This is a genomic window from Flavobacterium erigeronis, from assembly GCF_054075165.1.
In genome coordinates, this window is the sequence record NZ_JBSKGP010000002.1 from 1 (window position 1) to 57,671 (window position 57,671).

48 protein-coding genes (1 of these 48 running past the window's edge) are annotated in these 57,671 nt (G+C 34.5%); 16 read left to right on the top strand and 32 right to left on the bottom strand.

Annotated features, from left to right (window positions below):
• Positions 1-81 precede the first annotated feature (81 nt).
• Entirely contained in the window at positions 82-2,118 is a 2,037-nt protein-coding gene (locus ACWA1F_RS04075) for a S41 family peptidase (protein ID WP_456891826.1), read from the bottom strand.
• A 401-nt stretch (positions 2,119-2,519) separates the two neighbouring features.
• Positions 2,520-3,602 carry a glycine cleavage system aminomethyltransferase GcvT gene (gene gcvT, locus ACWA1F_RS04080; RefSeq protein WP_456891828.1) on the bottom strand — a complete coding sequence of 361 codons (1,083 nt, stop codon included), beginning with the start codon at positions 3,600-3,602 and terminating at the stop codon, positions 2,520-2,522.
• Between the two features lie 503 nt (positions 3,603-4,105).
• Here gcvT and ACWA1F_RS04085 point away from each other — a divergent pair.
• The 3 genes from ACWA1F_RS04085 (at position 4,106) to ACWA1F_RS04095 (ending at position 6,643) form a co-directional block, all read left to right on the top strand.
• Complete coding sequence (locus ACWA1F_RS04085; RefSeq protein ID WP_456891830.1) at positions 4,106-4,954, top strand: NAD(P)H-hydrate dehydratase; 849 nt, start codon at positions 4,106-4,108, stop codon at positions 4,952-4,954.
• A gap of 533 nt (positions 4,955-5,487) precedes the next feature.
• Positions 5,488-6,270: a HipA family kinase gene (locus tag ACWA1F_RS04090; protein ID WP_456891832.1), complete on the top strand. Its 783-nt coding sequence runs from the start codon at positions 5,488-5,490 to the stop codon at positions 6,268-6,270.
• A complete protein-coding gene (locus ACWA1F_RS04095) occupies positions 6,260-6,643 on the top strand; it encodes a DUF3037 domain-containing protein (protein ID WP_456891834.1) in 384 nt (127 codons plus the stop codon). The genes ACWA1F_RS04090 and ACWA1F_RS04095 overlap by 11 nt, the downstream gene beginning before the upstream one ends.
• 416 nt (positions 6,644-7,059) lie before the next feature.
• On the opposite strand, the gene ACWA1F_RS04100 is transcribed toward ACWA1F_RS04095, so the two are convergent.
• Positions 7,060-8,178: a pectate lyase family protein gene (locus tag ACWA1F_RS04100; protein WP_456891836.1), complete on the bottom strand. Its 1,119-nt coding sequence runs from the start codon at positions 8,176-8,178 to the stop codon at positions 7,060-7,062.
• 245 nt (positions 8,179-8,423) lie between these two features.
• Between ACWA1F_RS04100 and ACWA1F_RS04105 the strand changes: the two genes are divergently transcribed.
• Positions 8,424-8,993: a Crp/Fnr family transcriptional regulator gene (locus tag ACWA1F_RS04105; protein ID WP_456891838.1), complete on the top strand. Its 570-nt coding sequence runs from the start codon at positions 8,424-8,426 to the stop codon at positions 8,991-8,993.
• 213 nt (positions 8,994-9,206) lie between these two features.
• Here the strand turns inward: ACWA1F_RS04105 and ACWA1F_RS04110 are convergent, their stop codons facing one another.
• Positions 9,207-9,719, bottom strand: coding sequence for a GNAT family N-acetyltransferase (locus tag ACWA1F_RS04110; RefSeq protein WP_456891840.1), 513 nt, complete (start codon positions 9,717-9,719; stop codon positions 9,207-9,209).
• 7 nt (positions 9,720-9,726) lie between these two features.
• Complete coding sequence (locus ACWA1F_RS04115) at positions 9,727-10,053, bottom strand: hypothetical protein (protein ID WP_456891842.1); 327 nt, start codon at positions 10,051-10,053, stop codon at positions 9,727-9,729.
• A 273-nt stretch (positions 10,054-10,326) separates the two neighbouring features.
• Between ACWA1F_RS04115 and ACWA1F_RS04120 the strand changes: the two genes are divergently transcribed.
• Together ACWA1F_RS04120 and ACWA1F_RS04125 are read left to right on the top strand one after the other, a co-directional pair.
• Complete coding sequence (locus ACWA1F_RS04120) at positions 10,327-11,103, top strand: hypothetical protein (RefSeq protein ID WP_456891844.1); 777 nt, start codon at positions 10,327-10,329, stop codon at positions 11,101-11,103.
• A gap of 155 nt (positions 11,104-11,258) precedes the next feature.
• Entirely contained in the window at positions 11,259-11,657 is a 399-nt protein-coding gene (locus ACWA1F_RS04125) for a helix-turn-helix domain-containing protein (protein ID WP_456891846.1), read from the top strand.
• A gap of 155 nt (positions 11,658-11,812) precedes the next feature.
• On the opposite strand, the gene ACWA1F_RS04130 is transcribed toward ACWA1F_RS04125, so the two are convergent.
• The 5 genes from ACWA1F_RS04130 to thrA form a co-directional block, all read right to left on the bottom strand.
• Positions 11,813-13,393: a winged helix-turn-helix domain-containing protein gene (locus ACWA1F_RS04130; protein WP_456891848.1), complete on the bottom strand. Its 1,581-nt coding sequence runs from the start codon at positions 13,391-13,393 to the stop codon at positions 11,813-11,815.
• A 59-nt stretch (positions 13,394-13,452) separates the two neighbouring features.
• On the bottom strand, positions 13,453-13,947 hold the full coding sequence (locus ACWA1F_RS04135) for a hypothetical protein (RefSeq protein WP_456891850.1): 495 nt from the start codon (positions 13,945-13,947) through the stop codon (positions 13,453-13,455).
• Between the two features lie 214 nt (positions 13,948-14,161).
• Complete coding sequence (gene thrC, locus ACWA1F_RS04140; protein WP_456891852.1) at positions 14,162-15,451, bottom strand: threonine synthase; 1,290 nt, start codon at positions 15,449-15,451, stop codon at positions 14,162-14,164.
• Between the two features lie 421 nt (positions 15,452-15,872).
• Positions 15,873-16,796, bottom strand: coding sequence for a homoserine kinase (locus tag ACWA1F_RS04145; protein ID WP_456891854.1), 924 nt, complete (start codon positions 16,794-16,796; stop codon positions 15,873-15,875).
• A gap of 173 nt (positions 16,797-16,969) precedes the next feature.
• Complete coding sequence (thrA, locus tag ACWA1F_RS04150) at positions 16,970-19,417, bottom strand: bifunctional aspartate kinase/homoserine dehydrogenase I (RefSeq protein WP_456891856.1); 2,448 nt, start codon at positions 19,415-19,417, stop codon at positions 16,970-16,972.
• 566 nt (positions 19,418-19,983) lie between these two features.
• On the opposite strand from thrA, the gene hutH reads away from it, so the two are divergent.
• The 5 genes from hutH to ACWA1F_RS04175 all read left to right on the top strand — a co-directional run bounded on the left by hutH (position 19,984) and on the right by ACWA1F_RS04175 (position 26,154).
• Entirely contained in the window at positions 19,984-21,498 is a 1,515-nt protein-coding gene (hutH, locus tag ACWA1F_RS04155; RefSeq protein WP_456891858.1) for a histidine ammonia-lyase, read from the top strand.
• A gap of 49 nt (positions 21,499-21,547) precedes the next feature.
• Complete coding sequence (locus ACWA1F_RS04160) at positions 21,548-22,192, top strand: DUF47 domain-containing protein (protein ID WP_125719613.1); 645 nt, start codon at positions 21,548-21,550, stop codon at positions 22,190-22,192.
• Between the two features lie 30 nt (positions 22,193-22,222).
• Positions 22,223-23,563 (top strand): inorganic phosphate transporter, encoded by a 1,341-nt coding sequence (locus ACWA1F_RS04165; RefSeq protein WP_456891860.1) that lies wholly within the window; start codon positions 22,223-22,225, stop codon positions 23,561-23,563.
• A 174-nt stretch (positions 23,564-23,737) separates the two neighbouring features.
• Positions 23,738-24,733 carry a WG repeat-containing protein gene (locus ACWA1F_RS04170; RefSeq protein WP_456891862.1) on the top strand — a complete coding sequence of 332 codons (996 nt, stop codon included), beginning with the start codon at positions 23,738-23,740 and terminating at the stop codon, positions 24,731-24,733.
• A gap of 8 nt (positions 24,734-24,741) precedes the next feature.
• Complete coding sequence (locus tag ACWA1F_RS04175) at positions 24,742-26,154, top strand: SMI1/KNR4 family protein (RefSeq protein ID WP_456891864.1); 1,413 nt, start codon at positions 24,742-24,744, stop codon at positions 26,152-26,154.
• Positions 26,155-26,166: 12 nt separating this feature from the next.
• Here ACWA1F_RS04175 and ACWA1F_RS04180 read toward each other — a convergent pair whose 3' ends face one another.
• The 3 genes from ACWA1F_RS04180 to ACWA1F_RS04190 all read right to left on the bottom strand — a co-directional run bounded on the left by ACWA1F_RS04180 (position 26,167) and on the right by ACWA1F_RS04190 (position 30,842).
• Complete coding sequence (locus tag ACWA1F_RS04180; protein WP_306157478.1) at positions 26,167-26,685, bottom strand: DUF421 domain-containing protein; 519 nt, start codon at positions 26,683-26,685, stop codon at positions 26,167-26,169.
• Between the two features lie 101 nt (positions 26,686-26,786).
• Positions 26,787-28,154, bottom strand: a complete 1,368-nt coding sequence (gene rimK / locus ACWA1F_RS04185) for a 30S ribosomal protein S6--L-glutamate ligase (protein WP_125719621.1) — start codon at positions 28,152-28,154, stop codon at positions 26,787-26,789.
• 141 nt (positions 28,155-28,295) lie between these two features.
• Positions 28,296-30,842 (bottom strand): ATP-dependent Clp protease ATP-binding subunit, encoded by a 2,547-nt coding sequence (locus ACWA1F_RS04190; protein WP_306157480.1) that lies wholly within the window; start codon positions 30,840-30,842, stop codon positions 28,296-28,298.
• A gap of 258 nt (positions 30,843-31,100) precedes the next feature.
• Here ACWA1F_RS04190 and gyrA point away from each other — a divergent pair, with 258 nt between their 5' ends.
• Both gyrA and ACWA1F_RS04200 read left to right on the top strand, forming a co-directional pair.
• Positions 31,101-33,746, top strand: a complete 2,646-nt coding sequence (gene gyrA, locus ACWA1F_RS04195; protein ID WP_456891867.1) for a DNA gyrase subunit A — start codon at positions 31,101-31,103, stop codon at positions 33,744-33,746.
• 36 nt (positions 33,747-33,782) lie between these two features.
• Positions 33,783-35,051: a tetratricopeptide repeat protein gene (locus ACWA1F_RS04200; RefSeq protein WP_306157484.1), complete on the top strand. Its 1,269-nt coding sequence runs from the start codon at positions 33,783-33,785 to the stop codon at positions 35,049-35,051.
• 65 nt (positions 35,052-35,116) lie between these two features.
• On the opposite strand, the gene ACWA1F_RS04205 is transcribed toward ACWA1F_RS04200, so the two are convergent.
• The 7 genes from ACWA1F_RS04205 to ACWA1F_RS04235 form a co-directional block, all read right to left on the bottom strand.
• On the bottom strand, positions 35,117-35,536 hold the full coding sequence (locus ACWA1F_RS04205; RefSeq protein ID WP_306157486.1) for an OsmC family protein: 420 nt from the start codon (positions 35,534-35,536) through the stop codon (positions 35,117-35,119).
• A gap of 225 nt (positions 35,537-35,761) precedes the next feature.
• Positions 35,762-37,741 (bottom strand): DUF349 domain-containing protein, encoded by a 1,980-nt coding sequence (locus ACWA1F_RS04210; RefSeq protein ID WP_456891870.1) that lies wholly within the window; start codon positions 37,739-37,741, stop codon positions 35,762-35,764.
• Between the two features lie 249 nt (positions 37,742-37,990).
• A complete protein-coding gene (locus ACWA1F_RS04215; protein ID WP_456891872.1) occupies positions 37,991-38,737 on the bottom strand; it encodes a lipid A phosphoethanolamine transferase in 747 nt (248 codons plus the stop codon).
• A gap of 68 nt (positions 38,738-38,805) precedes the next feature.
• On the bottom strand, positions 38,806-39,558 hold the full coding sequence (locus ACWA1F_RS04220; protein ID WP_456891874.1) for a shikimate dehydrogenase family protein: 753 nt from the start codon (positions 39,556-39,558) through the stop codon (positions 38,806-38,808).
• A gap of 2 nt (positions 39,559-39,560) precedes the next feature.
• Complete coding sequence (locus ACWA1F_RS04225; RefSeq protein ID WP_306157494.1) at positions 39,561-40,955, bottom strand: tetratricopeptide repeat protein; 1,395 nt, start codon at positions 40,953-40,955, stop codon at positions 39,561-39,563.
• A 273-nt stretch (positions 40,956-41,228) separates the two neighbouring features.
• On the bottom strand, positions 41,229-42,422 hold the full coding sequence (locus tag ACWA1F_RS04230) for an aspartate aminotransferase family protein (protein ID WP_456891876.1): 1,194 nt from the start codon (positions 42,420-42,422) through the stop codon (positions 41,229-41,231).
• Between the two features lie 133 nt (positions 42,423-42,555).
• A complete protein-coding gene (locus tag ACWA1F_RS04235) occupies positions 42,556-44,217 on the bottom strand; it encodes an OstA-like protein (RefSeq protein WP_456891878.1) in 1,662 nt (553 codons plus the stop codon).
• 284 nt (positions 44,218-44,501) lie between these two features.
• Between ACWA1F_RS04235 and ACWA1F_RS04240 the strand changes: the two genes are divergently transcribed.
• The gene (locus ACWA1F_RS04240; protein WP_456891880.1) at positions 44,502-46,370 is read left to right on the top strand and encodes an alpha-amylase family protein; all 1,869 of its coding nucleotides are present in this window, start codon (positions 44,502-44,504) and stop codon (positions 46,368-46,370) included.
• Positions 46,371-46,522: 152 nt separating this feature from the next.
• Here ACWA1F_RS04240 and ACWA1F_RS04245 read toward each other — a convergent pair whose 3' ends face one another.
• The 8 genes from ACWA1F_RS04245 to rsfS form a co-directional block, all read right to left on the bottom strand.
• Complete coding sequence (locus ACWA1F_RS04245; protein WP_456891882.1) at positions 46,523-47,581, bottom strand: glycoside hydrolase family 130 protein; 1,059 nt, start codon at positions 47,579-47,581, stop codon at positions 46,523-46,525.
• A 77-nt stretch (positions 47,582-47,658) separates the two neighbouring features.
• The gene (locus ACWA1F_RS04250; RefSeq protein ID WP_456891884.1) at positions 47,659-48,438 is read right to left on the bottom strand and encodes a superoxide dismutase; all 780 of its coding nucleotides are present in this window, start codon (positions 48,436-48,438) and stop codon (positions 47,659-47,661) included.
• 7 nt (positions 48,439-48,445) lie between these two features.
• Complete coding sequence (locus ACWA1F_RS04255; protein ID WP_306157506.1) at positions 48,446-48,715, bottom strand: acyl-CoA-binding protein; 270 nt, start codon at positions 48,713-48,715, stop codon at positions 48,446-48,448.
• Positions 48,716-49,369, bottom strand: a complete 654-nt coding sequence (locus ACWA1F_RS04260; protein ID WP_306157507.1) for a phosphatidylserine decarboxylase family protein — start codon at positions 49,367-49,369, stop codon at positions 48,716-48,718.
• Positions 49,359-50,249 carry a phosphatidate cytidylyltransferase gene (locus ACWA1F_RS04265; protein ID WP_456891886.1) on the bottom strand — a complete coding sequence of 297 codons (891 nt, stop codon included), beginning with the start codon at positions 50,247-50,249 and terminating at the stop codon, positions 49,359-49,361. The genes ACWA1F_RS04260 and ACWA1F_RS04265 overlap by 11 nt, the downstream gene beginning before the upstream one ends.
• 1 nt (position 50,250) lies before the next feature.
• On the bottom strand, positions 50,251-50,859 hold the full coding sequence (locus ACWA1F_RS04270) for a lactate utilization protein B/C (RefSeq protein ID WP_306157510.1): 609 nt from the start codon (positions 50,857-50,859) through the stop codon (positions 50,251-50,253).
• Between the two features lie 117 nt (positions 50,860-50,976).
• Positions 50,977-52,902: an ATP-dependent zinc metalloprotease FtsH gene (gene ftsH / locus ACWA1F_RS04275; protein ID WP_306157512.1), complete on the bottom strand. Its 1,926-nt coding sequence runs from the start codon at positions 52,900-52,902 to the stop codon at positions 50,977-50,979.
• A 15-nt stretch (positions 52,903-52,917) separates the two neighbouring features.
• Positions 52,918-53,289: a ribosome silencing factor gene (rsfS, locus tag ACWA1F_RS04280; RefSeq protein ID WP_456891889.1), complete on the bottom strand. Its 372-nt coding sequence runs from the start codon at positions 53,287-53,289 to the stop codon at positions 52,918-52,920.
• A 92-nt stretch (positions 53,290-53,381) separates the two neighbouring features.
• Here rsfS and ACWA1F_RS04285 point away from each other — a divergent pair, with 92 nt between their 5' ends.
• Positions 53,382-54,110 carry a biotin--[acetyl-CoA-carboxylase] ligase gene (locus ACWA1F_RS04285; protein ID WP_456891891.1) on the top strand — a complete coding sequence of 243 codons (729 nt, stop codon included), beginning with the start codon at positions 53,382-53,384 and terminating at the stop codon, positions 54,108-54,110.
• 279 nt (positions 54,111-54,389) lie between these two features.
• Here ACWA1F_RS04285 and ACWA1F_RS04290 read toward each other — a convergent pair whose 3' ends face one another.
• Positions 54,390-54,782, bottom strand: coding sequence for an SRPBCC family protein (locus ACWA1F_RS04290; protein WP_184164771.1), 393 nt, complete (start codon positions 54,780-54,782; stop codon positions 54,390-54,392).
• Between the two features lie 187 nt (positions 54,783-54,969).
• Positions 54,970-55,614 carry an orotate phosphoribosyltransferase gene (pyrE, locus tag ACWA1F_RS04295; RefSeq protein WP_071637185.1) on the bottom strand — a complete coding sequence of 215 codons (645 nt, stop codon included), beginning with the start codon at positions 55,612-55,614 and terminating at the stop codon, positions 54,970-54,972.
• Positions 55,615-55,621: 7 nt separating this feature from the next.
• On the opposite strand from pyrE, the gene ACWA1F_RS04300 reads away from it, so the two are divergent.
• Positions 55,622-56,275 (top strand): NUDIX hydrolase, encoded by a 654-nt coding sequence (locus ACWA1F_RS04300; protein ID WP_456891894.1) that lies wholly within the window; start codon positions 55,622-55,624, stop codon positions 56,273-56,275.
• A 334-nt stretch (positions 56,276-56,609) separates the two neighbouring features.
• On the opposite strand, the gene ACWA1F_RS04305 is transcribed toward ACWA1F_RS04300, so the two are convergent.
• Entirely contained in the window at positions 56,610-57,599 is a 990-nt protein-coding gene (locus ACWA1F_RS04305) for a hypothetical protein (RefSeq protein WP_456891896.1), read from the bottom strand.
• Positions 57,600-57,663: 64 nt separating this feature from the next.
• Positions 57,664-57,671, bottom strand: partial view of a M14 family metallopeptidase gene (locus tag ACWA1F_RS04310; RefSeq protein ID WP_456891898.1) — the final stretch only. It continues 1,720 nt past the right edge of the window; the window shows 8 of its 1,728 coding nt (coding positions 1,721-1,728); the start codon falls outside the window, past its right edge; it ends in the stop codon at positions 57,664-57,666.

The following is a 57,671-nucleotide window of genomic DNA, read 5'->3' on the forward strand; positions in this document are numbered from 1 at the left end:
AAAATCTAAAATCTAAAATCTAAAATCTAAAATCTAAAATCTAAAATCTAAAATCTACCCCGATAGCTATCGGGACTAAAATCATTTAGCTCCGCCATTAAACTCATTAATGATATTTACGGCTTCGTTCAGGTACGGATTTGTTTTCAGATTATTCATTTGATCCTGATTAATCGTTTTTTCGTTTGGATAAGCGCCTAGAAGAAACTGATTCACACTCGAATTATAAACATCCAACGGATTATTTTCGTCATTAAAAGTATTGATTTCTGTCCAAAGCGTATTTAGTGTTTTTTTCTGCTTAAAAACCGAGTCTAAGGTCATCGGGATTTCAGCCTTCGGACTATTTATAATCTGATCTATTTTAAGATTGATTTTTTTAATATTGTTAAAAAAATAATTGTCAGCCAGTCTAGCAGAACTATTTGCTGCAATCTTGTCGATCAAATTTCGCTTAACATACGTCTTGTATTTTAAGAAAGGTTCGATACTATCATTTTTGATCGCCGTCGGAAAATCACTTTCTTTTTGATAAACATCTTCGTAGAATTCTGGAAGCACAACATCTGGTTTTACCCCAATATATTGATGGCTTTTGCCCGTAATTCTATAAAATTTATTGATGGTAATTTTTAAGTAATCCGTATTTTTTTCTTCGTCAAGCGGAAGAATAGTCTGCATTGTCGCCTTTCCGAGAGTATTGCTTCCTAACAAAAGGGCACGATTGTAATCTTGCATAATAGAAGAGAAAAACTCACTTGCCGAAGCCGTATTGCTATTGACCAAAACGACAATTGGGCCTCTGTAAATAACACCTTTAAAAGGATCATTTATAACCGATTTTTCTTTTTTGCTATCAATTACAATAGAAAGCGGCCCATAATCTACAAACATTCCCGCCAATTTGATAGCTTCTTCCATAGAACCGCCGCCATTGTCAATAAGATCTATAACAAGCCCTTTTATACTATCTCTCTGTAGTTTTATAACTTCTCGTGCAACATCATCTGCACAGCCTTTTCTGCTGTTGCCGTCAAGATCTGCATAGAAACTCGGAATCTTAACGTATCCAATTTTGCTGTCTTTGCCAATAATGAAACTAAAAACAGAATTCTCTTCGTCTTTCATCATTTGTTTTTCAATGTAAACATCAAAACTTTTGCCCGAATTACGTTTTAAAGTAAGCGTAATGTGCTTATTGTTTTCAGATAAAATCATGGTCGATATAGATTCTAACGAAGCACAAGAAACCTGAAGCGTCTCTTTCTGATTGGAAATCGAAATAATCTGATCGCCTTTTTTTACTTGTCCGGTCTGGTAAGCAGGCCCGTTTGGATCTACCTCATCAATAATGATTTCGTTTTTCTCATTTAAGTTAACCGTCATTCCAAGCGACAAATGTTCTTTTGATAAAGAAGCCACAAAACTTGTTTTAGAATCATCACTAAAATAAGCCGTATGCGGGTCAAAATAGGTGCAGAAGAAATTATAAACTTTCTCTTCCAGTTTGGTGTTAGAATCAATTAGCGTAGTAAAACGGCAGATTTCATTCGAAAGGATTTGATTTTTAGAAACTTGTTCAATCGATTTGAAATTGGTTTTTAGAGAATCTAAATTATCACTCATTTCAGCAATATCATCCAAAATCTGATAACGCAGTTTCTTTGTCCAAACCTTTTCCAAATCTTCTTTCTTTAAATAAAAAGCAAAAGATTTTTTATAAAAGCGAATGGTATCTTTTTTAGCATAATCAATCGGAAGCGTCTGAATCTTTTCTAAAACCTTTTTAGTGCGTAAAAGACCATTTACATATTGCGCTTTAATATCGGTAAGAAAACTGCAGTCTTTTTTCAAGATTAGATCATCGAGATTGTAACGGTATTTCTGAGCCAGTTCGTCATATTCGCTCTTAAAAAGGATATTGCGAGAAGGATCCAATTCGTTAATGAGATTATCAAAAACGAACACAGATAAGCTGTCATCAACCGGTTTCGGCCTTAAATGTTCAGCTTGAATAAGCGCATTTATTTTGTTTAGTATTTCACAAGTTTCTGCGCTGTTCTGACCAAAAGATAGAGTTGATGTCAGCAAAAAAAGGAGTAGTGAAATCTTTTTCATAAATGGAAATTCATGGTTTATGATTAAAGTTACACTAATTTTTTTACAAAAAACAGTAATTCATTCAAATATCGACGACGGAAAGGTTTTTTTCCACAAAATGCATTTTCAGGTGTATCATCAGAAGAATCCGTTTTTTTTCGCCACGAATTCACGAATTATTTTTTTCTATTGATTGGAGGATTACTGTTTTTCTATTTGCCACAAATTACACGCATTTTTGCTTAGCTATGATTTCAATTGATTAATCGCTTAAATAATCATAATTAGTAGTAGAAATTAGTGAAATTCTTAGCATGCACAGACGAAACAAAGTAGAATTTAAATTCGTGAATTCGTGGCAAAAAAAAAATGCGTCACAACTTTCGCTGCAACGCATCTCAATTATAATCTAAAAAGAATTATTTCTTATAAAAAGGCAGTTTTACCACTTTAGCAGCAACATCATTTTTTCTAATTCTAATAAAAATATCACTGTCTATAGCACTGTTTGCAACAGTAACATAACCTAAACCAATACCTTTATTCATAGAAGGTGACATAGTTCCAGAAGTTACAATTCCGATCACATTTCCATCAGCGTCAACGATTTCATAATCGTGTCTTGGCACCGCGCGCTCCTGCATTTCAAAAGCAACAAGTTTTCTTGCAACACCAGCTTCTTTCTGCTTTTTAAGCGCTTCAGAATTTGTGAAATCTTTAGTAAATTTCGTAATCCATCCTAAACCAGCTTCAAGCGGAGAAGTAGTATCGTTAATATCATTTCCGTACAGGCAGAATCCCATTTCTAGACGTAAAGTATCACGTGCTGCAAGACCAATCGGCTTGATTCCAAAAGACGCTCCAGCTTCAAAAACTTTATTCCAGATTTGTTCTACTTCATTGTTTTTACAGTAAATTTCAAATCCGCCAGAACCAGTATAACCAGTAGCAGAAATAATTACATGATCGATTCCGGCGAAATCACCCACTTCAAAATGGTAATAAGTAATAGCAGACAAATCAACAGAAGTCAAAGACTGCATAGCCTCAACAGCTTTTGGTCCCTGAATTGCCAAAAGAGAGTAATCATCAGAAATATTCTTCATTTCAACACCCAAATCATTGTGAGATGAAATCCAGTTCCAGTCTTTTTCAATATTAGAAGCATTTACAACCAGTAAATACTGCTCTTCTTTCATTTTATAAATAATCAAATCGTCAACAATTCCGCCTTCGTTGTTTGGAAGACAAGAATATTGCGCTCTTCCAACAGTCAAAGTAGAAGCATCATTTGAAGTCACTTTCTGAATCAAAGCCAAAGCATTTGGACCCGTCAACAAAAATTCACCCATATGCGAAACGTCAAAAACTCCCACGCTGTTACGAACTGTTTCGTGTTCAGCATTAACCCCTTCATAAGTAATAGGCATATTATAACCCGCAAAAGGAAGCATTTTAGCCCCTAAACCTTCATGTATGTGCGTAAGCGCAGTATTTTTCATTGTGTTGTTTTATAAAATTGTTTTGCAAATCTATTCAAAAAATATCGAATTAGAATGCCTTAAATTATAAATTTCGCAATAATTAGGAGCTATTCCAGCTTTTCGTTACAAGTCCTCATAAAAAAAGCAAAGTTTCTAATGTTCAAAAAAGAGCTTCCTTTGGTCGCTTTTTTAGAACAAGAAACTTTTGCTTTTTTTACTCCGGGCTTTTCACTTCAATCTGGGCTAGAGTACACGGTTTCAAAAAGAAGAATTAGTATTTCAATTTTTTATGTAACTTTAGGAAGCTTAATTTGAAATTAACACGTGGCTGACATCAGCTATAGAAAATCAGTTTTTATCTGCGTCTTTATGAAGTAAATCCGTTTAATCAGCGTATAATTAAGACAAAGTTAAGTTCAAAAGCTATGTGCATTCAAACAAAGTGAAACGCCTTTTCAACACAAAGAGGAGCTATGTTTCTATGTGTTTAAAAATGTACGTTTAGAAAATAAAAAATACAAATGAAAGAACCGTATTTAATCGATAAAGAAGAAATTCTAAGACTCTATAAACCTATAGATTCCAAAGCACACAAAGGAACACAAGGTCATGCCGTGATTATTGCGGGAAGTTACGGTAAAATAGGAGCAGCAGTCCTAGCCTCAAAATCCTGTCTAAAAACAGGTTGCGGACTCGTAACGACTTTCATCCCAAAATGCGGTTATCAAATTCTTCAAATCTCCATTCCCGAAGTCATGACCGTAACCGATGAAAATACCAATTTCATCACCAATATTCATCTGCCGTTAATTCCGCAAGCCATCGGAATTGGTCCTGGTCTAGGAAAAGAACTCGGAACACAAAAAGCTTTATTTGAGTTTTTAAGAATAAACAAAGCCCCTTTAGTTTTAGATGCCGATGCTTTAAACATTATTTCAGAAAATATTTCCTGGTTAGAACTAGTTCCAGAAGACAGCATTCTCACTCCGCATCCAAAAGAATTAGAACGCCTAATCGGAAAATGGAATTCAGAATCAGAGAAATTTCAGAAAACAATCGCATTTTCAGAAAAATACAAAGTCATTGTCGTCATGAAAGGCGCCCCGACCTACATTATAAACCGAACATCAGTTTACCAAAACACAAGTGGAAACGCAGCCCTCGCCACAGCAGGAAGCGGAGACGTCTTAACCGGAATCCTAACAAGTCTTTTAGCTCAAGGCTACGAACCCAAATATGCTTCAAAAATGGGTGTTTTCCTCCACGGCTTAACAGCAGATTTAGCTTTGCCAAAATTTGGGTATGAGTCTTTTACAGCTTCGACAATTATTAAGTATTTAGGAAAAGCTTTTTTAGAATTAGAGAATTAGAGAATGTGTCAATTAGGAAATGTGCCAATTTGATAATTAGATAATTTTGCAGTTCGTATTGTCCTCCTGAGCGGAGTCGAAGGACACGCCAGAAAGTCCACAATCAAAATCGCCAATCTTTGCAGAGCTACTTACGCGTCCTTCGACTCCGCTCATGAAGACAAAAAATGAGCATAAATCAGCTAAATCTGTAAAATCTGCGAGAGCATAAATAAGATAAAGAATCAGCAATATCTGCTTAAATCAGTTTAATCCCGATAGCTATCGGGAGCGTGAAACAAAAACTTTGCGCCTTCGCGCCTTTGCGAGATTTATTTAGTTCGGCTTAAATTTTCTTAAATAACTTATATGGTTTAAAATTTTCACTCCTAGCATAAAACAAAAACTTTGCGTCTCTGCGACTTTGCGAGATTAATAATAGCGTGCTTTGCGTAAACCTTAGCGACCATTGCGGTTAAATTCATTAAGTTTGTAAAGTCAAAGATTAGAAACTTAGCAACTCATTACCTTAGCATCTTTGAATCTTTTAAAAAATGAAAAACAACTTCGATCTAAGAACAGTAAACGTCATGCGTTATATAACGCCACTGCGTGAAGGCGGATCTTTGCCAGCCTTAGCAGAAGCCGATGACGACTTTAAATACGTATTAAAATTCAGAGGAGCCGGTCACGGCGTAAAAGCCTTAATAGCCGAGTTAGTAGGTGGACAAATCGCAAAAGCCTTAAAACTACAACTGCCAGAATTAGTTTTCGCCAATCTAGACGAAGCTTTCGGAAGAACAGAAGCCGACGAAGAAATTCAAGATTTACTGCAAGGAAGTCAGGGATTAAACTTAGCGCTTCACTTTTTATCTGGAGCAATCACTTTTGATCCAGCGGTAACCACTGTCGATGCCAAATTAGCTTCACAAATCGTTTGGTTAGACGCTTACATCACCAACGTTGACAGAACATTCAAAAACACCAATATGCTGATCTGGCATAAAGAATTATGGCTGATCGATCACGGAGCGTGTTTGTATTTTCACCATTCTTGGAACAATTGGGAACAGCATGCTAAAAGCCCGTTTGCATTGATAAAAGATCACGTTTTATTACCTCAAGCTTCACTTTTAAAAGAAGTCGATGCGGAGTTTAAAGCGATTTTAACTCCAGAAATTTTAGAAGAAATTGTAAATACAATTCCGCTAGACTGGTTGCAATGGGAAGATGCTGATGAAACGCCAGAAGGACTGCGAAATGTATATCTGCAGTTTTTAAAAACCAGATTAGCCAATTCAGAAATTTTTGTAAATCAAGCTCAAAATGCAAGATAATCACTTATACGAATATGCTGTGATTCGTGTTGTGCCAAGGGTAGAGCGCGAAGAATTCCTGAATATCGGAATCATTTTGTTTTGCAAAAGAGCCAAGTTTATAAAAGTCCTTTTTCATTTAAATAAAGAAAGAATACAAGCTCTTTCTGCCGATTTTGACATCGAACAGTTGGAATGCAATTTAACGTCACTTCAAAAAATCGCCAACGGAGCCAAAGACGGTGGTCCAATTGCCGAATTTGAAATCCCAGAACGTTTTAGATGGTTAACCGCGATTAGAAGTTCGGCCATTCAAACCTCAAGACCACACCCAGGTTTGTGTCAGGATCTAGAGAAAACGATTCAGCGTTTATTTGAAGAACTTGTTCTGTGATTTTTTTTTAAACCATATAAGGTATATAAGCTAATTTAAGATTGGCTTTAAAAAAAATCTCGCAAAGGCGCGAAGACGCAAAGAACATAAAACTTTGCGACTCTGCGCTTTTGCGAGATTAAAAAAACTTAGTGTCTTCGCATCTTCGCGGCAAATCTTTTAATTGACGGTCTTAATAATAAAAAGAACTTTGCGACTCTGCGCCTTTGCGAGATTAAAAAAAAACTTAGTGTCTTCGCGTCTTCGTGGCAAATCTTTTAATTGGTGCTCTTAGTAATAAAAAAGAATTTTGCGACTCTGCGCCTTTACGAGATTAAAAAAACTTAGTGCCTTCGTGTCTTCGTGGCAAAAAAAAACAAAACCACGAATCACATTACGCAATCCGTGGTTTCAAAACTAAACTAACTCATATATTTTTAAAAAGAGCCGCAAACATTACCACCTAAAGTAGGTCCGGCATTAGCAGAAACATCAGCTTTAACAGCACTTGCACTCAATTTTACTATAGAATAAGGCGGAGTAAAAGCAGTTCCGCTTCCAACTTTCGTTCCAGTAACATTTGTAAATACATTGTCGCTGGTAACCGTTACTGCAGTGTAACCTGTCATTAAATCAATTGGATTTTTCACACCTTCAAAAGCATTGCTTTCTACACGAATATCAGCTTCAACACCAGCAGCAATACACTTATTGCTTACCGTACTGTTAAAGAAACTGTTTACGATATGCACTTTTCCGAAACGAACTCTAGGCATTCTTTCTTTACACCCTGGAGCCCACCAGCATCTTGCAAAAGTGATTCTCAATTTACCGCGATCGGCTGTTGCGCCGTCGCTTGAACCAATTAAGTTAGAATATCTATGATCGTCAGATCCGCCAGACCCGCCAGCTTTTGGAGGTTTTAAATAATGGAATTTAGAATACGTAACCGAGATATAATCTGATTTGTTTTTAATGTCAAAGTTCCCGTCAACACCATCTCTAAATTCGCAATGATCTACCCAAACATTTTGGCAGTCGTCCAAAATAGCGTTATCCCAACCATCAGTATCATAAGCGCCTGGTCCTTCAAAAATCAGGTTACGGATAATAATGTTTTTACATCTTTTAATGTTGATAATTCCAGAACCATCTTTTGTCTGATTGGTTGAAACCAATTTTGCACCGCTTGTACCATAAATAGTTTTTCCTGTTTGATCCTGAAATGACAATCTTGTCGTAATCGTAATCGTTCCAGAAACTTTAATCACTTTTACAGCAGCGTTTTCAATAGCCGATTTCAGCTGTGCGTAAGTCGTAACCGTAGTTTCGGCAGAAGAACCGCCGCCCGTTGTGCCTCCGTTTTGCGAAGCCCATCCTGGCACTTCAGCGCAGTTTCCGATTTTAGCCGTTGGGTTAGTTGCAGTTGCCTCAATGGTTTCATTTGAGTTTTCGATACTTGCTTCTGGAGTCGAAGCAATTTCTTCAGAGTTACATGCCGTAAATCCGAAAATCAATGCTACAGCGAACATTGAAAGTGTTGATTTTAAGTTCATAATAAGTTTGGTTATTTATAAAAGTTTAACAACGCAAAACTCAATATTATTTGTAGGAAAAAAGTTGAACAAGTTCAATCTTTTGTAAAAAAATCTACGAAATGTGTTTTTTTAACACTTCTAAAATTACAAAAATGCATTTTATGTGTACTTTTACGTAATCGATTACATTTTTTAATCCCCTAATTAATAATGTGTTGAAAAAACAAATTTAGACCTCATAAAAAACCACAAAAACCACAAGAATGTACAACCTACTAAGAACAAACATTGAGCGAAAAATTCCGCTCACAGATGAAGAATGGAACATCATTGTTTCAAAAGCAGAACTCATTAAACTCAAAAAGAATCAATTCCTGCAAATCCAAAATTCCAATAGCAGTTACGAAGGATTTATTTTGAAAGGCTCATTCAAGACCTATATTTTAAACGAAAACGGAACTGAAACCGTAATTTTCTTTTCTTTCGAAAATGAATGGATTTGCGATCTCGAAAGCTTTTACCATCAAAAACCAACCACTTACAACATCAAAGCCATTGAAGACAGCGAAATAGTGGTAATCAGTAAAATGCAAAAAGCGTATTTATTTGCTGTAATTCCGAAACTCATTAAGTTTCATGTGTTAATGATCGAACGCGCCAATGTTGCCATTCAGCAAAGACTTTTAGACGTTCTGCAAAAAACCTCAAAACAGCGCTATCTCGATTTTAAAGAGCGTTATCCGCAAAAGGTAAGTTCGATAAACAATAAGAATTTGTCATCGTATCTGGGCGTTTCGCATGAGTTTTTGTCGAAGATTAAAAGAAGGTGCTGAGGTCTAAGATTCTAAGGTGCTGAGATGCTAAGTTTTTGTTTCACGCAGATCTATACTCATTTTTTTGTCATCCCGAGGAACGAGGGATCTCCACAAGTAGCTCTACAAAGATTGGCGAAATACTGTGCGGAGTTGCTTGTGGAGATCCCTCGTTCCTCGGGATGACAAACTATACGCATAGAAAATTATCTAATTGATAATTTTTCTAATTATCTAATTCAAGAAATTCTTCTCCAAATAAATAAACTCCAAAGGTTCTTCTGAAACCGTAACATGAATTCCACTTTCAGGAAAAGCTTCTCTTTCGCCCGTATCCACATAACCGCGGCGTTTGTACCAATCGATAAGTTCTGTACGAACCGAAATCACCGTCATAATAATACTCGATAAACCCAAAGATTTAGCGTGATTTTCGGCTTCGATTAGCATTTTTTTGCCAATTCCGCTGTTTTGAAGTTCCGGAGAAACCGTCAGCATTCCTAAATACAATTGATGCTCTTTCTCCACCAATAAAACCGAACCGATAATGGTATCGTTTTCCGTAAACTTTAAGATTGTATTTTTCGGATCAAGAAAAATTTCGGTCATTTCGGGTTCGTCTGTTCTTTTTCCTTCTAATAAATGCGCTTCGGTTGTCCAGCCTTTTTTAGACGTTTCGCCTCTGTACGCCGAGTTTATTAAAGTTACCAATGCCGGAATGTCTTCGAGTAATGCTTTTGTAATCATGTTTATTTTAAATGCTTAATTTTTTAATTTTCTGAATAATCTCTTCAGAATTACCAGCCGATTCAACATATATTTCGTCAAATTCAAGTAAATCAGTTACACCGATTCCGCCGACAGGATAGAGTTCTGTACTGTCAGAAAGTATAATTTTGAAATTGAAGTTATTCCTATTTGCAATTCCGTGTTTATTGCAACATTTTTGAATTTCAATTTGATGTTTATAATAGCTTTCATATGGAATAAAATTACCTCCAATTACTCCCATAGTTTCATCAATAACTGCGAAATTTGATTCGCCTATTTTTTCATCATTTATTAAAAGAAATCCTTTCATGAGTTTTTTTTGAATTGCCTCCAGCTTTAGCTGGACGGACAAAATTAGAATATTATGAAATGGCTTTAGCCAAATTTGAGCAGTTTTTTGGATAAAGCTGAAATCTTATAAAATCAACATTTTTTCACAGAACTATGCGTTTTATTTTAAGTGAAACGACTTTTTTTACGCGTAACTAAAGCTATGTTTCTATGTGTTTAAAAATTACAATCAAAGGGCTAAATGTAAGTAAATATTTAAATAAATTTGTAATCATTTAGAAAATTAAATGCTATGGCAAGAATACATTTATTCGAGTTTGAAGACCAACAATGGCTTCCAGAATTCATTAGAAATTACATGACCGACTTTTTGCAGTTTCTTTCTAATAAAACTGCGATGTACAGAGGCATTGTTCCCGTAATTGAAAAAGCTTTAAAAGAAAGCCAGACCAATCAGATTATCGATTTGGCTTCGGGCGGGGGCGGCGGACTGATTTGGCTCAACAACGAATTGCGAAAAAACAATCCCGATTTAAAAATTCTGCTCACGGATTATTATCCAAACATTCCTGCTTTTGAACACACGCAAAAACAAGCCGATAATTTCGATTTTATAAGAACTTCTGTAGACGCCAAAAACGTTCCCGAAAACCTCAGCGGACTCCGAACGCAATTTTTATCGCTACATCATTTTAAACCCAAAGACGCACAGCAAATTCTGCAAAATGCGATTGACAGCAACAGTTCGATTGCGATTTTTGAAGGGCAGGAGAGAACTGCTGTGAGTATTCTGGCTATGATTTTCTCACCGATAAGTGTTTTGCTTACTACGCCTTTTATCAGGCCTTTTCATATTGGAAGAATCATTTTTACCTACCTGATTCCAATTGTGCCGATTTTGATTTTGTGGGATGGTGTTGTTTCTTCTCTCAGAACCTATTCTGTTGATGAAATGAATGTTTTGGTTTCTAATTTAAAGAATAAAGAAAGCTTTAATTGGGAGATAGGAAAAGCAAAATCGGGTCCTACTAAGATTTTGTATTTGATTGGGACGAAGAAAATCGCTTAAATAGAACGCAGATTTAAACGGATTTTTTCACTAACAAATCTGTTCCATCTGTATTTAAACTTATATTTTTTTGAATTGTAAAAAGTATCTTGTAAAAAAATCCTGTTTTTTACCGAAATCTATTTTCTTTTTAGAATTTTAAATATCTTTGAAGTATGAGTACAGCAACAAAACCAAAACATATCGGCAGAAATATAAGCCGTATCAGAGAGCTTAAAGATATGAAGCAGGAAGCACTGGCGCAGGCTTTGGGATTAAGCCAGCAGGCTGTTTCGAATATTGAAAATAGCGAAACTGTAGATGAAGAAAGACTTTCCGAGATTGCAAAAGCACTTGGCGTTTCTGTTGAAGCCATTAAAAACTTTTCGGAAGAAGCGGTTTTTAATATTATTGGAAATACTATTCAAGACCACGGTGCTATTCCTATTATTGCAAGAGGTGATTACAATTGTACTTTTAATCCTTTAGATAAAGTGGTTGAACTTTACGAACGTTTGGTGCAAGCTGAAAAAGATAAAGTGGAGTATTTGGAGAAATTATTGAACGGGAAATAATCGTTTTAAGAATATTAAATTGAAAAAGAGACCTTTGTAGAGGTCTCTTTTCTGTTTTTATGTTCGCTAGCGCGAGCGTCTCGCTCGTGCCCGTTTCAGTATTCACGTTTGCCGATCTTTGCGTTCACGAGCGGGACGCTCGCGCTAGCGGGGGTCTATTCCCAACCAGTAAAAAAGTTTTTTCCTTTATCAGTTAATTTATACTTGTATGGTTTGCCTTCTTCTTTTTCCCTTTTAACTAATTCGTGCTTTTCAGCAAGTTTTTTTGCTCTCCAACCGATTAGCTGTCCTGAATAATCAACTTCTAACGCTATTTCTTTTGCATATAATTCTTCTTCGGAATGTTGTAGTTCTTGTAGAATTTTAACCTCAGGAAGTGGAAGCATTTTAGAAGAGTCAATTTTACTAATCAAATTAATTACATCTTGTGCTAATGTTTCAATAATTACGCTATTATGACAAGAGTTACATTTAAAGTTATTAAATTCTAGAAATTTTAAATCTTGGATATCAAATTGTTTTTGACAATCAATATTTGAACAAACTATCCTTTTCGCATTTGATAAAAATTCGGTTATTAATTTGTTGTAATTAAAAGGTCTTTCAATAAAGTATTTTCTATATTTTGCACCTTTTGGTTTTCCCCAAAATATATTTTCTTTTTTACATAGGCCGTAGTTCAAAGAATAAATAGAAACTGGAGTACCATCTTTATCACTTAAATCATTGTACTTACTGATGAAAAAATTTAATTCTAAAGTCTTCAGGAATTCCTCAAATCTTGGGTCAAAGTGAAAATGACTACTAAAAGGTTCAGTTGTTATATATATTGAACCTTTTAAGTCTTTAACTGTAATTCGCCTTTTTATATCTTTAGATTTTTCAACAAAAGAATTTAAAAGATTTTTGAGTTGTAGAACGGATACTTTCTCATCTAAAGAAATCAGTGAATGAGTTGTAGTTTGAAAAAATGAATAGATTTTTTCTTCGTAATATTTTTGAGAAGCAGATTCAATATCAGTTTTTGTAATTCTGTTATTATAAATTATTCGACTTTGATAACAATAAGATAAAATATATCCTAAAATTCTAGGTACATTCATTGAAGCATTAAAAAGAATTTCATAATAATCTTCCATGCTATTTTTTGAAGTATCAAAAAATAATTCCACATCTTCTCCAACAAATTTGGTAATTCTTTTTTCTAATATTTTTTTTGTAAAACCTATTGCGTTAGATTCCATTTTATCTCGATCAAATTCCGAATATAAATTGTAAAAATCGAGATTTACAGTGTCAATTTTACCTGGATCAATTTTACCATAATATATTCTATTTGGATAAGCAGCAACTTTAAATTTAATAAATTCCTCAGACCAATTATTTAACGGTGCTAAAATTACATCAACAAATGTTACAATTGAATTGTCATCTATTTCAGAAAAATCATCTAATAAAACATATAAATGTCTAATTTTTAATATTGCTAATGTTTCTTTTATACCAGTAATTATTTCTTTAATTTGAAAAACTTTTAGAAATACAGTTGAAAAATTATCTTCTGCTTCAAATGTGTTTTTCTCATTTTTTTTCCAATCAAAGCCAGAATCTATTTTTACCTTAGCTTTTATTCCATCTTTTTCGATCCCACCGTCAGCTTCTATTCCTTTTAAAGAAATACTTCTTTCTTTTGATTTTTCTTCACCTTCTTTTTTTGCGGTGTTAATGGTTTGCAATATTGGAATTTCTATTTTTTCAAGATATTTATTATCCTCTATGTTATTTTTTAATTCAGCTAATTTTTCCTTGCTTCAACTTCAGTTACTCCAAATAATTCTAACAATCTGTCAAATTTTGAATCAAATTTTTTTGTGACCTCATTAATAATTGTTGATAAAACGGTTTGAATAAAAGAACGTTCAATTAAATATTTTTCCACAATTTCAGCAGGCAAAAGCTTCTCAACTTCACTAATTCTTGAGAGTTTAGTCTGTGATGATTCATAGATTGTTTTAACATCTAAATAACAAGGTAAATATCCTTTTTTATCGCGAAGTTCTTGTTCAAGTCTTAAAAAAATAGTAGACTTACCTGTTCCTTTTCTGCCAATTAAAAAAGTTGTATTCTCTTTTAATGATTTTTTTAAAATATAATCATTTGGTAATAAATCAGTATATAATTCTTTTAAAAGGTTTCTTCCTTTTTCATCTATTAAATCTGCTCTTCTGTATTTTTTTAGAGATTCAACAGCTTCAAAAAAGCCATTGGATTGTTTCTGATTGTATACCATATTTTATAAGCTTATCTAGAATTTTTACAGAACAAAATAAAAGTTCCTAGTTGGTTTTGATTTGTAAAGGTTAAATAAATTTTCTTGTTTTCAAATATATGTTTTTTTCTTACAAGATTTTTAAACTTGATAAATAATAGTACGAACAGTGATTGACTAAAAAAAAACGACTGAAATAAATATCAGTCGTTTTGTATATGATGTTTTATAAATGTTACCCCAAGAAGTCCTTCAACTCCTCATAAGTTCCAATCTTCACACTAACCTTCTCCTCATTAATAACACTTTCAATCTGAGTCGGAATCGGAAGTGTAATTCCTAGCGCAGGTTCAACCACATCTAAGAATTTAATTGGGTGAGCAGTTTCTAAGAAAATACCAAGGGCATTAGAATATTTTTCAAGCTCTTTTTTGAGACCTAAATAACCCACAGCACCGTGAGGTTCTGCGATGTAACCGTCGGTTTTGTAAATTTTCTTCATGGCTTCAATAGTTTGTTCGTCTGTGTAGCTGTAAGAAGAGAAATCTTTTTCGAAAGCCTTTAAATCATTATTGTATAATTCCTGAATTCTAATAAAGTTGCTTGGGTTTCCAACATCCATTGCGTTAGAAATTGTTGCTTTAGAAGGTTTCGGGTCGTATTTTCCGTTTTCTAAGAATCTCGGCACCGTATCGTTTACGTTTGTAGAAGCAACAAAATGTTCAATTGGCAAACCTAATTTCTTTGCCATAATTCCCGCACAAATATTCCCGAAGTTTCCGCTTGGGCAAGAGAAAACCAATGGCTTGTTTTGGCTTTTCAACGCTTTGTAAGCAAAGAAGAAATAAAACATCTGCGGTAACCAGCGCGCAATATTAATAGAATTCGCCGAAGTCAGGTTTTTGTGTGCCAAAGTTTCGTCTAAAAATGCTTTTTTCACCATATCCTGACAATCGTCAAAAACACCGTCAACTTCCAAAGCTTTAATATTTTGCCCTAAAGTCGTCAATTGTTTTTCCTGAATATCGCTCACTTTTCCAGACGGATATAAAATGACAACATCTACACCGTCAACGCCCAGAAATCCGCTTGCAACCGCTCCGCCTGTATCGCCAGAAGTGGCTACTAAAACGGTGTTTTTTGTGTCTTTTTTGTCTTTATTGAAATACCCCAAACAACGCGACATAAATCGCGCCCCAACGTCTTTAAACGCCATTGTCGGTCCGTGGAATAACTCTAACGAATAGATTCCGTCTTCGACTTTCACAACTGGGAAATCAAAAACCAAAGTTTCGGCAATGATTTCTTTTAGTTTTGCTTCTGGTATTTCGTCGCCTACAAATTGTTTAATCGCTTCAAAAGCAATTTCTTCATGGCTTAAACTTTCGATTTTATCAAAAAAGGAAGGATCAAGTGGCGTAATGCTTTCTGGGAAATATAATCCTTTGTCACTCGCTAATCCTTGTATAACAGCTTCCTGAAAAGAAACTTTTGGGGCATTATGGTTTAAACTGTAGTATTTCATTATTTTAGATTTTCTGGAAACAAATTCCAATTTTTGAAATTCCAAATTCCAATAGTTGGTTGTTGTTTTGATTGTTATTTTCCGTTTGTCAGGCTGAGCGGAGTCGAAGCCCCGCATAGTAATTCCGCAATCTTTGTCATTTCGACCGAAGGGAGAAATCGCACTTGTGATTCCTCACAGTAATTCGCCAATCTTTGTCGAGTCTCTAGTGCGATTTCTCGTTCCTCGAAATGACAAACTGTGTGTCTTTACTTTGCGTGGGCTTCGACGGAGTTTATCCTGAGGAACGAAGGGCTCAGCCTGACAAGGCTTTGTGTTTTTTCGTTGTGTCAGCTCTTTGTGGGGCTTCGACTCCGCTCAGCCTAACAAACGTTACTTTTAAATGAACTTATATTACTTATATGGTTTTATCTTATTTATTTTAGAGAATCCTCACGCCGTCTGGATTAATCTTCGAAACGTGAATTTCATACGGTAAATTCATTTTTTCGTAGACTTCGCTCATGGCTTTGGCGATTTGATCTGCCGTATCTTTTCCTTTGCTTAAAGCAAAAATCGATGGGCCAGAACCAGAAATTCCAGAACCTAAAGCGCCATTTTCGTAAGCGGTTTGTTTGATTTGGTCGAAACCTGGAATTAAAACACTTCTCAAAGGCTCAACGATTTCATCATGAAGTGAACGTCCAATTAACTCGTAATCTTTAGTGTAAAGACCAGCGACTAATCCGCCTACATTTCCCCATTGCGTGATGGCGCTTTTTAGAGAAACATTTTGTTTTAAAACCGAACGAGCGTCAGAAGTTTTTAATTCAATTTGCGGATGAACCACCGTTGCGAATAATTCTTCTGGGCTGTCAATTCTGATAATATCTAGCGGAGCATAACTTCTTACCAAAGTAAATCCGCCTAAAAGGGCAGGAGCAACGTTGTCGGCATGCGCGTTTCCGCTGGCTAATTTCTCGCCCTGCATGGCAAACTGAACCAAATCTTTACGGGAATAAGGTCTTCCCAATAATTCGTTGATTCCGAAAACCGCTCCGGCAGAACTTGCCGCACTGCTTCCGATTCCGCTTCCCGCTTTTATATTTTTATAAATTTCGATTTCGAAACCAAAATCCAATTCGTCAAGAGTCGCTAACATCGCCAAAGCTGCCACACCCGAAACGTTTTTCTCTGTTTCAAGAGGTAAATCGGCACCGACGATTTTAGTAATTCGAACGCCTTTCTGATCTGATTTTCGAACAATCATTTCATCACCCGCATTGTCTAAGCAAAGTCCCAAAACGTCAAATCCACACGAAAGGTTTGCGATTGTAGCGGGACAGAATAATTTTATTTCTTTCATTTTTGGTTGTTTCAGGTTTCAGGTTTTAAAGTTTCAAGTTGCCAAACTTTGTGAGCTTAACCGCAAAGTTCGCAAGGTTTTTTCGCAAAGTTCGCAATGAAAAAACAAGACTTTGCGAACCTTGCGTAGTCCTTTGCGTGCTTTGCGGTTAAACTTTAATCCTGAAACAAAAATTATATGTTTCCTATTCTAATGACATCTGCAAAAATTCCTGAAGCGGTAACGGCTGCACCAGCTCCGGCTCCTTTGATCAATAAAGGCTGATCTACGTAACGATCGGTGTAGAAAAGCACGATATTGTCTTTTCCTTCTAAGTTATAGAAAGGATGATCTTTCGGGATGAATTGCAGACCAACGCTTGCTTTTCCGTTTTCGAATTGTGCTACGTATTTCAATCTTGAATCTTTTGCTAAAGCTTCTTTATAAATGTTCTCAAAATGAGAAGCGTGTTTGATTAACGAAGCAAAAAAGTCATCATTATTTGTTGTTGCCAGACATTCTGCAGGCAGGAACGATTCGTTTGCAATGGCGTCAATATCCATTTCGTAACCGCTTTCGCGAATTAAAATCAGGATTTTACGAGCTACGTCGATTCCGCTCAAGTCGATTTTCGGATCTGGTTCTGTGAAACCTTGAACTCCCGCTTCTTTTACCACATCGTGGAAAGAGTTATTCTCATCAAAATTGTTGAAAATAAAGTTCAAACTTCCCGATAAAACCGCTTGGATTTTATGCACTTTATCTCCAGATGCAATCAGATTTTTTACGGTATCTATAATCGGTAGTCCCGCACCAACATTCGTTTCAAATAAAAACGGAGCGTTATATTGACGAGATAAGTTTTTCAGTTTTTTATAATTGTCGTAAGCAGAAGAACACGCAATTTTGTTACAAGTTACAACGGCAATACTTTCTTTTAAGAATTTCTCATAAGCTTCAGAAACCGTTGCATTTGCTGTAATATCAACAAAAATACTATTTCGTAAATTCAAGTCTTTTGCTTTTTTGATGAATTCTTCAATGCTTGCTGGTTCGCCTTCGCTTAAAGCGGCATCCCAATTTTTTAGAGAAATTCCGTCTTCATCAAAAATCATTTTTCTAGAGTTTGATAAAGCAATTACGCGAACATTAATCTTTAAAACCTCTTTTAAGAATTTTCTTTGATTGTGAATCTGTTCGATGAATTTTTCACCCACATTTCCAACTCCCATTACAAATAAATTCAGCTGTTTTGTGTTTTCTTCAAAGAAGTTTTCGTGAAGCGTATTCAATGCTTTTTTAACGTCTCTTTCGTTAATTACAGTCGAAATATTACGTTCAGAAGCACCTTGCGCGATGGCGCGAATGTTTACGTTGTTTTTTCCTAAAGTGCTGAACATTCTTCCGCTTAAACCTTGGTGATTTTTCATGTTTTCGCCCACCAAAGCAATAATGCAAAGATCTTTTTCTACATAGCAAGGATCGATTTTGTTTTGCGAAATTTCGATTTCAAAAGCACGGTTAATTGCTGCTTCGGCGTTATCAGCGTCAGAATTCAAAATTCCGATACAAATAGAGTGCTCAGAAGAAGCTTGAGTGATAAAAATAACGTTGATTTTTTCCTGAGACAATACTTCAAATAAACGTCTTGATGAACCCGCAACTCCAATCATTCCAGGGCCTTCAAGTGTTAGAAGCGAAATATGATCAATATGGCTAATTCCTTTTACAACAGTATCTTTTGATAAAACCACATCAGAAATTAAAGTTCCTTCAGCTTCTGGCTCAAAAGTGTTTTTGATTAAAATCGGAATATTTTTTCTTAAAACGGGCTGAATTGTAGGCGGATATAAAACTTTGGCTCCAAAATGCGACAACTCCATTGCTTCCTGATACGAAATATTCGCAATTGGCTGCGCTTGTTTAACGATTTTCGGATTAGCAGTAAACATTCCGTTTACGTCTGTCCAGATTTCCAATTGTTCAGCGTCGATTGCTCCAGCGATAATGGCAGCAGTATAATCAGATCCGCCACGCCCTAAAGTCGAAGTGATTCCGTCAATTGTCTGCGCAATAAATCCAGGCAGAATATTGATTTTAGCTTTATTTTGAGCGAAATATTCTTTTATCAACTGATTTGAAACTTCGAAGTTTACAGCAGCTTTTCCGAAATTATTGTCTGTTTTAATCAATTCGCGGCTGTCTTTATAAACGGCATCTTTTTCAGTTTGCTGGAATGCCTGCGCGATTATGAATGAAGAAAGCAATTCTCCAAAACTTAAAATAGTATCAGCTGTTCTTGGAGACAATTCGCCTAAAAGGAAACAGCCGTCCAAAAGAGTTTCTAAATGGTTGATGATTCTTTTTACATGGCTCAAAAGACTGCTCTGCTCGCTTACAGGAATCAGTTCTTTTAAAGTATCAAGGTGTTTTTTCTCGATTTCAGCTACAACCTCTCTAAAGCTTTCGTCGTTTGCCGCAGCTTTTGCCGCAGCTGACTGCAGTAAATCGGTTACTTTGCTTAGAGCAGAAACAACAACTACCAATTGGTCTTGTTTTGCTTTTTGGTTAACAATTTCGAGAACGAGTTTTATATTTTGAGCATTGGCTACAGAAGTTCCGCCAAATTTTAATACTTTCATTTTGTGTGATATTTTTTCTTTTGCAACTATTTTTTATGTACCCATTACTTTTCTTCTTTTAAGAAAAAAGTATAGATGACCTAAGATTATATGTAAAAATGTATACCCCTAAGGGGTAGTAGTTGTTGTAGTAGAAATAATGGTAGCAGCAATTGCAACTCCTGTTTGAGCTGTAATAATTGTAGATTGATATTTTATGCTGTTACTTTTCATTTTTGATTTTTCAAAAGTACAGCTTTTTATAAGAGTTAAAAACTTAAAAAGCCTTTTTGCGAATATTTTAATAATTCAAATCTTCGTAATTCAATATTGAGCATTTGTTAAAATTGGGTATGTTAAATTGATGTTTTGACATATTTCGGAATGTGTTTTTTTAAGATTTCAATTGCTCAAAAGATTGATGTTTAATTAAAAAGAGCTAAAAAACAGGAGAAAATTGGAAGTTTTATTTCAAAAAGATATTTAAAGTACAGAAACAGCTTTTATTAAAATCTTAATTATTGTGATAAATTTTTGCTTTTTAATATTGATTTGTTGAATTTTGGCGTTTAAAATTTCAAATCATCATGAGAGAGATCCATTATATAAGTTCAGAAACGATTACTTTAGAAACACTACAGGAGATTCTAAGTCAGAATAAAATATTAGAATTGTCTGAAGAGGCTAAAGTCAATGTTCAGAAATGCCGTGATTATTTAGATAAGAAAATGGCATCGCACACAGCGCCTATTTATGGAATCAATACCGGTTTTGGTTCTTTATATAGTGTGAAAATCTCGAATGAAAATCTATCTAAACTTCAAGAAAACCTAGTTAAATCGCACGCTTGCGGAACTGGAGAAGAAGTTCCTGCTGAGATTGTAAAAATGATGCTTTTGCTGAAAATCCAATCTTTGAGTTATGGACATTCTGGCATTCAGTTGCAAACACTGGAGCGTTTAGTTGATTTTTATAATAATGATATTCTGCCTATTATTTATACGCAAGGTTCACTTGGAGCTTCTGGAGATTTAGCGCCTTTGGCACATTTGTCTTTACCTTTAATTGGTGAAGGAATTGTTCTTTTTGATGGAAAAAAAGTGGCTTCTGCCGAAGTTTTACAACATTTTAACTGGGAACCAATTGTGTTACAGTCAAAAGAAGGTTTAGCTTTATTAAACGGAACGCAGTTTATGAGTGCTTACGGAGCACACATTTTGATTAAAGCTTACAAATATTCATATCTAGCCGATTTAATCGGAACGATTTCTTTAGAAGGATTTGACGGAAGAATCGAACCTTTTAATGAATTGATACATTATATACGTCCCCACAAAGGGCAAATCGTGACCGCGCAAAGAATTACTGAATTTTTAGACGGAAGCGAAATTATCACTCAAGAAAAGAAACACGTTCAAGATCCGTATTCTTTCCGTTGCATGCCACAAGTTCATGGCGCTTCAAAAGATGCGATTGATTATGTTCGAAAAGTATTCAAAACAGAAATCAATTCGGTAACCGATAATCCAAATATTTTTATTGAAGCCGATCAGATTATTTCGGGAGGAAATTTCCACGGTCAGCCTTTAGCTTTGGCTCTTGATTTTATGGCGATTGCTTTGGCAGAATTAGGAAGTATTTCTGAGAGGAGAACCTATCAGTTAATCTCAGGACTAAGAAATCTGCCAGCGTTTTTGGTTGATAATCCAGGATTGAATTCAGGATTTATGATTCCGCAATATACCGCAGCAAGTATTGCCAGCCAGAACAAACAATTGGCGACTCCGGCGAGTATTGACAGCATTGTTTCTAGCAACGGTCAAGAAGACCATGTGAGCATGGGAGCAAACGGTGCTACAAAAGCCTTACGAATTTTAGATAATTTAGAGCGTATTTTAGCAATCGAATTGTTAAATGCTTCGCAGGCGATTGCCTACAGAGAGCCTCTAAAATCAAGCGATTTTATCGAAATGTTTTTGAATAGTTACAGAGAAGTTGTGCCTTTGGTAAAAGAAGACAGAATCTTACATAATGACATAGAAAACACGGTTTTATTCCTTGCGAGTTTTCAAATTGAAAACGATTTGTTAACAATGGCTTAACACTGAAACGTGTTATTGAAGGTAATTTTGCGCTATCAAAAATAAAACAATGTCAATAAACAGTATTTTCCAATTTTTAGTGCCGAAAGACAAAAAATTCTTTCCACTTTTTGAAGAAGCTTCAAGCAATTTAATTGAATTAGCTTCTAACTTACACGAAGCTGTAAATTTACCATTAAAAGAGAGAGAAGTTCTTTTTCAAAAAATTGACGAATTAGAGCAAAAAGGAGAAGACATTACACGTCAAACCAATTTAGAATTGAGTAGAAACTTCATTACTCCATTCGATAGAGAAGACATTCACACTTTAATTACTTCTATTGATAACGTTGCAGATTACCTTCACGGAGCTGCAAGCCGTATGAAACTGTATCAAGTTGATAAGATTACAAAATCTATCAGAAAGATGACAGAAATTAACCTTGAAGCTTGTCAAAACATTGACAGCGCTGTAAAAGAGTTAAGCAACTTAAAGAATATCAATGTTATTAAAGAAGCTTGTGCTAGAATCAACAAACTAGAAAACAAGTCTGATAACGTATATAACAAAGCAGTTTTTGAAATTTTTGAAAACGAAACAGATGCTAAAAATATTATTAAATATAAAGAAGTGTTATCTGTTTTAGAATCAGCAACAGACAAATGTAAGAGTGTTGCGAACATACTAGAATCTATTTCTGTAAAACATTCTTAATTCAATTTTTCAATCTGAAGTTATAATTTTATGACGCTACTTATATTAATTATAGTATTAGCCTTAATTTTTGATTACATCAATGGTTTTCATGATGCGGCAAATGCTATAGCGACTGTTGTTGCTACAAAGGTTTTGACACCTTTTCAGGCCGTGGTCTGGGCAGCATTTTTTAACTTTCTGGCTTATTGGGTTTTCGGATTTGGTGTTGCAGATACTGTTGCTAAAACAGCGCATACCATGGAAATTAACCTAGTTGTAATTTTAGCCGGAGTTATTGCCGCAATCTGTTGGAATTTATTAACTTGGTGGTTAGGAATTCCTTCAAGTTCTTCGCATACACTTATTGGAGGTTTTGCTGGAGCGGCTGTAGCGCATGCTATCGCAGTTCATGGTTTTTCTGGATATGTTGGAGAAGATGGCGCAACACATTACTGGTACGAAATTGTAAGCTGGTATAAGGCCGGAAAAGATGGAGGAATGCCTTCGGGAGTTCTTATTATTATTGCCTTTATTGTTTTGGCTCCATTATTAGGAGTATTAGCTTCGTATTTAATTTCGATCTGGCTTTTAAATGCTTCTCGTAAAACAATCGGGCCAAAAATCTTTACTGTAGCTTTAATGATCGCTACGATTATTTTTGTGTATTACCAGATGGTTTCTTATGAGGAAATAAAAAGTCATGGTAAGCCTCGATTTGATTCTCATTTTTGGAGCGTAGTATTTGATTCTCATAATATTAAATGGTTCTTGGTAGCCTTTATAATCTTGACAGTAAGTGCCTTTTGTTTAATATTCAGCAGCTTAAATCTTCATCAGGCTGATGCTGCTTTAAAGAAAATGCAATTGTTATCTTCTGCGGCATTTAGTTTAGGTCACGGAGGTAACGATTCTCAAAAAGTAATGGGTATTATTGCTGCAGCTGTAGCGGTTTACATCAATACAAACCACGGAGTGCATATGGACGATTGGTTAAATGTTGTTTTACCAAATGAAGATGCAGGGGTTAAAGGGGTTATGCCAAGCTGGATTCCATTAGCATGTTATTCTGCAATTGCAGCTGGAACTTTAAGCGGTGGATGGAAAATTGTGAAAACAATGGGATCTAAAATCACTAAAGTAAGTTCGTTTGAAGGTGTTGCGGCAGAAACTGCAGGAGCTTTGACACTTTACTTTACAGAGCACTTAAAAATTCCAGTAAGTACAACACATACCATTACAGGTTCTATTATTGGAGTTGGATTAACAAAACGTGTTTCTGCAGTTCGCTGGGGAGTTACAGTAAGTTTAATCTGGGCTTGGATCTTAACTATTCCAATTTCAGCAATATTAGCAGGTTTGGTTTACTTTGTTTTAAGCGTATTCATTTAATCTGTAAAAAGGAATTTGTAAAATAATATTCTATTTTATCATATATAAAACCGGTTTCAATTTGAAATCGGTTTTTTTTATTTTTAATTTGTTTTAAAATGAAAGAATAAAAACTTTTGAAGGTTTAAAGAAAAAAGATTTTGTCGATTTTTGTAAGTAGTTTAATATTTTAATATGAAGAAAATAATCTTGCTGGTTTTGATGCTGGCTCTAACAACCAGTTTCGCACAATCAAATAATGCATCTTTTAAATATGGTTTTGTAGATCAAACTGGGAAAGAAATAGTTCCTTGCAAATATGACGGACTTGAAGCGTTTTTAAGCGGATTTGCGGTGGTGCAAATCAATGGTAAATTTGGTTTGGTAGACAAAACAGGCAAAGAAGTTGTTCGCTGTACAAATGATGCAATAATAAACAAGCAGAATTGGATTATAATCAATAATAAAAATGCCAAGCCGCAATATCTGGTAAAGTCTTCGGATGTGCTATTGTCGAAAAAATATGAAGAAGCAAAAACGTTGTCTCCAGAAATAACTGCCGTAAAATGGAAAAATAAATGGGGTTTTATAGATGTTATAGGCGAGGAGATTGCGCCAAAATACGATGAAATAAATGATTTCTCAGACCGTTTTGCTGTTGTAAAATTGAATGCTAAATATGGAATTGTAGATCAGATAGGAAAAGAGATTGTTCTGCCAACTTATGATCGTGTTCAGAACTTTAAAGAAGGTGTTGCAATAGTAGAATCTAACGGCAAATACGGAGTGGTTAATGAAGATGGGAAAATTGTAATTCCTGTTAAGTACGATATGAATTTTTATTTTGCGAATGGTGTTTCAATTGCAAAACTAGGAGATAAATACGGCGTTTTGGACAACGAAGGAAAAGAAATCGCGCCAGTAAAATACGAGTTCATGGTTATAAATGGTAACTTGATTCAAATGAAAATGGAAAATAAATACGGTCTGATTACTAAAGAAGGGAAAGAAATAACTCCTGCTAAATACGATTTGATCGAATCTTTTAAAGATGGAATTGCTGCAATTAAGCTAAATGGTAAATACGGTTTTATTGATAAAGAAGGAAAAGAAATAGTTGCTCCAAATTATGATAAAGCAGATGATTTTGTTGATGGTATGGCGGCTGTTAGAACTCTAAGCAAAAAATAAGAATGACAATGAATCAAGAGATTTTAAATCAAATTGAAAGGATTAAAAAGAAACTTATTTTAGCGAAAGATGTTGATAATGAGTTTAAAGTATTTGGTGCGGACAGTCATAAATATATAGTTGGAAAGACGCTTACAGTTCCCGAAATCTCACAATTTGAAAAGAATTTTGATATTGAACTTCCTGAAAGTTATAAAGCGTTTTTACAACATATAGGAAATGGAGGGGTAAGTTATGATTCATCTTGCGCTGGACCATTTTATGGTATTTATCCATTAGGGAAAAATATAAATGAATTGTTTGATGAAACTCTCGGATATCTTAAGGCGAAATGCATTCTATTTCCTGATATGTCAGATGAATATTGGGATAACTTAACAAAAGCTATTGATGAAGATGATATTTCTGACGATAACTATGAACTGGAATTAGGAAAGATTTTTTCGGGTATTTTACCTCTTGGCTCGCAAGGTTGTTCGTATATACATGGACTTGTTTTAAATGGAGAATTTAAAGGGAAGGTTGTTAATATCGATATTGACAGGCAAAAACCTAAATTTACCTTTGAAGCAACTTTTTTAGATTGGTACGAACGATGGCTTGATGAAATAATTTCCGGTGATTTAATTATCGATACCCCAAGTTGGTTTGGATATGGAATGGGAGGTACGGCAAAAGATCTGTTGCAGTCTTATTTTTCTGCGCAGGAATTTAATGCTAAAAAAGATTGCTTAAATGCTATTCTGAAAAAAGCAAATCTCGATATTGAAATCTTAAATAAAATAGAAGAGCAGTATCAATTAAGCTCTGGCGAACTCAAAGAGATTTTTCTTCAAATCATGACCAAATTTGATTATGAAAGGGCGTATGATTATTTAGTGACATATACGAAAGAGAACTTGCTGGTAGTGCTTCAATTTGTCTTTTGGTATGCGAAGGATAAAAGCACCGATTGGTTAGAAACGATTGAATTAAATATAGGAAAAATAAATAATGAAGAAACTTTTAGGTTTTGTACTTACTTATTAAAGGAAATCGATATGGATTTTGGATATTTGATTGTTCCTTTTGCTTCACATGAAAATGAGAATATTAGAGTTAGCGCTTTTTATACACTTGGGCAGTTGAAAAATAAGGCAGAATATCTAGATACTTTTGTATTAGGTTTGAATGATAAATCGAATACTGTTATTAATACAACTTTGCAAGCTTTACAAAATATTATAGATAAAAAGCTTTTAGTTCATTATAAAAATATAGCTGAACAATTTCCTGTAGAGCAAGATTATATATTAGTGAATTTAAATCATAGACTCAAAGATTACAATCTTTCTAATACTTCAATTTTGAATATAGATATTGAGAATTTTGAAAGTAGTTCTCAAAAAGATAAAAAGAAATGGTTTCGTTTTTGGGAATAATCTTATGTGATATCAAGACTTCTGAAGGTTTTTTCGATTATGTTTGCGTTTGTAATGCGTCTGTTTTAGATTTTTTTGATCTTCTGAAATGATGCTTATTGTCCCGTCAATTTCAAGCATTGCCAGTTTTATATTTTTGAAATATTCGATACCGTGTTCTCTCATAGCTTCTTTTAATTCTTCATCAGAAATATCTAATCTGCTTAAGGTTTGAAAATCTAACTTTCCGTCGTGAACAAGAATTTGAGGTTTATCTAGTAGCAAATCGCTAATAGTTTTATATCTGCGGATTAATTTTTTTATAATGTAATTGATGATAAATAGAACCAAAGCGGCAATTAAACCTCCTATTAAACTTGTATCTGGGCCAACCATTGCATTTTGAACGGAATTGCTAATAAGTAAAATCAAGATTACATCGGCGGTATTTAATTGAGAAAGTTCCTTTTTGCCGAATATTCTCAAAGCGATGGTCATAAAGAAATAAACGGCAATACTTCTTAAAACAATATCTAGATAAGGAAAAGTCATATTTTTTATTTTAAAGTTAAATAAAAAAGCTTTGCCAAAGTTCTAAAACTTTGACAAAGCTGCTAAAATATTTATGCTGAATTAAGTTTAAATGAACTTAATTATAATTTAAAATTCTTTTCAATTGCTTTAATCATTTCTCCAGCAACATCTTTATTGGTTGCGCCTTCAATTCCTTCAAGTCCAGGAGAAGAGTTTACCTCAAGCAATAAAGGTCCTTTAGAAGAACGGATAATATCTACACCCGCCACTTTTAAGTCCATTGCTTTTGCGGCTTTTATTGCAATCTTTTTCTCCTCAGGAGTTATTTTGATTACAGAAGCTGTTCCTCCAAGGTGAATATTAGCCCTAAATTCGCCTGGCATCGCTTCACGCTGAATTGCGGCAACTACTTTTCCGTCGATTACAAAACAGCGAATGTCTTTTCCGTTAGCTTCTTTAATAAATTCTTGAACTAAGATATTGGCATTTAAACTTTTAAAAGCATTGATAACACTTTCTGCAGCTTTTTTAGTCTCAGCCAAAACAACGCCTTTTCCTTGCGTTCCTTCTAATAATTTGACAATTAGAGGTGAACCGCCCACCATTTTAATTAAATTGTCTGTATCAAGCGGAGAATTGGCAAATCCAGTTGTTGGAATATCGATGCCGCTATTCAAAAGCAATTGTAGCGAATATAGTTTATCCCTAGATTGCGTAATAGCCGTTGCTGAATTCAAGCAAAATACCTTCAAAGCTTCAAACTGACGCGTAAGTGCGCAGCCATAAAAAGTAATGCTTGGTCTAATACGCGGAATTATGGCGTCAAACTGATTTAGGATTTTACCGCCTCTGTAGTGAATTTCTGGAGTTTTGGCATCCAGCTTCATATAGCATTCTTTGATATTCAAAAAATGCATTTCGTGCCCGCGCATTTCGCCGGCTTCCATAATTCTTTTGTTGCTGTAAAGTTCAGGGTTACTGGCTAAAACACCAATTCGTAAACCAGAACTTGCTTTTTCAGAGTTCTGATACAATTCTTTTAAAGATTCTGCTGTAGGCTGTCCTAAAAGGTATTTTTGTTCTGGATCGACCAAAACTCTTCCACTCATAGCTTCGCGTCCTAAAAGCATTCTGAAACCCATTGAGTCACGGTTCGTCAAAGTCATTTCGATCGGCCATTTAGCATCTCCAATTTTTAAACTAGTTTGAATAACGTAACGATGTTCTCTAAAACCGCTAGAGCTTTTCACAATTCTTTTGTCGACCAGCGGTGCTTCACAGTGAATAATAGTTTTAATATTATTCTGAATCGGATTAATGTCGAATTTAACCCAATTGGCATCATTTTTTATAAAAGGAGCTATGTTTAATGCGTGCATTGCCGAAGTTTTAGCGCCAGAATCCACACGAGCCTTGATTGTCGGGATTCCTAGTTCTGGAAATGAGCACCATTCTTCGCTGCCTAAAATGACTTTGTTTTGAAGCATATTTTGTTTCTTTATTATAGTATTAAAATTCAAAAATAGCTATTTGCTTTTACTAAAGATAGTGATTTTTACAAAAAAAAATGCCCGTTATGTTATGAAAACGTAACGGGCAAGTTATTAGTGTTATAATTTTTGACTAATTTACTGATTTGTCGGTTCTTCAGCTTTGTGAATTTCAACTGATAATTCTTGTGAATCATCTTTTAAATCCATCATAATTTCGTCACCAGAATGAATTTTCGAAGTAATGATTTCTTCTGCTAACAAATCTTCAACATATTTCTGAATTGCTCTTTTTAACGGTCTTGCTCCAAATTGTTTGTCAAAACCTTTTTCAGCGATAAACGCTTTTGCTTTGTCAGTTAAGCTTAATTTGTAGCCTAACTCTGCAATACGAGAATATAGTTTTTTCAATTCGATTTCGATAATCAAATCAATATCAGACTTTTCTAGCGCGTTGAACACGATTACGTCATCAATTCTGTTTAGGAATTCAGGAGCAAAAGTTTTCTTCAAAGCGTTTTCGATAATACTTTTTGAGTTTTCATCAGCTTGAGCTGTTCTTGCAGCAGTTCCGAATCCAACACCTTGTCCGAAATCTTTCAACTGACGAGCACCAACGTTAGAAGTCATGATAATGATAGTGTTTTTGAAGTCAATTTTGCGACCTAAACTATCTGTCAAATATCCGTCATCTAAAACTTGAAGCATCATATTGAAAACATCTGGATGTGCTTTTTCGATCTCATCTAAAAGAACCACACAATACGGTTTTCTACGAACTTTTTCAGTCAATTGACCTCCTTCTTCGTAACCTACGTATCCTGGAGGCGCTCCAACTAAACGAGAGATCGCAAATTTCTCCATGTATTCACTCATATCGATACGAACTAAAGCATCTTCAGAATCAAATAATTCTTTTGCTAAAACTTTAGCCAATTGCGTTTTACCAACACCAGTCTGACCTAAGAAAATAAACGAACCAATTGGTTTGTTTGGATCTTTAAGTCCGGCTCTGTTACGCTGAATAGAACGTGCAATTTTTAGAACCGCCTCATTTTGCCCAATTACTTTATTCTGAATTAATTCAGGTAAATGAGCCAATTTGTTGCTTTCTGTTTGCGCAATTCTGTTTACAGGAATTCCAGTCATCATAGAAACCACATCGGCTACATTGTCTTCTGTAACTTCAATACGGTTGTTTTTAGAATCTTCTTCCCATTGTTCTTGAGCTAAAGCAAGATCTTTTTCAATACGTTTTTCATCATCGCGAAGTTTGGCTGCTTCTTCATATTTTTGTTTTTTAACAACCATATTTTTCATTTCGCGAACTTCTTCCAGCTGACGTTCTAAATCCAAAATTTGTTTCGGAACATCAATGTTGGTAATGTGCACGCGAGAACCAGCTTCGTCCATTGCATCGATAGCCTTGTCTGGTAAGAAACGCTCAGACATATATCTGTTTGTCAATTTAACACACGCTTCAATAGCTTCTGGCGTATACGTTACGTTATGGTGATCTTCGTATTTGTCTTTTACGTTATTCAAAATTGCAATCGTTTCTTCAACAGAAGTTGGTTCTACAATTACTTTTTGGAAACGTCTTTCTAAAGCTCCGTCTTTTTCAATATATTGTCTGTACTCGTCAAGAGTAGTAGCGCCAATACATTGAATTTCTCCTCTTGCTAAAGCAGGTTTGAACATGTTTGAAGCATCAAGTGAACCTGTTGCTCCTCCAGCACCTACAATAGTATGGATCTCATCAATAAAAAGAATAATATCGTCGTTTTTCTCTAGCTCGTTCATCACGGCTTTCATTCTTTCTTCAAATTGTCCTCTGTATTTTGTTCCAGCAACTAAGCTAGCCAAGTCTAGAGTTACAACTCGTTTGTTGAAAAGAATACGAGATACTTTCTTCTGGATAATACGTAAAGCAAGTCCTTCTGCAATAGCAGATTTACCAACTCCAGGTTCTCCAATAAGAAGCGGATTGTTCTTTTTTCTACGGCTTAAAATTTGCGATACACGCTCAATTTCTTTTTCTCGTCCTACAACTGGGTCTAATTTCCCTTCTTCTGCCATTTCTGTTAAATCTCTCCCAAAATTATCTAAAACTGGAGTCTTAGATTTTTTGTTTGACTTATTGGCGGGATTATTAAAACTGCTTTCTTTAAGACTGTCATCTTGTCCTGAATCGTCATTATACGATTCGTTTCTTGGCAAGTTTTCTAAGAATTCTTCTTCGTTTGGAGTCATATTTAAATACTGTTCTTTAGCTACGTCATAATCTATTTTTAGTTTATTCAATAGCTTGGTTGTTGGATCGTTTTCGTTTCGTAAGATACACAATAGCAGGTGTGCCGTGCTTATCGATGAACTTTGAAATACTTTTGCTTCAAGAAAAGTGGTCTTCAGGGCTCTTTCGGCCTGTCGGGTAAGATGAAGGTTTTTCTTTTCTGCATTTACTTCAACGCTCAGATTGGCTGGGCTCAGTATTTCTACTTTTCTGCGTAAATGATCTAAATCGACAGCTAGGTTATTAAGTATATGAATAGCTTTTCCGTTACCATCTCTTAAAATACCTAGCATAAGATGTTCGGTACCAATAAAGTCGTGACCCAATCGAAGAGCCTCTTCCTTACTGTACGTAATAACATCTTTTACTCTTGGTGAAAAATTATCATCCATAATATATAATTGGTATTGTAAATTTAGTGAATTACAGTTTTAAAAACAAAAACCGTACCCATCAGAATGTCCTGTCAGCTAATAGACGAAAAAAAAGACAATAAAAGAGTTAAAAAACGCTTAATTTATTAACTAAAACCCAAAATAAAGTTGTTAATAAATCCTTGAAATTAGTATAAGTTATTAGCGGAAAAATCTTCAAAAAAACGTATCTTGGCACGCTTTGAAAACTAATATAATTATTTAATATAACAACTTATGTCTGAAGGAGAAAAGTTAATTCCTATTAACATAGAGGATGAAATGAAGTCAGCTTACATCGATTATTCGATGTCAGTAATTGTATCGAGAGCACTTCCTGATGTTAGAGATGGCTTGAAACCAGTGCATCGAAGAGTTCTTTACGGAATGTATGATTTAGGTGTAACATCAAGATCTGCCCACAAAAAGTCTGCGAGAATCGTAGGGGAGGTTCTGGGTAAGTACCACCCGCACGGTGATACCTCTGTTTATGATGCAATGGTACGTATGGCGCAGGAATGGAGTATGCGTTATTTATTAGTTGACGGACAGGGTAACTTTGGTTCTGTCGATGGAGACAGTCCTGCAGCAATGCGTTATACTGAGGCCAGAATGCGTAAAATTTCTGAAGAGATTATGGCCGATATCGAAAAAGAAACAGTTGATTTTCAATTGAACTTTGACGATACAATATATGAACCAAAAGTAATGCCAACAAGAGTTCCTACTTTATTAGTAAACGGAGCTACAGGTATTGCAGTTGGTATGGCGACTAATATGCCGCCACACAATTTAACTGAAGTTATCAATGGTACTTTGGCGTATCTTGATAATAATGATATTGAAGTAGACGAATTAATGACTCATATCAAAGCTCCTGATTTTCCAACGGGAGGTATTATTTATGGATATGAAGGCGTTCGTGAAGCTTTTAAAACGGGTAGAGGACGTATTGTAATGCGTGCAAAAGTAGGTTTTGAAGAAGTTGACGGAAGAGAATGTATTATCGTTACAGAAATTCCATATCAGGTTAACAAAGCAGAAATGATCAAGCGTACTGCTGATTTGGTTAACGAGAAAAAAATCGAAGGTATTGCCAATATTCGCGATGAGTCGGATAGAACGGGTATGCGTATCGTTTATATCTTAAAACGTGACGCTACACCAAACGTAGTATTGAATACTTTATATAAATACACACAATTACAATCTTCTTTTAGTGTAAATAATATTGCACTAGTAAAAGGTCGTCCACAAATGTTGAATCTAAAAGATATGATTCACTATTTCATCGAGCACCGTCATGAAGTTGTAGTTCGTAGAACACAATTTGAATTACGTAAAGCAGAAGAAAGAGCGCATATCTTAGAAGGATTAATCATTGCTTCTGACAATATCGACGAAGTAATTGCGTTAATTAGAGGATCTAAAAACACAGACGAAGCTAGAGAGAAATTAATCGAAAGATTCAAGTTGTCAGATATTCAAGCTCGTGCTATTGTTGAGATGCGTCTTCGTCAGTTGACAGGTCTGGAGCAGGATAAATTAAGAGCGGAGTATGACGAATTAATGAAGTTAATTGAGCATTTAAAAGCGTTATTAGCAGATATTAATTTAAGAACTGATTTGATTAAAGAAGAACTTGTTGAGATTCGCGATAAATATGGCGATGACCGTCGTTCTCAAATTGAGTATTCTGGAGGAGATGTAAGTATTGAAGACTTAATCGCCGATGAAAATGTAGTTATTACAATTTCCCACGCAGGTTATATCAAACGTACAAACCTAACAGAATATAAAACTCAAAATAGAGGTGGAGTTGGACAGAAGAGTGCTGGAACAAGAGACCAGGATTTCTTAGAGCACATGTTTGTAGCGACCAACCACCAATATATGATGTTCTTTACACAAAAAGGAAAATGTTTCTGGATGCGTGTATATGAAATTCCAGAAGGAAGCAAAACCGCAAAAGGTAGAGCAATTCAGAACTTGGTAAATATTGAAAGTGATGATAAAGTAAAAGCTTTCATTTGTACGCAAGACTTAAAAGACAAAGATTATATCAATACGCATAATCTTGTAATGGTAACCAAACAAGGTCAGGTGAAGAAAACTTCTTTAGAGAAATATTCTAAACCAAGAGCAAATGGAGTGGCTGCGATTACAATTAAAGAAGGTGATGAATTACTTGGTGCTCAGTTGACAAACGGAGAAAGCCAAATTATCTTAGCCGTTAAGTCTGGTAAATTGGTTCGTTTTGAAGAAACAAAAACACGTCCGATGGGAAGAACAGCTTCTGGAGTTCGTGGAATTACTTTAAAAGACGAAACAGATGAAGTAATCGGAATGGTTACGGTTGACAAAAATGATATTACAGAATCTCAGATTTTAGTTGTAACTGAAAATGGATACGGAAAACGTACTAAATTAGTTGATGAAGATGGAGAAGATGTGTACAGAATTACAAACCGTGGAGGTAAAGGTGTTAAAACACTTAATATCACAGAGAAAACAGGTAAATTGATCTCAATCAACGCTGTGACTGATGCAGACGACTTAATGATTATTAACAAGTCTGGATTAACGATCAGAATGGCAATTGAAGATTTACGTGTTATGGGACGTGCTACTCAAGGTGTTAGATTGATTAACTTAAAAGGTAAAGATTCTATTGCTGCTGTTACTACAGTAATGAAAGATGACGTAGAAGAAGTAGAATTAGATGAAGACGGTAATGTAATCGAATCTGGCATTGAGAGAATTAAACCAGATTTGGAAGTTCTTGAAGACGATGGAGCTGCAGAAGATGACGACGACTCTGATGACGAGGAAGTAGAGGATGAAGACGATGCGGAAGCAGAAGACGAAGAATCTGAAGAATAAGTAGAAAACAAAAATTAAATACAAATAAATATCATTATGAAAAGTAAATATGTAATACTTGCATCAGCATTACTGATCTCTGTAGCTACGTTTGCTCAAAAGGATCAAATTAAAAGCGCTGAAAAGGCATTAAAGAGTGGTGATGCTCAAGGAGCGATTACAATACTAAAAGATGCTGAAAACTTAGTTGTTAACGCTAAAGATACAGAACAGGCTCAGTTTTATTTTGTTCAAGGAAATGCTTTTCTTGACCTTGCAAACAAAAAGGTTGAAGAAAGTAAAAACTTATTGGCAGCTGCAAATAGCTACAAAAAATTAATTGATGTAGAAACAGCTTCTGGAAAACAAAAATATTCATCTCAAGCAGCAGCTTCAATTACAAACATCAAAGGATTATTGATTAATTCTGCGATTGCTGATACACAAGCAAACAAGCATGCAGAAGGTGCAAAAAAATTATACGAAGCGTATGGTTTAGATAAAAAAGATACAATCAACTTGTATTATGCAGCATCTACAGCTGTAAATTCACAAGATTATGATCTTGCTTTGCCAATGTACGAAGAGTTGAAAAAACTAAACTACTCTGGAAAAGGAACTTTGTACTTAGCTGCAAACAAAGCTAACGGAAACGAAGATAATTTTGCTAACGCTAAAGAAAGAGATTTAGCTGTTAAATTAGGAACTCACGAAAAACCTAAAACAGAAGCTATTCCTTCAAAAAGAGGTGAAATCTACAAAAACTTAGCGTTGATTTTAGTTCAAAAAGGACGTACAGAAGATGCTAAAAAAGCAATCGCTGATGCTAGAAAAGCAAATCCAGATGATTCTTCTTTAATCTTAACTGAAGCTAACTTGTACTTAGAGACTAAAGACTTCGAAAAATACAAACAATTAGTGGGAGAGGCTTTACAAAAAGATCCAAACAATGCTGATTTAGTATTCAATTTAGGAGTAATTAGTGCTGGAGCTAAGAACAATGCAGATGCTGAGAAATATTACTTAAAAGCAATTGAAATCAATCCTAATTATACTAATGCTTACTTAAATCTTGCAGCATTAAAATTAGAGGCTGAAAAACCAATCATTGACGAAATGAACAAATTGGGTACTTCTGCTAAAGATATGAAACGTTACGATGTTTTAAAGGCTCAGAGAGAAGCTGTTTTTAAAGGAGTTATTCCTTACCTTAAAAAAGCGAATGAGTTAGATCCTAAAAACGAAGATGTTTCTAAAACATTAATTGGAGTTTACAGTGCTCTGGAAATGACTGCTGAAGCTAAAGCTTTGAAAGCAAAAATGTAATAATTCTTGTTTCGAAATAAATAAAAAAACCATCAGTCTCGGCTGATGGTTTTTTTTTATGGTTTCTAACTGATTAATTCAGCAGATAATGTAATTGTGGTATTCAATAGTTTTGAAATCGGACAGATTTCTTTTGCTTTGGCAGCTGTAGCAGCAAATTCTTCTGCAGAGATTGATGGAACTTTACCTTTTAAATCTAAATGAATTAAAGTGATGGTTCCGTCCTCAAAAGTGACAGTCGCTTCTGTAGTTAAATCATCTGCGGTAAAACCTCCTTCATTCAGTAAAAAGCTTAATTGCATCGTAAAACAGCCTGAATGTGCCGCAGCAACCAATTCTTCTGGATTTGTCCCAACGCCATCGGCAAATCTCGTTTTGAAAGACAATTGAGCATTATCTAAAGTTGTGCTTTGCGTACTAATTTTTCCTGTTCCTTCCATACCGGTTCCTTTCCAGTTGGCGTGTGCTTTTCTTGTAAATTTCATTTTTTAGTTATTAAAATTAATAATTTGGTTTGTTATCAGGTTGATTATCAGATAACAGTATTCTATCAAATATACCTAAAATTTTGCATTCCAGCTTTATCAATTTGTTAGCTTTGAAATTAAAAATTACAAAAGAATAAAAATCCAAAAAAAATAAAATTCCAAATTCCAATTGAGTCTAGCAATTGGAATTTGGAATTTAAAAAGTTGGAGTTTTCTATATATTTATTCCTGTCCCAAGTTTCTTAATTGTTTCAGTTTGTCTTTCCAAACATCAAGGCTTTCTTTGTGAATAGCGATGTTTTTGCGTACTTCTGTAACAATCGAATTTTCTTTTTTAGCGTTTTTAGTATTGGTAAAGAACTGAATGTTATTTTCTAATTGGAAAATTTCATTTTGAACTTCTTCAATCTTACGCATAATAAAGATCTTTTCATTGTCTAGTTTACGTGTATCATTGCTGTCAGACAAAGAATCAATGCGGTTAGCAAAACGCATCATTTCAGATTCTTTTTTGCTTAGACTCAATTTTTCAAAAAGAGCATCCAATATTTTATTGAATTTTCCTTCGATATGTCTTCTCGAGAAAGGAACTTTTCCAAATCCTTTCCAAGTTTCAATATGTGCTTTTATGGCATCTAAATCTGTTTTGTGATCTCCAGTTAGCTGGAAAGCTCTTAATACATCTAGATATGCTTTTTTGTTGTCAAAAGCGGCAACTTCTTCACCGTTTTCCTCCGATTTATGCTCTTTTAGCTTATCGAAATAATGGTTGCAGGCATCCTTAAATTCTTTCCAGATTTTGTCTGAATATTTTTTAGGAACGTGTCCAATCTGTTTCCATTCTTCCTGGATCTGTTTCATTATAGGAGTTGTAGCTGCAAAATCAGTGCTTTCCTGTAATTCTTTTGCTTTTGCAACAAGAGCCAGTTTTTTATTTAGATTATCGTTTTGATCTTTTTTGATATCCTTATAGAAAGAATTTTTGAAAGCGTTAAAATTTCTAACCGAAGTTTTAAATGCTGCCCAAGTTTCTTCATTTACTTCAGAAGGCACTTTTCCAGCTGCAAAAAACTCATTTCTTAAGTCTTCCACTTTCTGAATCTGAACCAACCATTGCGAGTGAGAATTTACTTTTTCGCTTCCAAGCACCTCGATTTTTGCAATAATCTCTTTTTTAACTTCAAGATTTTTTTGCTCGTTTGCTCTTTGGCTTTCAAATAAAAGCTCTCTTTTATCGTGTATTTTCTTTGTCAGTTCGCTAAATTGATTCCAGATGGTGTCACGGTGTTCCTTAGAAACAGGTCCGATCTCTTCTTTCCAGATTCTGTGTAAATCCTGTAACTCACGGAAAGATTTGTTTACATCGGCATCATTTACCAATTCTTCAACGCGAGCAATGATTTTTTGCTTTAATTCTAAATTATGTTTAAAATCTAAATCTCTAGCCTCACGGTCTAAGTGAAGATAATCATAGAAATTTTCAACGTGAAAATGGTAATTATTCCAAACGTGATTGTATTTATCTTTCGGGATTGCTCCAGCATTTTTCCATCTTTCTCTTAATTCATTAAAGTGTTTAAGAGTGTCTTTAATATTTTCCTGCGGATTAATTAATTCCTTTAATTCTTCAACAATAGCCAAGCGATTTTCTAAATTGCTTTTTAGATTTGTTTGTAAATGTTTAAAATGAGCATTTCTTTTGTCTCTAAAAACATTATAGTATTCGTCAAATTTTGATTTTAAAGGAAGATGATATTCAAATTCTTCATTAGGATCTGGATTAGAAGCTAAAAATTCTTCTTTTTTCTCTTCAATCAGGTGATGATATTGCAACAAGAAAGCTTTTTTGATTTCTTCAATATGATCTTTTACAGACATTACTTTATCTGTATTAACCAATTTTTTAAGTTCATCAACAAGAGCATCTAGCGAAAATGTGTTGTAATCCTGCATAGGAATGTCATGACGTTCCTTCAGCGTTTCGTCTTCGCTTTCAGCAGCATTTGAATTGGTAATAACGTCCAATGCTTCTTGATGAGCATTTTCTTGTTCTTCTAATTCATTTTCAGTTTCTGATACTTGGTCTTCTGTCAAAGTTTCAGAATCTGAGATTTCAATTGCTTCATTTGTTACAGAATCATTTATTTCGATTCCAGATTTTCCGTCTGCGTCAAGCAGGTTATCATTCTTTTCTTCTAACATCTTTAAAATGTATAAGGTTTTTATTTTAAACAGTGCGAAAGATAGTAAAGGTGTTTCTAAATACAAAATAAATCCTTTGTTTATGCTCTTTTTACGATCAAATTCTTATTATTTAGAGCCTTTTGAAAATAGGTCGCACAATTTTTAAACGATTTATTATTATAAATTTAAATTTTAGAATCGCCGTTTTTTTAGATAATGTGTTTTAATATCGCAAAAGATATAGTGTTTAAATGGTTTTAATGAAATTCAGAATAAAACTAAAAGCCCCGCTTCAATACCGAAATTGTACGTTTTCTGGCCTCCAAAAGCAGCACTTGGATGAATGTACACTAAATTGTTTGGTGTAATTTTTCGTCCAAATTCAAGAAAAGCATTATTCTGAAAACCTTGCAAAACATCATTATACCGAAATGCCGCATCTGCTGCAATCCAGTTTTTTCCAAAAAAGAATAAAACGACATTTTCAAAAACCGTAACACTTATATCGCTTCGGCTATCAGCTCCGGCAAAACTTCCTTGATATTCTAAGGTGGATAGCCATAAAAACTTTTTCTTGTAAAAATACTTTCCGTAAATCACCGCTGGCATAGCGACCCATTTGCCAGATCCAAAATTCGGATCGGCTGCGGTATTAGCATAAACTCTCGTGCGTAGCGCAATTCCGTTATTGTTTTTCATGTACGGAATATAACTTACTCCCATACCCACATCGCCTATAGCCGTTTTATTAATCGAATTGGTACTGGCGGAAATCAGCGGAAGATCAAAACGTAAATTCCAAGCTTTGTTGCCTATAGGAAGTAAAACACGAACTTGGGTGGTGTTAAAAGAACCGTTGTCGGTATCTAGATATTCATCAAAAAAAATGATTGTTTTGAGAAAATAATGGTAGCGTGGTTCTGAGAATGGACCACTTCTAGCGATAGTATCCTGCGCCGTGAGTTGGCAGGTAATCAAAAAAAATAAAATGCTAAGTATTTGTATTTTTGTCATAACTACCTATTAATAAGTAGTTTAAAAATACAAAAAATACATTAACATTTTATTTTTTGCTATTTATTTTATTTGTTCCAGATTTTCCAAGCTTTTTCAGCCTGAAAAATAAGCATGTCGTGTCCGTTTTTAATTACAGCTCCCTGTTCTTTTGCTTTTCGTAAGAAAGTAGTTTCTGCTGGATTATAGATTAAATCGTATGCAATATGTTTTTCGGTAAAAAACTCATAAGGCAAGTTTGGACAAGCTTCAATATTCGGACTTGTTCCAACTGGCGTGCAATTGATTATAATTTGAAAATTATCAAATGTAGTGGCATTAATCAAATCGTAATCGATTATGTTTTCTTTGGCTTCTCTCGAAACAAAAGTGTACGGGATACCCAATTCATCCAAAGCAAAAGCAACGCCTTTAGAAGCTCCGCCTGTACCTAAAATAAGAGCCTTTTTATGATGCGGTTCTAATAATGGTTCTAGAGATTTTTTAAATCCGTAATAATCGGTATTGTATCCCTTCAATTTACCATTTTTAGTAAATTTAATAGTGTTGACAGCGCCAATTAGAGTGGCTTTTTTTGATAGTTTATCTAGAAAAGGAATAACTTGTTCTTTGTACGGAATGGTAACATTTAATCCTTTTAAATCAGGATTGTTTTTAATTAATTCTGTAAAATAATTAATCTCAGAAATGTCAAAATTCTCATAGCTGTTTCCAGCAAAAACTTCATTGTTAAACTTCTCTGTAAAATAACCTTTTGAAAAAGAGTAGCTTATGTTGCGTCCTAATAATCCAAAACGTCTTCTTAATAAAATATCAACCATTCTTATTTACGATGTTTTTCTATATAATTTTTTACTGTTTTTTTTGCCCAAACTACCGGAAACAAATCCTCAATTAAGATATAATTGTCAAAGTTTAGACGTAAACCATTGCTCAAGTGAAATTTAGCTTTTGTATTGTCTTGAATCATAAAATACAATCCAGCCAAACGATATTCGATTTCATTTTCTTCTGGGAAATATTCTGTCGCTTGCAATAAAGTTTGGATAGCCGTTTCAAATTCTCCTAAAAACTGAAGAATATCAACCCAGAATAACCAAGTGTCTAGTGCGTAATCGCCAAATTCAACCGCTTTTCTAAAGCCAAATTCGGCTTCTTCAAAGAAATTCATTTGTTTGTTGATGGTCGCATATCTTTTCCAATACAAACGATTCTGATTGTCAATCGCCAAAGCTTTATTTACAAAAAACAATGCTTTTTGATAGTTTTTCTGTCGAAGGTGAAAATCGGTAATTGCAATCCAGCCTTTGTCTAAAAGCGGATCCTCGTGAACCGTTTGGTTATAGTATTGAATCGCTTTCGCTAAATTTCCAAGTTTTTCATAACATTTACCAATTCGAAGAAGCGCATACGAGGTCGCATCGTCTAATTCGATAGTTCTGTTATAACTTTCAATTGCTTCATTGTATTTTTTCAAACGCTCATAAGCTTTCGCCTTTTCCATGAAAGCGCCCAAAAATTCATCATCAATCAGCGTTGCATAATCAAACGCGCGAATTGCATTTTCATACTCTTTTACGCCATAATGAAGACGTCCAAGCTGATGCCACGCAATTTCGCTATAAGGATTTCTGTTAATGTATTCGTTTAAATAAACAATAGCCTCCTGATTTTGATCTAAAAATTCAAAACAATACACTACGTTATAAAGTGCAGATTGGTCTTCTAAATCTTCTTCAAGACATTTAATGAAATTTTCTTTTGCCAATTCAAGATTATCCATAAAAAGATATTCCATACCAATCAAATTGTATACATCAGCATAATCATCAGTATACTGAAGTGCAATTTTTAACAGTTCAACTGCTTTTTCGTGCTGGTCTCTTTTAGAACAGATATTGGCTTTTTGGATGTAGATTTCCTCATTGTTGGGTTCAATTGCATACAACTCATTCAAAAGCTTTTCAGCGATGTCGAGTTTATCATCATAAACTAGCATTTCTACTTGTACTAATTTTAAGCCTGTAGATTTTGGATGCTGGTCTAATGCAAGTTTTAAGGCCTTTTTTGCTAAATTAGCCTTACCTATGTCTAAATAATGGAGAATTATTTCTTCGAATTCTTCAGAATCAAAAAAGAGTACTTTGTTGGTTTTTAACATCGACTCAAATTTGGATAGGGATAGGTTATAATCTTCTTCTTCGTTGCTTAATTGCATACTTCGTATATTTGAAATTAGCCTGTTATAAATTTAGGCAACCATATAATTGTTGTAAGGATAAGAAATTAATTGTTTTGAACAATTTAATTAACAATATATGGCGTTTTTTATTCTATTTTGGGAAGAAATATTCCTTATTACTAAGGGATTAACTTCGGTTTTGTCATTTTTTTAATGGTGTCGAAAAACTTTATCGAAATACAGATAGACCGTTAATTTCTGTCGCTGCTTATTGAAATAGCTTTCGAAAATATTTTAAAAAGAACTTTTTTAGCTGTTCTTCTTTTTCATTATTTCATCCATAACGTCTAAAATAATCGCGCAACCTTCTCTAATTTCGTCTTCAGAAATAGTCAGAGGAGGTGTAATTCGTATCGCGCATCCTTCAAATAAAAGCCAAAATAAAATAAGTCCTCTGTCTTGACAGGTTAAAATGACTTCGTTTGTAATATCTGCCGATTCTGTCATCGCGGCAAGCATTAATCCTTTTCCTCTAACTTCTGTAATCAAAGGATGTACCAAAAGCGATCTGAAGAGTTTTTCCTTTTCAAGCGTTTCTGCCATTAAATTTGTTTCAGTTAATTCTTGCAAAGTAGCCAAACAAGCTGACGCAATGACAGGATGACCTCCAAAAGTCGTAATATGTCCTAATTTCGGATTTTCAGTTAAAAGATCCATTTTTTCGGCAGAAGCAGTAAACGCTCCAACTGGCATTCCGCCACCCATTCCTTTACCCATAACAACGATGTCTGGGACAACATCATAATTTTGGAAACCAAAAAGTTTTCCTGTTCTTCCAAAACCAGGCTGGATTTCATCAACAATCATTAAAGCTCCAACCTCATCACAGCGTTTGCGAATTTTTTCCAAGAAATTGTTTTCTGGCTGAATAAATCCAGCTCCGCCTTGAATGGTTTCTAAAAGAATCGCTGCGGTTCGAGTGGTTATTTTTTGTAAATCTTCTTCGTTATTGAATGTGATAAAATCAACATCAGGAAGCAAAGGCCTGAAAGCTTGTTTTCGTTCTTCAAATCCCATAACGCTCATAGATCCCATTGTGTTTCCGTGATAAGCGTTGTGGCAAGAAATAAGCTGGCTGCGGCCTGTAACTCGTTTTGCCAGTTTTAGCGAGCCTTCAATAGCTTCTGTACCAGAATTGACCAAATAAGTTTTGTTTAAAGATTCTGGAAGGAGAGAGGCCATTAATTTGCAATATTGAACGGCTGGACTTTGAGAATATTCTCCGTAAACCATTACGTGCGAATATTTGTCCAATTGATCTTTTATCGCCTGATTGACTCTCGGATGTTGATGTCCTAAAGTGCAAGCCGAAACTCCAGCAACAAAATCTAAATATTTTTTATCGTTGGTGTCGTATATGTAAGAGCCAATAGCATGAGAAACCTCCATTCCGAGTGGGTAAGGAGAAGTTTGTGCTTGGTATTTTATAAAATCTGGATTCATTTCTTTTTAAGGTTCAAAGGTGCAAAGATACTGAGGTTTTAAGGTTTTAGTGTTATGCTTAAGTTAGGATTGCTAAGACTGAATGCTGAGCACTTTTGAGCTGAACACTAAAAAAAAAACTGACCACTGACCACTATTTTTTACTTTTAACAGTGGGGTTTTTCTTGTCGTAATTCAACGTTTCCTTCCTGACTTTTAGCGGAATGTTTTTACCTTTTTCTTCCTGTTCTTTTCCTTCTTTAATCAGTTTTTCATTCAGTTCGTTATCTTCGTCGGTAAAAATATCATCTTTCGACTTTATTCTTTCAGCGCCTCTCCAGTTCATTCCTCGCAGTTTTCGGGCATTTTCTGGAAGTTCATCTTCAGGAAAAATATCTCCATCAACTTTATTGAAGAAAGTAATGGTTTCTATAGCATTGTTTTCCAAGATCATATTGATTTTACTGCTGACATTTTTATTGATTCCGATCAATTCATTGGTGTCATTTCTCATATAATAAATGACCTCAGTATTTTTAATTACATCAACATCATGAAGCTTTCCGTCCCGAAATTTTCCAAACAGATTGAGTCCCTTGACCTGATTATAACCGGTACCGAGCGTATCCTTGGAGAGAACAAAAGTATTGTTGAGGACTTTTAAAGAGTCAATTTTTCTTGTTTTATTGTCGCCAATTAAGTGCATTACGTCGCCAGTAATTTGGTTTTCACCATTCCACAAAATCGGATTTCCGATCAATTTTGTCAAAGCAGATTTAGAATCCGAATGTATAGAATCGCACTTACCGCTCATATCCGTTTTATAAAAACGAACATTGTTAAAGGCGCGCAGAATTCGTTCGCCTTCTTTTCCTGTTACCATTAATTTTTTTCCGTGAATGTAAACCGAATCATTTTCAACCAAATTGATCGCTACCGCTCTTTTGGTTACAAACATCGAATCTTTCAATTTATAAAGCTCAGCATAATGTCCTTTGACAATTCCTTTATTGATCGAATCGGTGATTTTTACATTTCGCGTAGCCGATGCAAATTCAATATTTCGATTGTAATATAAACTGTCGCCTTCTATAAGTCGGTCGTCGTATTTGATATAAGATCTTCGCAGAAAGTGCGCTAAATTTTTCTTTGTATCGTAAAAGCCTTTTTCGGTATAGATATAATTTGCTTTACTGGTAATTGTTGAAGGGCCAAGAAGATACGTATGCCCAGAATTACTGTAATAATCCAAATGATTGGATTTAATCACGTATTTCGGATTGGTAATAGTAACTTCAGTCAAAAACTGGAATTTCTTTTCTTTTACGTAATACCTTCCAGATTTACTTACCAAAGTATTGTCTTTGTTCACAATTGTCCCTTTGGTATTGTAAAATGCTTCCTGGATATTTCGATCAAAATTAATGGTATCGGTACGCAAAGTGGCATCTGGAGAAGTCAGAACGGCATCTCCTTTAGCAAAAGCTTTTTTTTCATTACCGCTATATTCGGCATATTTACTATTTAAGAATAAAGTATCTCCCTGTACTAATTGTACATTTCCGAATGCTTTCAGATAATTTTCTTTTTGAAAAAAATAGGCTTTGTTGCAAGTTAAGACTACACCATCGTGATTTACTTTTACATTTCCTGTAAGCAAAAGCGCATCTGGAACATTAACCTGATCCACATCAGAAAAGTCAGCATTCTCGATGACGATAGTTTTAGGAGTTTGAGCCGTTTTTTTGGCTTGCGCAGCAATAAATTGGACGCTAAGAAACAGACAGCAAAATATGAAAAAGAGTGATTTCTTCAACTGATTAAATTTTTGTCAAATTTATAAAAAAGGTTAGAACCTATGGCTGATATTAGGATTAATTTATAATAACTCGCCAACACTTCGATTAACCAGTTCGCTATTATTTATTTTTTCAACAAAACATTGAACTCACACGTTGTAGTTGCGATATTTTGGATTTAAAACACAGCATTTTGAAAAGAGAATGACCTGAATTTTAAAAAATGAATTACATTTAGAAATTAGTTTAATGTCTTTTGCAGATAAAATTTAAAATCTAAAGAAGAATAGCCCAAAAATATATGATAAGTAAAAAAATAATTGCAGCCGGGATTACATTAACGGTACTATTTTCGGCCTGTAAAACAAAAGATTTAAAAATGAGTACAGCAAAAGAATCTGCTGCAACGGAGAAAAAAGTTGTAGTTTATCAAGTTTTTACGCGCCTTTTTGGAAATAAAAATATAGCTAACAAACCGTGGGGAACAATTGAAGAAAATGGCGTAGGGAAGTTTAATGATTTTACAGATAAAGCTTTACACGAAATAAAAGATTTAGGTGTCAATTATGTTTGGTACACTGGTGTACCACATCATGCTTTGGTACGCGATTATACGGCGTACGGAATTTCTAATGATGATCCAGAAGTGGTAAAAGGTCGTGCCGGTTCTCCGTATGCCGTAAAAGATTACTATAACGTAAATCCAGATTTGGCGGTAGATCCATCAAAACGATTAGAAGAATTTGAGGCTTTAATAAAACGTACTCATGCCGCAGGTTTAAAAGTGATTACTGATATTGTTCCGAATCATATTGCGAGAAAATACGAAGGAAAATCAAATCCTGCTGGTGTAAAAGATTTTGGTGCAGATGATGATGTTACTGTCGAATACAAACGAGATAATAATTTCTATTATATTCCGAATCAACATTTTGAAATTCCTGATGGAGACATTCCTTTAAACGGAGAAAAAAATCCATTGATTGATGGGAAATTTGATGAAAATCCGGCAAAATGGACTGGAAATGGTTCGCGAAAATTCAAGCCAGACCAAAACGATTGGTACGAAACGGTAAAAGTAAATTATGGAGTGCGCCCAGACGGAACTAAAGATTTTCCTGAACTTCCGGCTGGTTTTGACCAGAAATCGTATCAAGAGCATTTTGCTTTTTGGCAGGATAAAGACGTGCCAGATTCTTGGAAAAAGTTTAAAGGCATTGCCTTGTATTGGATTTCAAAAGGTGTTGATGGATTCCGCTATGATATGGCCGAAATGGTTCCGTATGAATTCTGGAGTTATATGAACTCTTCAATTAAAATGAAAAATCCGAATGCGTTTTTACTGGCAGAAGTGTATAATCCGAATGAATACCGCAATTACATTCGTTTAGGAAAAATGGATTACTTATACGATAAAGTGGAAACTTATGATAAGTTGAAAGATATCATTCGTGGAAAATCTTCGCCTGACGAATTAACAAAAATCCAGAACGGAATGGCCGATATTGAGCATCATATGCTTCATTTTCTGGACAATCACGACGAACAGCGTTTAGTAAGTCCAGAATTTGCAGGAACGCCAGAAAGAGGAAAACCTTTAATGGTGGTTTCGGCAACCATAAGCACTTCGCCAACAATGATTTATTTCGGACAGGAAGTAGGAGAGGCCGGAAATGAAGATGCAGGTTTCGGAAAACGCTCAAGAACGTCAATTTTTGATTATATCGGAGTTCCAAACCACCAACGCTGGATGAATGATGGTAAATTTGATGGAGGACAGCTTTCTGATTCAGAAAAACAGCTTCGTGATTTCTATAAGCGTTTATTGAATTTCACAATTAAAAGCGATGCTTTAATGGGGAATTTCCAAGAGATTCAATCTGTTAACCGTGAGAATCAAGCGTATGATCCGTTGCTATATTCTTTTGTTCGCTGGTCAGATCATCAGAAATTGATTGTTGTTGCTAATTTTTCTTCTGAAAAAGAAAGTGAATTTGAATTGAAAATTCCTTCTGAAGTAATTTCAAAATGGAATCTAAAAGACGGTTCTTATGTTTTAGTAGATAAACTGTATCTGCAAAATAAAACTTATTTGAATGTAAAGAATGGAGAAGGAGTGGCTCAAGTAAAAGTAAAGCCTTCTGAATCTTTGATTTTCGAAGTAAACTAGATTTTCTAACACATAGAAACATAGTTTAGCAAAATTATAAAAGGCGTTTCACTAGTTTTAAAAACACATAGTTTGTCTATGTGTGGAAACTAGTTTCTTTTGTATCCTTTTTTTGCACAAAAAACCTATGTTTCTATGTGTTTAATCTTTTTTTAAATCTTTTTAAGCAGAGAAATAATTTCTTTAATTGAAAATGTAGCGCCACATACAAATTCATCTGAAGCACCATAATAAACAGTTAAAGTGTCTCCGTCAGGCTCAAGGATATGTCCATTGGTGAAAACTACATTTCCAAAAAAGCCGCTTAATTCATATCCTGTTTGAGGTATCATAATTGGCTCAATTGTTCTAGAAATTACTTTCGTAGGATTATCAAGTTCCATTAAAAATGCTCCCAGACAATACTGATGAGCATCATTTGCTCCATGATAAATTTCAAGCCAGCCTAATTCTGTTTTTATTGGTGCAGCTCCAGCACCAACTCTTTTACTGTCCCAGCTATCTTTTCTGGTTTTGATAATGCATTTGTGATTTCCCCAATGAATGCCATCTGGAGACGAAGCAATCCAAATATAATTACCGCCAAGGTCAACACTGCTCGGGCGATGTAAGGCGTAAAACAAACCGTTTATTTTTTCTTCAAAAATGGCACAGTCTTTATTATGAGGTGGTAATATCATTCCGTGTTTTTGAAAATTCTTCCAATCGGTTGTGGTTCGTAAACCAACGCCAACACCATTGTCCGAAACAGAAGTAAAAGTTAGATAATACTTACCCTCAATTAAAGAAACGCGGCAATCTTCAATTCCAAAAGTTTCCAATATTCCTTCACCAACCAAATGCGGGTAATTTTCGGGTTCATAAAACTGTTTTCCGTCTTCGCTGCACAGTAATCTAATATGAGATAAAGTCGTTAAGTAATCAAGTCCCTGATAATTTATAACACGTGCATCTGTAGCAATAAGTTCAGGATGATTTTTTAAAATTTCGATAATCTGAATTGCTCCAGTTTCTGTTAATACAGGGAAAGAAATAATGTCTTCAATTTGTTTCGGTCTTTCGGCAACTCGCACAGCCAGCCAGATTTTGTTTTGAAACTGAAATACTCCAGGATTTAATAAACAGGTAATTTCCAGTCCTTCTCTGCTTGGCGGTAGATCTGAAGGCGATAAAAGTGGATTTTCTATAAAACGTGTTGCTATATCTTTCATATCTCTTTGTTGTTGTTTCTGAGATAATTAAGGTATAAAAAAAAGCTGATACAGAATTCTATATCAGCTTTTTTGTTTTATACTTTTTTAACCTTTTTGAGAGCTTCGACGTAATATTCGTTTACTTTTTCCCAATTGATATGATTGTAAAAAGCATCAATATAACTGCCTTTTCGGTTTTGATAATCTAAATAATAAGCATGTTCCCAAAGATCAATTCCCATAATTGGAGTTCCCGGAATCAAAGCATTTTTCATTAAAGGATTGTCTTGATCATTTGTCGTAGTAATTTGCAATTTACCATATCGGTCTACAACAAGCCAAACCCATCCAGAACCAAACTGTTTCTCTGACTGCGCTTTAAACTGATTGGTTAGGTTGTTAAAAGAACCAAATTCTTTAGCAATTGAGCCAGCCAGCGTATCTTTTGGAGTTTGTTCTTTTGGAGTCAGAATATTAAAATAAAGCGTATGATTGTAATAACCGCCAGCATTCTGACGAAGCTTTGCATTACTTAAATCCATCTTTTTTAAAATATCCTCAATCGGCATATTTTCATATTCAGTCGATACAATCTCTTTGTTGAAATTGTTGGTGTACGACAAATAATGTTTCGAATAATGTGTTTCTAAGGTCAAAGTTCTGATGTCTGGAGCAAGCGCATCATAATTAAATGGCAATTTTGTCATTTCAAAAGAGCCAGGATCAGCTTTGACATCATTTGGCGATCCGATAGTGATTTTCTCTTCTTTTGTTGGAAGAGGAACCTCAACTACTTCAACAAGCTTGTCTTCTTTACAGGAAAATAATAGTAAAAATGAAGCTAAAGTGCTAAAAAGAACAACGTTTTTCTTCATAATGTTTTTATTTTGATGTTAATGAATTGATGATTTCGATATAATGTTCTTTGGCTTCGTCAACAGACATATGGCTAATTTGCATCCAAGCATTGGTTTTAAAAGCGTCTCTTAAATCAAAATTTTCAGATTGATTGTAAACAGCTGTTCCAAAAGTTGCCTGTTTGTAAAAAGCGTAAAGTCTTAACTGCACATCTTGAGGCAGAGAAGCCTGAGTCATTGTCATTGCAATTTCTACAGCTTTAGCAAAGCGAATATCTAAATCTTTTTCAGCCATTTATGCTTTTGTAGCAATAATTGTTTTTCCACCAATCGCTTTCTGGTTTAACTCCACATTGATTGGCGTACCTAAAGGTAAAAATAAATCTACTCTTGATCCAAATTTAATGAAACCAGCATCTGTTCCTTGAACAACCTGCATTCCTTCTTTAGCGTAATTTACAATTCTACGAGCCAATGCTCCTGCAATTTGTCTGTATAAAATAGCACCGAAAGTTTCGTTTTCGATTACAACTGTAGTTCTTTCGTTTTCCTCGCTTGCTTTTGGATGCCAAGCAACCAAGAATTTACCAGGATGGTATTTGCTAAATTTGATGATACCATCCATTGCGTAACGCGTAACGTGCACATTGATTGGCGACATAAAAATAGAAACCTGTAAACGTTTATCTTTAAAATATTCTCCTTCATATACTTCTTCAATAACCACCACTTTTCCATCAACAGGAGCAAGGATATGATCGCTGTTTCTAACTGCAATTCTCTTCGGATTTCTGAAGAATTGTAAAATAATAATTAAAATTACAACCGCTGCGAATTGAACAAGCATTCTCAGCCAGGCAATATCAATGAATTTATCAGCAATTAAAAGTACAGCTACTGTAAATACAGTACCTAGTAAAATGGACGGGCCTCCTTCTTTATGAAACATAATATAAAATTTGATAAAATAAAAATATAATTGGTGCTACAAATATAACACTATCTAATCGATCTAGAATACCTCCGTGGCCTGGCATGATCGAACCGCTGTCTTTTATGCCGGCAATTCGCTTAAATTTAGATTCTATTAAATCTCCAATAGTTCCAAAAATGCTTACGATTATAGCAATGGTAGTCCAAATTATGATAGACATGTTGCTAAATTCAGGCTTAGGCTGAATGTAGAGTTTAGAAATCAGGAAACCAGCAAATGCAGCAAAAACAGCACCACCAATAAATCCTTCAATTGTCTTTTTAGGAGAAACACGCTCAAATAATTTGTGTTTTCCCATTGATTTTCCAACCAAATAAGCAAAAGTATCATTGGTCCATATTAAGATAAACAGACCTAAGATAATCTTCGGATTGTAGTCGTTTGTTCCAAAAGAAATTTTTACAATAAATACAAAAGGAAGTGTAATATATCCAAGCAGATATAAATATTTTGAAGAAGTGCTTACTTTTTGAACTGAATCATAAAATAAGAATATAATACATTTTATAGAAACTACAAGTGTAACGGCCAGAAGAACTAAATCCAGCTGTTTGATGTTGGTTTCTAAACTAATATTTGAGTTAAGAGTATCGTTTAAAAATTTAGTTGTCTGTTTGTTGTAATGGCTTACAAGAATAATCGACGAATAAACTAAAGTTCCAAATAGAATCGAAAACACTTTGTTTAAATTTACAATATTAGAAAATTCGTATATCGTAATAATCAGGAAAACGCCAAAAAGGGTAATGAAGCTTTCTGTAGAAAACAATATCGAAGTTAATAATAAAGCGATATAAACAGCACCAGAAATGGTTCTCTTCAGTGTTTCGTTCATCTTAAAGATCTTCTAAAAGCAATAAATAAAGGTTTTTTGCAACACTTCCGTATTGTGTAAAATCTTCGTCTTTCGCTTTTTCGAAATATTTTATTGTAGTGATATTAGTAGGAATGTCTCTTTCGTATTTGCGTTTAATAGCGCTTAATCCGTCACTTTTCATAGGAAGGATTTGACTTGTAGTGGCTATTATAACAATATTTGCCGGTAATTCGTTTGGTTTATTTTGTCTGATTTGTTTGGATGAAAATAGAATAGAACCTTCATCAGCTATAAGATTTTCGCAGCTTGCTAATAGAAATCTAGGATTTGAAGGGGCAATGTAGAATAATTTGTTTTCTTCTAATAAACTAAAAAGAGCTGGTTCATAACACAAAACCTCATTTTCAAACCAATCATTTTCTTCTAAAATGTTTTCAAATTGCTCTGCCAATTCTTGTCCGTTTTCACAGTATAGAAATTTCCCTCCATTTTTCTTAAAATTGAAAATGAATTGTTCATCTAAAGACAAATGACTATTCGGAGCAGAAGATGTTCCTGCATATTCGCTTTCGTGCTCTTCGTCAGAAGCGGATTCACTGGAACCAAATATTTTTTTGAAAAAATTCATTTTTTTATATGAAATACTTTACATGTTAATTGAAAACGTTCAAAGATAAAAAAATCTTAATTCAAAAGGGTGTTTTGAATTAAGATTTTGAAAAATTATTACGTATTTCGTAATTACTTATGAAACTACTTCTTCCAAATTTTTGTCAAAAGTACGTTTTCCGAAAATGTTTTCTAAATCATCTTTAAAGATAACTTCTTTTTCAATCAGAATATCAGCAAGTTGATTTAATTTGTCTTTATTTTCCTCTAAAATCTGAATAGCTCTCTGATATTGGCCTTCAATTAATTCTGAAATTTCAGCATCGATAATTTTTGCTGTTTCGTCAGAATATGGTTTAGAGAAATTGTATTCGCTTTGTCCGCTTGAATCGTAATACGTAACGTTACCGATTTTGTCGTTTAATCCGTAAATAGTTACCATAGCACGAGCCTGACGCGTTACTTTTTCTAAGTCGCTTAATGCACCAGTAGAAATTCTGTCAAAAGTTACTTTTTCAGCAGCTCTTCCTCCCATAGTAGCACACATTTCGTCTAACATTTGATCTGTTCTCACGATTTGTCTTTCTTCTGGAAGATACCAAGCAGCACCTAAACTTTGTCCACGAGGAACAATAGTAACTTTAATAAGTGGTGCAGCGTGCTCTAACATCCAGCTTACAGTAGCGTGACCAGCTTCGTGAATAGCGATTGCTCTTTTTTCTTCTGGAGTAATGATTTTGTTTTTCTTTTCAAGACCACCAATAATTCTGTCAACTGCATCAAGGAAATCTTGTCTGTCAACAGCCGCTTTGTTGTTACGAGCAGCAATTAATGCAGCCTCGTTACAAACGTTAGCAATATCAGCACCAGAGAATCCTGGAGTTTGTTTTGCTAAGAAATCTAAATCAAGACCTTCAACCTTTTTAATAGGAGCCAAGTGTACTTTGAAGATTTCAGCTCTTTCGCGAATGTCTGGTAAGTCAACAAAAATTTGTCTGTCAAAACGTCCAGCACGCATTAAAGCTTTATCTAAAACATCGGCTCTGTTGGTTGCTGCCAAAACAATTACGTTAGAGTTTGTTCCAAAACCGTCCATTTCTGTCAGTAATTGATTCAAAGTGTTTTCTCTCTCGTCATTTCCGCCAGACATATTGCTTTTTCCTCTCGCTCTACCAACAGCATCGATCTCGTCAATGAAAATGATAGCAGGAGATTTTTCTTTTGCTTGTTTAAATAAGTCACGTACACGAGATGCACCAACTCCCACAAACATTTCAACGAAATCTGAACCTGATAAAGAGAAGAATGGTACTTGAGCTTCACCAGCAACAGCTTTTGCCAATAAAGTTTTACCAGTTCCAGGAGGTCCTACAAGTAGAGCTCCTTTCGGAATTTTACCACCAAGATTCGTGTATTTTTCTGGGTTTTTAAGGAATTCAACGATTTCCTGAATTTCTTCTTTTGCACCTTCTAAACCAGCAACATCTTTAAACGTAGTTTTAATATCTGTTTTTTCGTCAAAAAGTTTTGCTTTAGATTTTCCGATATTGAAAATCTGTCCGCCACCTCCAGCGCCTCCACCAGACATTTTACGCATAATGAAAATCCATACACCAACAATAATGATGATAGGAAGTAAGCTGATTAAAATATCGCTCCAGTTATTTTTTTGAAGAAAGTTAAAGTCTTTTAATTTTCCTTCTGTAACTGCTTTTTCTAGTTTAGTTTGAAAGATTTGATCATTACCAATTTCCAAAGTGTAATGTGGGCCTTTGTTTGGTTGTTTGAAAATATCTTCAGCTACTTTTTTGTTTGCTGGGTCTTTTAGAGCCGCAGCATTTAAATATACCTCAGCTTCTGCTTTGTTGTAAACAATAACTTTTTCAATCTGGCCTTTTTCCAAAAGCGTGTTGAATTTAGAAGATGTTAATTGGGCAGGTTCGCTTAGGCTTGATCCTCCTGTTGCAAAACTTATGAATAAAAAAACTAAAAGTATTGCGGTGTATATTAACCAAGGACTTATTTTAAATTTATTCGGATTTGGATTATTATCTTTAGCCATTTAATGAAAGTTTCTTTAGTATTTGTTCTCGATTGAAGTTATTTTGGCATCGCCCCAAAGGCTTTCGATGTTGTAATATTCGCGAATATGTTTCTGGAAAACGTGCACTACAATGTGTACATAGTCCATTAAAACCCATTCTGCGTTATCGGTTCCTTCTACGTGCCAAGGTTTGTCTTTTAAGTCTTTTGATACAGTTTTTTGAATTGAGTTTACGATGGCGTTTACTTGGGTGTTTGAGCTACCGTTGCAGATCACGAAATAATCGCATACTGCTGTATCTATTTCTCTTAAGTCAAGAATATCGATATCATTTCCTTTTACTTCCTCAATCCCTTTTATTATGTTCGCCAGTAGAACATCATTATTAACAGTCTTTTTCGCCATGAATTATTTTATATGAATTTGTAAAGTTACCAAATTTTGTGATTATTTTTGAACCTTAACAAAATATTAAATTAAGATATTTAAATTATTTAATGAAACTAATCAAACTCGATGCCATAGATTCTACAAATGACTTCTTAAAATCATTGGCAAGTCAAGATGAACTGGAGAATTTTACGGTCGTAACAGCTGAAAATCAGACAAAAGGGAAGGGGCAAGTAGGAGGCGTATGGAAGTCTGAAGCTGGTAAGAACTTAACTATGAGTGTATTGGTGAAAGATTTTCTCTTTAGCAACGAAGAAGTTTTCAACTTGAGTGTTGCGGTTTCTTTGGCTGTTTCAGAAAGTTTAAAATCGTTAAATATTCCTGATATCTGCATAAAATGGCCAAACGACATTCTGTCATACAATAAGAAGTTAGTTGGCATATTAATCGAAAATACCATAAAAAGCGATGGCAGAATCGTGTCAGTTGCCGGAATCGGAATCAATGTCAATCAGACCGATTTTGGTGAATTGCCAAATGCTTCTTCATTGGCAGTAATTGCGGGTAAAACTTTCGACAAAGAAGAACTAGCTATTTTAATTGTCGAAAAACTAAAAGAAAAGATTCAGTTATGGAAAACCGAATCGCCAATTTTCTGGAACGATTACTTTAATTCGTTATTCAAAAAAGGTATTCCCACAGCATTTAGAGATAATGACAACAATGATTTTATGGGAATCATTCAAGGGGTTTCTAAAGTTGGCAAATTGCAAGTTTTGCTAGAAGACGACTCTGTTGCTGAATTTGAAATTAAAGAAGTTAAGATGCTTTATTAAAGCTTCTAAGGTTCTGAGATGCTAAGCTTCTAAGTTTTTTGGCCACGAAGTCACTAAGTCCCTAAGTTTTCTTTTTTAGTTTAAAATAAATAGAATCTAATCTGCTCAGATCAATTAAATCTGCGTGAAACAAAAAATCTTTGCGATTCTGCGCCTTTGCGAGAAATTTTCAGCATCAGCTAAAAAAACTTTGTGCCTTAGTGTCTTCGTGGCAAAACCCAAAAAAAATGCCTGACAAAAGCCAAGCATTTATAATTCAAAATTAATAATTTATAATTATTAAAGTTTGTTCATATTATTTGCTAAAGTTTCAATAAACTTACTGATTGGACCTTTAACCATCATCGCCATCATAGCGTTAAATTCGCCTTCAAAAAACAATTGAACAGCACTTTCAGAATCTGAAACACTATCAATGTTTGAAGTTAGCGTAAACGGAAGTTTATCACTCGCAGCACCCAGAACGATTTTGTTTGGCGCTACTTTATCTTTCATTTTTAATTTGATTTCCGGCATCCCTTTCAATCCAAAAATAAAAGCGTCTTCGCCAGTCACTTCAAATTTAGCGATATTGTCTGGCATTAATTTTTCGAAATTCTTTACATCAGTCAGTTGATCAAACAAATCCTGAGCCGATTTCTGAACTGTAACTTTTGGACTTTCTAAGTTCATAATTTTGTTTTTTTTATTTTTTTCTTAACGCAAAGTGCGCAAAGTTTTTTTTAAATATACGAGATTTTATAAAAACGCAAAGGTCGCAAAGCTGGAAGTTTAATAAAATTCCAATTTAAATCCCAAATTCCAAAAATCTCTTCGCATAGAAGAGAAATCTAAAATCTAAAATCAGAAATCTAAAATTTTACTCCTGCCCCCAAGTAGACGGACTCTCGTTCCATTCTAATAGAGTAGACTGTTGGTCTTCTGTAATGTATTGTTTTTGAACTGCTAAGTCTAACAAGTTTTCGTAATTGCTTAAAGTGAATAAATCAATATTTGCTTCTTTGAAATTTTCTTCAGCAACACCAAAACCGTATGTAAAAATCGCAGCCATACCTTTAATGTTAGCACCTTCGCTTCTTAAAGCTTCCACAGCCATCAAACTGCTTTTTCCAGTACTGATCAAATCTTCAACAACCACAACATTTTGACCTTTTTGTAAAAAACCTTCGACTTGGTTTTGTCTACCGTGTTTTTTTGGTTCTGGACGCACGTATACGAACGGAAGACCCAAACTTTCGGCAACCAAAATACCAACTCCAATCGCTCCAGTAGCAACACCGGCAATGACATCAGGTTTTCCAAATTGTTTTTCGATGTTTTTAGCAAATTCATCACGAACATAGTTTCTAATGCTCGGAAATGAAAGAATTAACCTATTATCGCAATAAATAGGAGATTTCCAACCAGAAGCCCATGTAAAAGGATTTTCGGGATTCAATTTAATTGCATTTATTTGCAAAAGCAATTCGGCTGTTTTTTCGGCAGTATCTTTATTAAAAATCATAGTACAAATGTATAAAGTTTTTGTAAACGACAAACCACTTTTTTTGACAAATGAAATCTCTAAGGAAACAGATTTCCAATTGTTCTTGTTGGAGAGTATTGATGTAGAACAGCTTATAATTAAAATTTTTCAAAATAAAATTCAAAAAGCCATTCTATATCATCCCGACGAAAGTGTCATGATGAAAACCCTTAAAGCCAAAATTCCCGTAAACAAAGCGGGCGGAGGCTTGGTATATAATAAGAAAGGCGAGGTTTTATTTATCTTCAGAAACGGAAAATGGGATCTCCCAAAAGGCGGAATCGAGAAAGGCGAAGAAATCGAAGACACCGCCATGCGCGAAGTAGAAGAGGAGACAGGAGTTGGACAATTAAGAATTGGTAAGAAGCTAGAAAAGACCTACCACATATTTAAACGCAACGGAAAATACAAACTTAAAATCACACATTGGTTCGAAATGTTCTCCGATTTTGAAGGAATTCCACACGGACAAGCCGAAGAAGGCATCGAAAAAGTAGAATGGCTGAATCCTGAACAAATAAAAGAAGCGCTTAAAAACTCCTACGAAAACATTAAATTATTGTTTGAAGAGGAAAAAACTCCAACAGAAAAAATCGAACCGCCTGTCGCTTATCGATCGGCTCCAAATTCCAATAATTAATATTTGGGCGTGCCCCCGATCCGATAAAAGGGCAAATTAACTTTACGCTTATTCGCCCTTTTATCGGATCGGGGTCGGGCTATCCGCGCTACTTCGGTAGCTTGCTTCTATCCCTCACGCGTGCAAACTTTGCATGAGTTTTTAGGTTTCAAGTTTCAGTTTTTGTAAGCTATTGCTGGCGCGAGCGTCCCGCTCGTGACCCCTTTGCGTGCACGAGCGGGACGCTCGCGCTAGCAAAGGCTACACTTGTATTTAAATTTTGTTTCAGGTTTAAAGTTTCAAGTTTGTCTCTTGTACTAACGAGCATCTATCTAGAAACGCACTTTACTTAAAACTATATATAATCGTTGTTGAAAATTTTATAACGATCATCTTGATTTACAAAATGAAAAAGTCCATGTTGCCAATATTTAAACATATTATCTCTGATTGTGCCACGTGGTTTTTCAGGACTATATAACCATCTGTTTTTTTCTGATAAATCAACCTCAATTACAATTCCATTTATATCTAAATTGTAGCATTCACTATAGCTAGTATGAGCAGGATTAGGAAATGTATTTTTAAATTCCTTATTAAAGCGGGGTTTAAATGTTTGTATTAATGCCGCCTCAGTGTAATTTATTCTTTGCTTTTCACTAATTTTCATTTCAGATGGATTTAAAAAGTTTTTTATTCTCATTTTATCAATATCTTCATTCTCCTTTTTTATTTTTACTCTCCCATCTACCGCTGTGATTTTTTTTTGATCGAAAATAGCCAGCATTATCCAAATTTCAGAATCAGGAAACTTAATTAAGGCTTCATTATAAATAGCTTGAAGAGTCGAATGGGATGGTAATCTGTCTAATGCTGTCCTATTTCCATCTTCTCCATAAGCTTGGCCAATGTATAATACTTCATAGTCCAACATCGGCTCATGGTAATTATTCTGCGACTGAATGAAGTCTAAGAAAACTCCTGATTCGGAGGTTAATTGGTTGTTTTTATTTTCAAATTCTATTGTAAAATATTTATATGGATAATCTGAAATTATTTTAGTAGCATTATTGCCTTTGGGTTTTGAGATTTGTATAAAATCTGAAATATATTCATTTTGATTTTGAATTTTAAATTCTAATTCAAAGTATGTTTCACTATTTATGATATATGAAGGGTTTATAGTTACTCGTGGTCTTTTCATAATGAAATAGATGTTACACGGAAAATCATCTGATGATAATCGTTGGTGTGCAAATTCCTCCAAATCTTGTTGTTGTAAAATTTGATATTTACTAAGATACATGTTTATGCAAAATTCACCCCTAAATTTAAATTCTTTCATTTTTATTAGTTTATTAATTTACAATTTAAGTAAGACTGTTTTTAGATATAGAATGATATATAATTTACAAAA

Bases quoted from the DNA above. Each gene is read 5' to 3' on its own strand.
- ACWA1F_RS04075 (WP_456891826.1), bottom strand. From the start codon at position 2,118: ATGAAAAAGATTTCACTACTCCTTTTTTTGCTGACATCAACTCTATCT.
- gcvT (WP_456891828.1), bottom strand. From the start codon at position 3,602: ATGAAAAATACTGCGCTTACGCACATACATGAAGGTTTAGGGGCTAAA.
- ACWA1F_RS04085 (WP_456891830.1), top strand. From the start codon at position 4,106: ATGAAAGAACCGTATTTAATCGATAAAGAAGAAATTCTAAGACTCTAT.
- ACWA1F_RS04090 (WP_456891832.1), top strand. From the start codon at position 5,488: ATGAAAAACAACTTCGATCTAAGAACAGTAAACGTCATGCGTTATATA.
- ACWA1F_RS04095 (WP_456891834.1), top strand. From the start codon at position 6,260: ATGCAAGATAATCACTTATACGAATATGCTGTGATTCGTGTTGTGCCA.
- ACWA1F_RS04100 (WP_456891836.1), bottom strand. From the start codon at position 8,178: ATGAACTTAAAATCAACACTTTCAATGTTCGCTGTAGCATTGATTTTC.
- ACWA1F_RS04105 (WP_456891838.1), top strand. From the start codon at position 8,424: ATGTACAACCTACTAAGAACAAACATTGAGCGAAAAATTCCGCTCACA.
- ACWA1F_RS04110 (WP_456891840.1), bottom strand. From the start codon at position 9,719: ATGATTACAAAAGCATTACTCGAAGACATTCCGGCATTGGTAACTTTA.
- ACWA1F_RS04115 (WP_456891842.1), bottom strand. From the start codon at position 10,053: ATGAAAGGATTTCTTTTAATAAATGATGAAAAAATAGGCGAATCAAAT.
- ACWA1F_RS04120 (WP_456891844.1), top strand. From the start codon at position 10,327: ATGGCAAGAATACATTTATTCGAGTTTGAAGACCAACAATGGCTTCCA.
- ACWA1F_RS04125 (WP_456891846.1), top strand. From the start codon at position 11,259: ATGAGTACAGCAACAAAACCAAAACATATCGGCAGAAATATAAGCCGT.
- ACWA1F_RS04135 (WP_456891850.1), bottom strand. From the start codon at position 13,947: ATGGTATACAATCAGAAACAATCCAATGGCTTTTTTGAAGCTGTTGAA.
- thrC (WP_456891852.1), bottom strand. From the start codon at position 15,451: ATGAAATACTACAGTTTAAACCATAATGCCCCAAAAGTTTCTTTTCAG.
- ACWA1F_RS04145 (WP_456891854.1), bottom strand. From the start codon at position 16,796: ATGAAAGAAATAAAATTATTCTGTCCCGCTACAATCGCAAACCTTTCG.
- thrA (WP_456891856.1), bottom strand. From the start codon at position 19,417: ATGAAAGTATTAAAATTTGGCGGAACTTCTGTAGCCAATGCTCAAAAT.
- hutH (WP_456891858.1), top strand. From the start codon at position 19,984: ATGAGAGAGATCCATTATATAAGTTCAGAAACGATTACTTTAGAAACA.
- ACWA1F_RS04160 (WP_125719613.1), top strand. From the start codon at position 21,548: ATGTCAATAAACAGTATTTTCCAATTTTTAGTGCCGAAAGACAAAAAA.
- ACWA1F_RS04165 (WP_456891860.1), top strand. From the start codon at position 22,223: ATGACGCTACTTATATTAATTATAGTATTAGCCTTAATTTTTGATTAC.
- ACWA1F_RS04170 (WP_456891862.1), top strand. From the start codon at position 23,738: ATGAAGAAAATAATCTTGCTGGTTTTGATGCTGGCTCTAACAACCAGT.
- ACWA1F_RS04175 (WP_456891864.1), top strand. From the start codon at position 24,742: ATGAATCAAGAGATTTTAAATCAAATTGAAAGGATTAAAAAGAAACTT.
- ACWA1F_RS04180 (WP_306157478.1), bottom strand. From the start codon at position 26,685: ATGACTTTTCCTTATCTAGATATTGTTTTAAGAAGTATTGCCGTTTAT.
- rimK (WP_125719621.1), bottom strand. From the start codon at position 28,154: ATGCTTCAAAACAAAGTCATTTTAGGCAGCGAAGAATGGTGCTCATTT.
- ACWA1F_RS04190 (WP_306157480.1), bottom strand. From the start codon at position 30,842: ATGGATGATAATTTTTCACCAAGAGTAAAAGATGTTATTACGTACAGT.
- gyrA (WP_456891867.1), top strand. From the start codon at position 31,101: ATGTCTGAAGGAGAAAAGTTAATTCCTATTAACATAGAGGATGAAATG.
- ACWA1F_RS04200 (WP_306157484.1), top strand. From the start codon at position 33,783: ATGAAAAGTAAATATGTAATACTTGCATCAGCATTACTGATCTCTGTA.
- ACWA1F_RS04205 (WP_306157486.1), bottom strand. From the start codon at position 35,536: ATGAAATTTACAAGAAAAGCACACGCCAACTGGAAAGGAACCGGTATG.
- ACWA1F_RS04210 (WP_456891870.1), bottom strand. From the start codon at position 37,741: ATGTTAGAAGAAAAGAATGATAACCTGCTTGACGCAGACGGAAAATCT.
- ACWA1F_RS04215 (WP_456891872.1), bottom strand. From the start codon at position 38,737: ATGACAAAAATACAAATACTTAGCATTTTATTTTTTTTGATTACCTGC.
- ACWA1F_RS04220 (WP_456891874.1), bottom strand. From the start codon at position 39,558: ATGGTTGATATTTTATTAAGAAGACGTTTTGGATTATTAGGACGCAAC.
- ACWA1F_RS04225 (WP_306157494.1), bottom strand. From the start codon at position 40,955: ATGCAATTAAGCAACGAAGAAGAAGATTATAACCTATCCCTATCCAAA.
- ACWA1F_RS04230 (WP_456891876.1), bottom strand. From the start codon at position 42,422: ATGAATCCAGATTTTATAAAATACCAAGCACAAACTTCTCCTTACCCA.
- ACWA1F_RS04240 (WP_456891880.1), top strand. From the start codon at position 44,502: ATGATAAGTAAAAAAATAATTGCAGCCGGGATTACATTAACGGTACTA.
- ACWA1F_RS04245 (WP_456891882.1), bottom strand. From the start codon at position 47,581: ATGAAAGATATAGCAACACGTTTTATAGAAAATCCACTTTTATCGCCT.
- ACWA1F_RS04250 (WP_456891884.1), bottom strand. From the start codon at position 48,438: ATGAAGAAAAACGTTGTTCTTTTTAGCACTTTAGCTTCATTTTTACTA.
- ACWA1F_RS04255 (WP_306157506.1), bottom strand. From the start codon at position 48,715: ATGGCTGAAAAAGATTTAGATATTCGCTTTGCTAAAGCTGTAGAAATT.
- ACWA1F_RS04260 (WP_306157507.1), bottom strand. From the start codon at position 49,369: ATGTTTCATAAAGAAGGAGGCCCGTCCATTTTACTAGGTACTGTATTT.
- ACWA1F_RS04265 (WP_456891886.1), bottom strand. From the start codon at position 50,249: ATGAACGAAACACTGAAGAGAACCATTTCTGGTGCTGTTTATATCGCT.
- ACWA1F_RS04270 (WP_306157510.1), bottom strand. From the start codon at position 50,859: ATGAATTTTTTCAAAAAAATATTTGGTTCCAGTGAATCCGCTTCTGAC.
- ftsH (WP_306157512.1), bottom strand. From the start codon at position 52,902: ATGGCTAAAGATAATAATCCAAATCCGAATAAATTTAAAATAAGTCCT.
- rsfS (WP_456891889.1), bottom strand. From the start codon at position 53,289: ATGGCGAAAAAGACTGTTAATAATGATGTTCTACTGGCGAACATAATA.
- ACWA1F_RS04285 (WP_456891891.1), top strand. From the start codon at position 53,382: ATGAAACTAATCAAACTCGATGCCATAGATTCTACAAATGACTTCTTA.
- ACWA1F_RS04290 (WP_184164771.1), bottom strand. From the start codon at position 54,782: ATGAACTTAGAAAGTCCAAAAGTTACAGTTCAGAAATCGGCTCAGGAT.
- pyrE (WP_071637185.1), bottom strand. From the start codon at position 55,614: ATGATTTTTAATAAAGATACTGCCGAAAAAACAGCCGAATTGCTTTTG.
- ACWA1F_RS04300 (WP_456891894.1), top strand. From the start codon at position 55,622: ATGTATAAAGTTTTTGTAAACGACAAACCACTTTTTTTGACAAATGAA.
- ACWA1F_RS04305 (WP_456891896.1), bottom strand. From the start codon at position 57,599: ATGAAAGAATTTAAATTTAGGGGTGAATTTTGCATAAACATGTATCTT.